General features: G+C 68.9%; 57 protein-coding genes and 1 tRNA gene (2 of these 58 running past the window's edge). 31 read left to right on the forward strand and 27 right to left on the reverse strand.

Annotated features, from left to right (window positions below; translation table 11 throughout):
* From IEY88_RS21575 to IEY88_RS21590, 4 genes are all read right to left on the reverse strand, one after another.
* Nucleotides 1–1189, reverse strand: partial view of a sodium/solute symporter gene (locus tag IEY88_RS21575; protein WP_189156565.1) — the 5' portion only. It extends 611 nt beyond the left edge of the window; 1189 of the gene's 1800 nt are visible here — the first part of the coding sequence; its start codon is at nt 1187–1189; the stop codon falls past the left edge of the window.
* A gap of 1 nt (nt 1190) precedes the next feature.
* The gene (locus tag IEY88_RS21580) at nt 1191–1619 is read right to left on the reverse strand and encodes a hypothetical protein (protein WP_189156566.1); all 429 of its coding nucleotides are present in this window, start codon (nt 1617–1619) and stop codon (nt 1191–1193) included.
* Entirely contained in the window at nt 1616–2473 is an 858-nt protein-coding gene (locus IEY88_RS21585) for a LytR/AlgR family response regulator transcription factor (RefSeq protein WP_189156567.1), read from the reverse strand. The genes IEY88_RS21580 and IEY88_RS21585 overlap by 4 nt, the downstream gene beginning before the upstream one ends.
* 72 nt (nt 2474–2545) lie before the next feature.
* Nucleotides 2546–3406, reverse strand: a complete 861-nt coding sequence (locus IEY88_RS21590; protein ID WP_189156568.1) for a S49 family peptidase — start codon at nt 3404–3406, stop codon at nt 2546–2548.
* Nucleotides 3407–3504: 98 nt separating this feature from the next.
* Here IEY88_RS21590 and IEY88_RS21595 point away from each other — a divergent pair, with 98 nt between their 5' ends.
* On the forward strand, nt 3505–3672 hold the full coding sequence (locus IEY88_RS21595) for a hypothetical protein (protein WP_166048541.1): 168 nt from the start codon (nt 3505–3507) through the stop codon (nt 3670–3672).
* A gap of 219 nt (nt 3673–3891) precedes the next feature.
* Here IEY88_RS21595 and IEY88_RS21600 read toward each other — a convergent pair whose 3' ends face one another.
* The gene (locus IEY88_RS21600) at nt 3892–5154 is read right to left on the reverse strand and encodes a sensor histidine kinase (protein ID WP_189156569.1); all 1263 of its coding nucleotides are present in this window, start codon (nt 5152–5154) and stop codon (nt 3892–3894) included.
* A 111-nt stretch (nt 5155–5265) separates the two neighbouring features.
* Here IEY88_RS21600 and IEY88_RS21605 point away from each other — a divergent pair, with 111 nt between their 5' ends.
* From IEY88_RS21605 to IEY88_RS21615, 3 genes are read left to right on the forward strand one after another with little or no spacing between them, the layout of a single operon-like run.
* Nucleotides 5266–5973, forward strand: a complete 708-nt coding sequence (locus tag IEY88_RS21605) for a (Fe-S)-binding protein (protein WP_189156681.1) — start codon at nt 5266–5268, stop codon at nt 5971–5973.
* Nucleotides 5955–7373, forward strand: coding sequence for a LutB/LldF family L-lactate oxidation iron-sulfur protein (locus IEY88_RS21610; protein WP_189156570.1), 1419 nt, complete (start codon nt 5955–5957; stop codon nt 7371–7373). Before IEY88_RS21605 ends, IEY88_RS21610 begins: the two co-directional genes overlap by 19 nt.
* A complete protein-coding gene (locus tag IEY88_RS21615; RefSeq protein WP_189156571.1) occupies nt 7366–7944 on the forward strand; it encodes a LutC/YkgG family protein in 579 nt (192 codons plus the stop codon). Before IEY88_RS21610 ends, IEY88_RS21615 begins: the two co-directional genes overlap by 8 nt.
* Here IEY88_RS21615 and IEY88_RS21620 read toward each other — a convergent pair.
* The 3 genes from IEY88_RS21620 to IEY88_RS21630 all read right to left on the reverse strand — a co-directional run bounded on the left by IEY88_RS21620 (nt 7937) and on the right by IEY88_RS21630 (nt 10664).
* The gene (locus IEY88_RS21620) at nt 7937–8803 is read right to left on the reverse strand and encodes an Fpg/Nei family DNA glycosylase (protein ID WP_189156572.1); all 867 of its coding nucleotides are present in this window, start codon (nt 8801–8803) and stop codon (nt 7937–7939) included. The two genes, IEY88_RS21615 and IEY88_RS21620, sit on opposite strands and share 8 nt — an antisense overlap.
* Nucleotides 8804–8818: 15 nt before the next feature.
* Nucleotides 8819–9256, reverse strand: a complete 438-nt coding sequence (locus tag IEY88_RS21625) for a DUF983 domain-containing protein (RefSeq protein WP_189156573.1) — start codon at nt 9254–9256, stop codon at nt 8819–8821.
* Between the two features lie 94 nt (nt 9257–9350).
* Nucleotides 9351–10664 (reverse strand): sigma-70 family RNA polymerase sigma factor, encoded by a 1314-nt coding sequence (locus tag IEY88_RS21630; RefSeq protein ID WP_229693612.1) that lies wholly within the window; start codon nt 10662–10664, stop codon nt 9351–9353.
* Nucleotides 10665–10823: 159 nt separating this feature from the next.
* On the opposite strand from IEY88_RS21630, the gene IEY88_RS21635 reads away from it, so the two are divergent.
* Nucleotides 10824–11222 (forward strand): DUF7674 family protein, encoded by a 399-nt coding sequence (locus IEY88_RS21635; RefSeq protein WP_189156574.1) that lies wholly within the window; start codon nt 10824–10826, stop codon nt 11220–11222.
* A gap of 32 nt (nt 11223–11254) precedes the next feature.
* Nucleotides 11255–11327, forward strand: a tRNA-Gly gene (locus tag IEY88_RS21640).
* 45 nt (nt 11328–11372) lie between these two features.
* On the opposite strand, the gene IEY88_RS21645 is transcribed toward IEY88_RS21640, so the two are convergent.
* Nucleotides 11373–12278, reverse strand: a complete 906-nt coding sequence (locus tag IEY88_RS21645) for a S66 peptidase family protein (RefSeq protein ID WP_229693613.1) — start codon at nt 12276–12278, stop codon at nt 11373–11375.
* Between the two features lie 108 nt (nt 12279–12386).
* Here IEY88_RS21645 and IEY88_RS21650 point away from each other — a divergent pair, with 108 nt between their 5' ends.
* Nucleotides 12387–12815 carry an OsmC family protein gene (locus IEY88_RS21650; protein WP_030480288.1) on the forward strand — a complete coding sequence of 143 codons (429 nt, stop codon included), beginning with the start codon at nt 12387–12389 and terminating at the stop codon, nt 12813–12815.
* On the opposite strand, the gene IEY88_RS21655 is transcribed toward IEY88_RS21650, so the two are convergent.
* The gene (locus IEY88_RS21655; protein WP_189156575.1) at nt 12790–13581 is read right to left on the reverse strand and encodes a cytochrome P450; all 792 of its coding nucleotides are present in this window, start codon (nt 13579–13581) and stop codon (nt 12790–12792) included. The two genes, IEY88_RS21650 and IEY88_RS21655, sit on opposite strands and share 26 nt — an antisense overlap.
* A 311-nt stretch (nt 13582–13892) precedes the next feature.
* Here IEY88_RS21655 and IEY88_RS21660 point away from each other — a divergent pair, with 311 nt between their 5' ends.
* From IEY88_RS21660 to IEY88_RS21675, 4 genes are read left to right on the forward strand one after another with little or no spacing between them, the layout of a single operon-like run.
* Nucleotides 13893–16682: an AfsR/SARP family transcriptional regulator gene (locus IEY88_RS21660; protein WP_189156576.1), complete on the forward strand. Its 2790-nt coding sequence runs from the start codon at nt 13893–13895 to the stop codon at nt 16680–16682.
* A 39-nt stretch (nt 16683–16721) separates the two neighbouring features.
* The gene (locus IEY88_RS21665) at nt 16722–17351 is read left to right on the forward strand and encodes a hypothetical protein (RefSeq protein ID WP_189156577.1); all 630 of its coding nucleotides are present in this window, start codon (nt 16722–16724) and stop codon (nt 17349–17351) included.
* 29 nt (nt 17352–17380) lie between these two features.
* Nucleotides 17381–17773, forward strand: a complete 393-nt coding sequence (locus IEY88_RS21670) for a contact-dependent growth inhibition system immunity protein (protein ID WP_189156578.1) — start codon at nt 17381–17383, stop codon at nt 17771–17773.
* 45 nt (nt 17774–17818) lie between these two features.
* Nucleotides 17819–18175: a septal ring lytic transglycosylase RlpA family protein gene (locus tag IEY88_RS21675; RefSeq protein ID WP_189156579.1), complete on the forward strand. Its 357-nt coding sequence runs from the start codon at nt 17819–17821 to the stop codon at nt 18173–18175.
* Here IEY88_RS21675 and IEY88_RS21680 read toward each other — a convergent pair.
* Nucleotides 18162–18518 carry a hypothetical protein gene (locus tag IEY88_RS21680; protein WP_189156580.1) on the reverse strand — a complete coding sequence of 119 codons (357 nt, stop codon included), beginning with the start codon at nt 18516–18518 and terminating at the stop codon, nt 18162–18164. The two genes, IEY88_RS21675 and IEY88_RS21680, sit on opposite strands and share 14 nt — an antisense overlap.
* A gap of 300 nt (nt 18519–18818) precedes the next feature.
* Between IEY88_RS21680 and IEY88_RS21685 the strand changes: the two genes are divergently transcribed.
* From IEY88_RS21685 to IEY88_RS21710, 6 genes are all read left to right on the forward strand, one after another.
* The gene (locus IEY88_RS21685; RefSeq protein WP_189156581.1) at nt 18819–19442 is read left to right on the forward strand and encodes a hypothetical protein; all 624 of its coding nucleotides are present in this window, start codon (nt 18819–18821) and stop codon (nt 19440–19442) included.
* Nucleotides 19439–20482 carry a hypothetical protein gene (locus IEY88_RS21690; protein WP_189156582.1) on the forward strand — a complete coding sequence of 348 codons (1044 nt, stop codon included), beginning with the start codon at nt 19439–19441 and terminating at the stop codon, nt 20480–20482. The genes IEY88_RS21685 and IEY88_RS21690 overlap by 4 nt, the downstream gene beginning before the upstream one ends.
* The gene (locus IEY88_RS21695) at nt 20479–21573 is read left to right on the forward strand and encodes an acyltransferase family protein (protein WP_189156583.1); all 1095 of its coding nucleotides are present in this window, start codon (nt 20479–20481) and stop codon (nt 21571–21573) included. Before IEY88_RS21690 ends, IEY88_RS21695 begins: the two co-directional genes overlap by 4 nt.
* Nucleotides 21570–23936: a glycosyltransferase gene (locus IEY88_RS21700; RefSeq protein ID WP_189156584.1), complete on the forward strand. Its 2367-nt coding sequence runs from the start codon at nt 21570–21572 to the stop codon at nt 23934–23936. Before IEY88_RS21695 ends, IEY88_RS21700 begins: the two co-directional genes overlap by 4 nt.
* 69 nt (nt 23937–24005) lie before the next feature.
* Entirely contained in the window at nt 24006–25148 is a 1143-nt protein-coding gene (locus IEY88_RS21705) for a hypothetical protein (RefSeq protein WP_189156585.1), read from the forward strand.
* Between the two features lies 1 nt (nt 25149).
* Entirely contained in the window at nt 25150–28569 is a 3420-nt protein-coding gene (locus IEY88_RS21710; protein ID WP_189156586.1) for a glycosyltransferase, read from the forward strand.
* On the opposite strand, the gene IEY88_RS21715 is transcribed toward IEY88_RS21710, so the two are convergent.
* The gene (locus tag IEY88_RS21715; protein ID WP_189156587.1) at nt 28566–29834 is read right to left on the reverse strand and encodes a glycosyltransferase family 2 protein; all 1269 of its coding nucleotides are present in this window, start codon (nt 29832–29834) and stop codon (nt 28566–28568) included. The two genes, IEY88_RS21710 and IEY88_RS21715, sit on opposite strands and share 4 nt — an antisense overlap.
* A complete protein-coding gene (locus IEY88_RS21720) occupies nt 29831–31054 on the reverse strand; it encodes a hypothetical protein (protein ID WP_189156588.1) in 1224 nt (407 codons plus the stop codon). Before IEY88_RS21720 ends, IEY88_RS21715 begins: the two co-directional genes overlap by 4 nt.
* A gap of 354 nt (nt 31055–31408) precedes the next feature.
* Between IEY88_RS21720 and IEY88_RS21725 the strand changes: the two genes are divergently transcribed.
* Complete coding sequence (locus IEY88_RS21725; protein ID WP_189156589.1) at nt 31409–31783, forward strand: hypothetical protein; 375 nt, start codon at nt 31409–31411, stop codon at nt 31781–31783.
* Here the strand turns inward: IEY88_RS21725 and IEY88_RS21730 are convergent, their stop codons facing one another.
* Together IEY88_RS21730 and IEY88_RS21735 are read right to left on the reverse strand one after the other, a co-directional pair.
* Nucleotides 31784–31963: a DUF397 domain-containing protein gene (locus IEY88_RS21730; protein ID WP_308426004.1), complete on the reverse strand. Its 180-nt coding sequence runs from the start codon at nt 31961–31963 to the stop codon at nt 31784–31786.
* A gap of 17 nt (nt 31964–31980) precedes the next feature.
* Complete coding sequence (locus IEY88_RS21735; RefSeq protein WP_189156591.1) at nt 31981–32793, reverse strand: helix-turn-helix domain-containing protein; 813 nt, start codon at nt 32791–32793, stop codon at nt 31981–31983.
* Between the two features lie 73 nt (nt 32794–32866).
* Between IEY88_RS21735 and IEY88_RS21740 the strand changes: the two genes are divergently transcribed.
* Nucleotides 32867–33124 carry a hypothetical protein gene (locus IEY88_RS21740; protein WP_189156592.1) on the forward strand — a complete coding sequence of 86 codons (258 nt, stop codon included), beginning with the start codon at nt 32867–32869 and terminating at the stop codon, nt 33122–33124.
* A gap of 65 nt (nt 33125–33189) precedes the next feature.
* Nucleotides 33190–33534 carry a hypothetical protein gene (locus tag IEY88_RS21745; protein WP_189156593.1) on the forward strand — a complete coding sequence of 115 codons (345 nt, stop codon included), beginning with the start codon at nt 33190–33192 and terminating at the stop codon, nt 33532–33534.
* A 153-nt stretch (nt 33535–33687) separates the two neighbouring features.
* Here IEY88_RS21745 and IEY88_RS21750 read toward each other — a convergent pair whose 3' ends face one another.
* Complete coding sequence (locus IEY88_RS21750; RefSeq protein WP_189156594.1) at nt 33688–35469, reverse strand: gamma-glutamyltransferase family protein; 1782 nt, start codon at nt 35467–35469, stop codon at nt 33688–33690.
* Nucleotides 35470–35805: 336 nt separating this feature from the next.
* Between IEY88_RS21750 and IEY88_RS21755 the strand changes: the two genes are divergently transcribed.
* The gene (locus IEY88_RS21755) at nt 35806–36564 is read left to right on the forward strand and encodes an SDR family NAD(P)-dependent oxidoreductase (RefSeq protein WP_093594970.1); all 759 of its coding nucleotides are present in this window, start codon (nt 35806–35808) and stop codon (nt 36562–36564) included.
* Here the strand turns inward: IEY88_RS21755 and IEY88_RS21760 are convergent.
* On the reverse strand, nt 36561–38204 hold the full coding sequence (locus IEY88_RS21760; protein ID WP_189156595.1) for a TM0106 family RecB-like putative nuclease: 1644 nt from the start codon (nt 38202–38204) through the stop codon (nt 36561–36563). The two genes, IEY88_RS21755 and IEY88_RS21760, sit on opposite strands and share 4 nt — an antisense overlap.
* A gap of 83 nt (nt 38205–38287) precedes the next feature.
* Here IEY88_RS21760 and IEY88_RS21765 point away from each other — a divergent pair, with 83 nt between their 5' ends.
* Nucleotides 38288–38722 (forward strand): DUF6474 family protein, encoded by a 435-nt coding sequence (locus tag IEY88_RS21765; RefSeq protein ID WP_189156596.1) that lies wholly within the window; start codon nt 38288–38290, stop codon nt 38720–38722.
* On the opposite strand, the gene IEY88_RS21770 is transcribed toward IEY88_RS21765, so the two are convergent.
* Nucleotides 38700–40349 (reverse strand): BCCT family transporter, encoded by a 1650-nt coding sequence (locus tag IEY88_RS21770; protein WP_189156597.1) that lies wholly within the window; start codon nt 40347–40349, stop codon nt 38700–38702. The genes IEY88_RS21765 and IEY88_RS21770 overlap by 23 nt on opposite strands.
* A gap of 59 nt (nt 40350–40408) precedes the next feature.
* On the opposite strand from IEY88_RS21770, the gene IEY88_RS21775 reads away from it, so the two are divergent.
* From IEY88_RS21775 to IEY88_RS21790, 4 genes are all read left to right on the forward strand, one after another.
* Nucleotides 40409–40924: a hypothetical protein gene (locus IEY88_RS21775; RefSeq protein WP_189156598.1), complete on the forward strand. Its 516-nt coding sequence runs from the start codon at nt 40409–40411 to the stop codon at nt 40922–40924.
* A gap of 71 nt (nt 40925–40995) precedes the next feature.
* Nucleotides 40996–41709: a YcnI family copper-binding membrane protein gene (locus tag IEY88_RS21780; RefSeq protein ID WP_308426005.1), complete on the forward strand. Its 714-nt coding sequence runs from the start codon at nt 40996–40998 to the stop codon at nt 41707–41709.
* Nucleotides 41706–42230 (forward strand): copper resistance CopC family protein, encoded by a 525-nt coding sequence (locus tag IEY88_RS21785; RefSeq protein WP_189156600.1) that lies wholly within the window; start codon nt 41706–41708, stop codon nt 42228–42230. Before IEY88_RS21780 ends, IEY88_RS21785 begins: the two co-directional genes overlap by 4 nt.
* Nucleotides 42227–43246, forward strand: coding sequence for a CopD family protein (locus IEY88_RS21790; RefSeq protein WP_189156601.1), 1020 nt, complete (start codon nt 42227–42229; stop codon nt 43244–43246). The genes IEY88_RS21785 and IEY88_RS21790 overlap by 4 nt, the downstream gene beginning before the upstream one ends.
* On the opposite strand, the gene IEY88_RS21795 is transcribed toward IEY88_RS21790, so the two are convergent.
* The gene (locus IEY88_RS21795) at nt 43224–44066 is read right to left on the reverse strand and encodes a LysR family transcriptional regulator (RefSeq protein ID WP_189156602.1); all 843 of its coding nucleotides are present in this window, start codon (nt 44064–44066) and stop codon (nt 43224–43226) included. The two genes, IEY88_RS21790 and IEY88_RS21795, sit on opposite strands and share 23 nt — an antisense overlap.
* 88 nt (nt 44067–44154) lie before the next feature.
* On the opposite strand from IEY88_RS21795, the gene IEY88_RS21800 reads away from it, so the two are divergent.
* Nucleotides 44155–44865: an SDR family oxidoreductase gene (locus tag IEY88_RS21800; RefSeq protein WP_189156603.1), complete on the forward strand. Its 711-nt coding sequence runs from the start codon at nt 44155–44157 to the stop codon at nt 44863–44865.
* A gap of 88 nt (nt 44866–44953) precedes the next feature.
* Here IEY88_RS21800 and IEY88_RS21805 read toward each other — a convergent pair whose 3' ends face one another.
* Together IEY88_RS21805 and IEY88_RS21810 are read right to left on the reverse strand one after the other, a co-directional pair.
* Nucleotides 44954–45235 (reverse strand): hypothetical protein, encoded by a 282-nt coding sequence (locus tag IEY88_RS21805; RefSeq protein ID WP_189156604.1) that lies wholly within the window; start codon nt 45233–45235, stop codon nt 44954–44956.
* Between the two features lie 313 nt (nt 45236–45548).
* Nucleotides 45549–46931 carry a helix-turn-helix transcriptional regulator gene (locus IEY88_RS21810; RefSeq protein WP_189156605.1) on the reverse strand — a complete coding sequence of 461 codons (1383 nt, stop codon included), beginning with the start codon at nt 46929–46931 and terminating at the stop codon, nt 45549–45551.
* A 191-nt stretch (nt 46932–47122) separates the two neighbouring features.
* Here IEY88_RS21810 and IEY88_RS21815 point away from each other — a divergent pair, with 191 nt between their 5' ends.
* Nucleotides 47123–47413 (forward strand): hypothetical protein, encoded by a 291-nt coding sequence (locus IEY88_RS21815; RefSeq protein WP_189156606.1) that lies wholly within the window; start codon nt 47123–47125, stop codon nt 47411–47413.
* A gap of 12 nt (nt 47414–47425) precedes the next feature.
* Complete coding sequence (locus IEY88_RS21820) at nt 47426–47785, forward strand: hypothetical protein (RefSeq protein ID WP_030480258.1); 360 nt, start codon at nt 47426–47428, stop codon at nt 47783–47785.
* A gap of 246 nt (nt 47786–48031) precedes the next feature.
* On the opposite strand, the gene IEY88_RS21825 is transcribed toward IEY88_RS21820, so the two are convergent.
* Genes IEY88_RS21825 through IEY88_RS21835 form a run of 3 tightly spaced genes read right to left on the reverse strand, consistent with a single transcriptional unit; the run spans nt 48032 to nt 51262 of the window.
* Nucleotides 48032–48814 carry an SDR family NAD(P)-dependent oxidoreductase gene (locus IEY88_RS21825; RefSeq protein WP_189156607.1) on the reverse strand — a complete coding sequence of 261 codons (783 nt, stop codon included), beginning with the start codon at nt 48812–48814 and terminating at the stop codon, nt 48032–48034.
* The gene (locus tag IEY88_RS21830; protein WP_189156684.1) at nt 48814–49974 is read right to left on the reverse strand and encodes an MFS transporter; all 1161 of its coding nucleotides are present in this window, start codon (nt 49972–49974) and stop codon (nt 48814–48816) included. Before IEY88_RS21830 ends, IEY88_RS21825 begins: the two co-directional genes overlap by 1 nt.
* A 40-nt stretch (nt 49975–50014) precedes the next feature.
* Entirely contained in the window at nt 50015–51262 is a 1248-nt protein-coding gene (locus tag IEY88_RS21835; RefSeq protein WP_189156608.1) for a GH1 family beta-glucosidase, read from the reverse strand.
* A gap of 113 nt (nt 51263–51375) precedes the next feature.
* Here IEY88_RS21835 and IEY88_RS21840 point away from each other — a divergent pair, with 113 nt between their 5' ends.
* Entirely contained in the window at nt 51376–51990 is a 615-nt protein-coding gene (locus IEY88_RS21840) for a TetR/AcrR family transcriptional regulator (protein WP_229693614.1), read from the forward strand.
* Nucleotides 51991–51998: 8 nt separating this feature from the next.
* On the opposite strand, the gene IEY88_RS21845 is transcribed toward IEY88_RS21840, so the two are convergent.
* Nucleotides 51999–53180 carry an amino acid deaminase/aldolase gene (locus IEY88_RS21845; RefSeq protein ID WP_189156609.1) on the reverse strand — a complete coding sequence of 394 codons (1182 nt, stop codon included), beginning with the start codon at nt 53178–53180 and terminating at the stop codon, nt 51999–52001.
* Between the two features lie 74 nt (nt 53181–53254).
* Between IEY88_RS21845 and IEY88_RS21850 the strand changes: the two genes are divergently transcribed.
* Entirely contained in the window at nt 53255–54550 is a 1296-nt protein-coding gene (locus IEY88_RS21850) for a D-arabinono-1,4-lactone oxidase (RefSeq protein ID WP_189156610.1), read from the forward strand.
* Nucleotides 54551–54892: 342 nt separating this feature from the next.
* Here the strand turns inward: IEY88_RS21850 and IEY88_RS21855 are convergent, their stop codons facing one another.
* Together IEY88_RS21855 and IEY88_RS21860 are read right to left on the reverse strand one after the other, a co-directional pair.
* A complete protein-coding gene (locus tag IEY88_RS21855; RefSeq protein WP_189156611.1) occupies nt 54893–55549 on the reverse strand; it encodes an NAD(P)H-binding protein in 657 nt (218 codons plus the stop codon).
* A 15-nt stretch (nt 55550–55564) separates the two neighbouring features.
* Nucleotides 55565–55844, reverse strand: partial view of a hypothetical protein gene (locus tag IEY88_RS21860; protein ID WP_189156612.1) — the 3' end only. Its footprint extends 338 nt past the window's final position; 280 of the gene's 618 nt are visible here — the last part of the coding sequence; its start codon lies off the right edge, out of view — the gene reads right to left on this strand; its stop codon occupies nt 55565–55567.

The following is a 55844-nucleotide window of genomic DNA, read 5'->3' on the forward strand; positions in this document are numbered from 1 at the left end:
CGATCTGGCCACCTAGGTTCGGCAGCATCGTCTCGGGCAGCATCAGCACCGCCGCGTCGGTCTTGCCGTTCACCAGCAACTGCGGCAGGAAGAGCCGCGACAGCACGCCCAGCACCGTCGGGAAGATGTAGAACAGGCCCAGCAGGTAGAGCACGTGCAGCGCGGTGCGACGGGCCGCCTTGCCGTCGGGGTTGGTGTAGAAGCGGACCAGGACGTGCGGCAGTCCCATCGTGCCGAGGAACGTCGCGAAGATCAGCGAGTACGTCCTGATCAGCTCGGAGATGCCACCGGTCTGCGGTCGCGTCCAGTCGAAGTTGCTGGTCGGCGAGCCCTCGATGACCGGCACCGGGCTGCCCGCGGTGAACTCCAGCGTCGTCCCGGGGCTCAGCTCGTAGAGGCCGCGGCCCCAGAACACCGCCCCGTTCGCGTCCCTGCCGTCGATCTGGCCGCGCACCTTCAACGTCAGCGGCTCGTCGACGCGCACCTTCACGACCTGCTCGGCGATGGTGACCGTCTCGGCCTTGGGGAACTTGACCACGCCGTCGTCGCTGATCGGCTGCGTGCCGCGGTCCGGGGAGGCCAGGAACACCACGAACAGCACGAACGTGGGAGCGGCGATCGCGAAGAGCTTGCCCCAGTACTGGAACGCCTGCACGAGCGTGATCGCGCGCATGCCGCCGCCGAGCACGTTGACCACGACGATGACCGTCACGACCAGGCCGCCGAACCACGCGGGCAGGCCGGTGATCGTGGTCAGCGTCAGGCCTGCGGACTGCAGCTGCGGCACCAGGTAGAGCACGCCGATGCACACCACGAAGAACGTGCTGAAGTGCCGCACGTTCGCCGATCCGAGCCGGGCCTCGGCGAAGTCGGGCAGCGTGTAGGCGCCTGATCGCCGCAGGGGCGCGGCGACGAACAGCAGCAGCGCGAGGTAGCCGGCCGTGAAGCCGATCGGGTACCAGAGCGCGTCGACGCCGTCCTTGAGCACGAGCCCTGCGACGCCGAGGAACGACGCCGCGGACAGGTACTCGCCGGAGATCGCGGCGGCGTTGCGGGTCGCGGGGATCGCGCGGCGCGCCACCAGGAAGTCCGGGGTGGTGTTCGCCTTGCGCGACCCGACGTAGCCGAGCAGGAACGTCACCGCCGCAACGACGGCGATCGCGCTGAGGCTCCAGATGTCAGCGTTCACGTCAGCGGTCGACCATGTTCACGAAGTCGCGTTCGTGCCGTTCGGCCTGCCTGCGGAAGACCCACCCGACGCCGTAGAGGATCGGGAAGGGGGCGAGACCGAGCACGAGCCACGGGACGGGGATGCCGAGGATCTCCAGATCCCCGATCGACGGGACCAGGTAGAAGGTGATCGGCAACAGGCACATGCCGATCAGCACCGCGAACGCGAGCCCGAACGCGGACTTGAGCTGCTGCCGGATGAGGTCGCGGACCAGCTTCTCACCGACGCTGGTCTGCTCCTCCAGCTCGATGATCGTTCGTAACGCCTTGCCGCTCTTCTTCGTGGAGTCCGCGAGCACGACCCTGCGGCGGCGCGGCCTGCTGCCCTGCTCACCGAGCCAGGCCTCCCGGGCGGGCTGTTCGGGTTTCCCCGCGTCGTGCCTGCTCACCAGCCGCTCTTCGGCGGTCGCACGATCCGTTCCTTGAGCTCCTTGGTGTGCCGGCGGCTGACCGGGAGCTCCTTGGCACCCTCACCGGTGCCGATGACGACCGCGTATCCGTTCGCCGTCATGCGCAACTCGCTGACCAGCGGCAACGCCACCAGGTACGAGCGGTGGATGCGCACGAAGCCCGCGTTCGCCCACCGCTCCTCGAGCTGCGCGAGCGGGATGCGGACGAGGTGGCTGCCGTCCTGCGTGTGGAGGCGGGCGTAGTCGCCCTGCGCCTCGACGTACCGCACGGTCGCGCGCGGCACGAGCTTGATCGTGCCGCCGAGCTCGACGGGGATGACCTCGTCGTCGGTCGGTTCGGCGGGGTTCTGCGCGGCCGGGCCCGTCTGGGCCGTCGGCGCCGCCGTGCGTCCGACCCGGTCGGCGACCCGCGAGATCGCCTTGAGGACGCGCTCCTCGTTGATCGGCTTGTTGATGAAGTCGAGCGCGCCGACGTCGAACGCCGTGACGAGCGCGTCGCGTTCCTCGACACCCGTCACGAAGACGAGCGCGGGCGGGTACCGGAACGCACTGAGCACCCGTGCGAGGTCCATTCCGGACAGTCCAGGCATGTTGATGTCCGCGAACACCGCGTCGACCGGCGGCAGGCCGGCCTTGGTCCGCGCCATGACCTCCTGCTCGTAGTCACCCCTCAGGATGCGCAGGGCCTCGGCGGCGTCGAAGGCCGTGAGGACGCGCCTGATGTGGGGACTGCTCTCGAGCAGGAACTTGATCTCGCTCAGCCCAGGGGCCTCGTCATCGACTGCGAGGACGAGGAGACCGGTGTTGTCATGGGTACTCACTGTGTCGGGCATCTTGCCCACCAATGTGCGGTCATGTCTACGCCGGGGTAGGCGGCGACACGCCCTGTGAAACCGAACTGATGCTCAGAGCCCGAATCGGGACCAGCGAGCACGTTCCTCGACACTGGCGAGCACCTGCGTCACGAGATCGCCCGATCGGGTGGACGCGCCGGTCAGCCCGAGCTTGGCCAGCAAGGGCTTGCGCGGCTCCGCGATCGTGAGCTCGGCGTCCGGGAAGCGCTTGGCGATGACGCTCCGGATCGTCCCGATGCCGTCGACCAGGCCGAGCTGCTGGGCCTTGCTGCCGGTCCAGATCTCCCCGCTGAAGAGGTCTTCCTCGGTCTTGAGCTTGGCACCGCGGCGTTCGGTGACCCACGCCTTGAACTGCTCGTGCAGATCGGCGTGCAGCCCCTTGAGCCACTCGACGTCCTCGGGCTTCTCCGCCTGGAACGGGTCGAGCCGCACCTTGTTCTCGCCGGCGGTGTAGACGCGGCGCTCGACGCCCGCCTTGTCCAGCAGCCCGTTGAGCCCGAACCCGGCGCTCACGACACCGATGGAACCGACGAGGCTCGTGCCGTGCGCGTAGATCTCGTCGGCCGCGCACGCCAGCCAGTAGCCGCCGGACGCCGCCACGTCCTCGCAGAACGCGAGCACCGGCACGTGCTTCTTGGTGGCGAGCTCCCGGATGCGCTCGGCGATGAGAGCGCTCTGCGTGGGCGCACCGCCGGGAGAGTTGATGAGCAGAGCCACGGCGATCAGGCGCTCGTTGTCGAACGCGCGGTTGATCGCCGACTCGAGGTTCTGGAGGTTGATCGTGTTGCGCGCGACGGGCGAGGACTGCGGGGTGATGACCCCGTGCAACCGCACCGCCGCGACCACCGGAGGACGCTCACCCCGGTCCATGACCCTCGGGAGGCGTGCCGCGATCTTGTCCGTGACGCTCATGTACTCGACAGTACGTGCGTTTCGCGGACACGCGGGAGCCTCGATGGTGGTCGGTTGCTCCCGCGTGACCTGGAACACAGAGGTGCTAGGTTCGGGCTGTGACGTTCAACCCGATCCGCTGGCTCGAACGGTATGTCGAGTGGTGGGACGACCGGGGCAGGCAGAACGCCGCCGGGCCGACGCCCATGCACATCTACTGGATGTGGGTGAGCTGGAGCGTGTGCGCCGTCGTGCTGATCACGACTCTGGCGGTTGCAGCACGCTGACCTGCGTGCCTGTCAGCACTTGCAGCTGTTGAACCCCTTCGCGGTGCACTTGATGCAGACGCGGACGCGTTCGGGTGCTGGTGATTGGTGCACTGGATGTGGCCTTTGCTCGCGGCCGGCCCCTGGTTGGTCAACGACCGGCTGTTCATTGGTCAACACCACAATCGGCAGCGAGCACGCCGGAGTTGAGCATGATTGCCACTGCAACTTTCAGAAAGTTCAGGCGCGGATCGCCGGCTGCTCGTTCGTCATCGGCTCGTCGCTCATCTGCGAGCCGATGTTCAGGTTCGGCAGCACGTTGCGGGCGAACTTCGGCACGTTGAGGATCACCTTGGTGCCGGCGTTGGGTGCCGTCTCGACGACCAGTGCGTACTCGACGCCGAACACGGTCCTCATGCGGTCGTTGATGTTGCCGATGCCGACGTGCGCGCCCGTCTGGTGGGCGTCCTTGATGTCGTCGAGCCGCTCGGGGTCCATGCCCACGCCGTCGTCCTCGACGCTGATCAGGGCCTCGTTGCCGTTGTCCTCGGCGGTGATGGTGAGCATGCCGCCGCCGGGCTTCTTGGCGAGGCCGTGCCGCACCGCGTTCTCGACCAGGGGCTGCAGGACGAGGAACGGCAGGACGACCTGCAGGACCTCGGGGGCGATGCGCAGCCGGACGTTCAGGCGCGAGCCGTACCGCGCCTGTTCGATGGTCAGGTACCGATGGATGTTGGTCAGTTCATCGGCGAGGGTCGTGAACAAGCCGTCGGTGCGGAACGAGTAGCGCGTGAACTCCGCGAACTCCTGCAGCAGCTCACGGGCGTGCGACGGGTCAGTGCGGATGAGAGAGGAGATCGTGTTCAGCGCGTTGTAGACGAAGTGCGGTGAGATCTGGGCCCGCAGGGCCTTCACCTCGGCCTGGGCGAGGGCCTGGCGCTGCTTCTGGACGACTTCCAGCTCCAGCTGGGTCGAGACGAAGCGGGCGGTCTCCTCGGCCATGCGGATCTGGCGCTTCGACGCCACGCCGCTGACCACGATCAACGTGCCGGCGACGTCTCCCTCGACGACCAGCGGGACCACGACGACGCTGTGCAGTGAGCACGGGCCCTGCAGTTCGCAGCCGAGCTTGCGGTGGTCGACGTGTTCCTTGTGGCAGTTGTTGATGGCACGGGCGACCGTGTCGCGGAGGTACTCGTAGTGGTCGTTCGCGCCGCCGTCCCACGAGAGAACGGTGCCCTCCTCGTCGGTGATGGCGACCGCGACGCACCGCAGCATCTCGCGCAGGTGGGGGGTGGCCTTGTTCGCGGCCTCCTCGGTCAGACCCGCGCGGAGGTCGCTCGACGCCCTGGACATCCGGTCGAGCATGTCCATCACAGCATCCTCGACGGAGGTGCTGACTCGTCGAGCGCGGCACAGCATCACGAAGAGGCCCAGAACGGCCAGGGTCGCGATGACGCCGAGCACAGCGCGCTCGGTCAACAGGTCGCCCACGGTGCACATGCTGTGCTGTGGGGCACCCCTATAGCAAGAGGCGCGCCCGGCGTACCCCCGTACGGTCCACCGGTCCGGGTAGACATCCGATGAATTTGGGGAGAGGGTGTGCGCGTGAAAGTGGCACTGTTCGCGACCTGCCTGACCGACACGTTCTTCCCGGAGACGGCCCGGGCCGTGGTGCGACTGCTGGAGCGGCTCGACTGTTCGGTCGAGTTCCCGCTCGACCAGACGTGCTGCGGCCAGATGCACTTCAACACCGGCTACCGGGAGCATTCGAAGCCTCTGGCGCGCAAGTACACCGAGGTCTTCGGGAGCTACGACTACGTGGTTGCGCCATCCGGGTCATGCGCCGGCATGGTCCGCGAGGTCCATCCCACCCTCGGTGAGGCCCCGCCGCGCACGTTCGAGCTCGCGGAGTTCCTCGTCGACGTGCTCGGAGTGACCGACGTCGGCGCGTGGTTCCCCCACCGGGTCACCTACCACCCCACGTGTCACTCGTTGCGCATGCTGGGGGTCGGCGACAAGCCGTTGGCGCTGCTCAGGGCCGTGAAGGCACTCGATCTGGTGGAGCTGCCCGACTCGACGCAGTGCTGCGGCTTCGGCGGCACGTTCGCGATCAAGAACGCCGAGACGTCCACGGCGATGCTCGCGGACAAGATGCGGTGCGTGCTGGACACCGGCGCCGAGGTGCTGTCCGCCGGTGACAACTCCTGCCTCATGCACATCGGAGGTGGGCTCTCGCGGCTGCGCACGGGCGTGCGGCCGGTGCACCTGGCCGAGATCCTGGCTTCGACGGAGGAGGACCCGTGGCTCGCAACCCGGTGACGTGGCTGGGCAGCCCGACGTTCCCGAAGGCCGCCAGGGAGGCCCTGCAGGACACCCAGCTGCGGCAGAACCTGCGCAGGGCCACCGGGACCATCCGGGGACGCCGGGAGGCCGCGGTCGCCGAGATGACCGACTGGGAGATGCTCAGGGTCGCCGGCGAGCAGATCAAGGACGACGTGCTGGCGCGCCTCGACACCCTGCTCGTGCAGCTGGAGGAGTCGGTCACGGCCCGAGGCGGCGTCGTGCACTGGGCGCGGGACGCCGAGGAGGCGAACCGGATCGTGCTCGGCCTCTGCCGGGACGAGGGCGCGGACGAGGTCGTCAAGGTCAAGTCCATGGCCACGGCCGAGATCGGGCTCAACGAGGCCCTCGAAGCCGGTGGTGTGCACGCGGTCGAGACCGACCTCGCCGAGCTGATCGTGCAGCTCGGCGACGACCGGCCGTCGCACATCCTGGTGCCCGCGATCCACCGCAACCGCTCGGAGATCCGCGAGATCTTCCAGCGCCGCATGGGGATCGAGGTCTCCGACGAGCCGGCGGACCTCGCGGAGGCGGCGCGGGTGTACCTGCGCGAGAAGTTCCTGACCACCAAGGTCGCGATCTCGGGGGCGAACTTCGCCGTCGCCGACACCGGGTCGATCGTGGTGCTGGAGTCCGAGGGCAACGGACGGATGTGCCTGACGTTGCCGGACACCCTGATCACCGTGATGGGCATCGAGAAGCTCGTGCCGTCGTGGCAGGACCTCGAGGTGTTCCTGCAGCTGCTCCCCCGCTCGTCCACGGCGGAGCGGATGAACCCGTACACGAGCGTCTGGACCGGCGTGACGCCCGGCGACGGCCCGCAGAGGTTCCACCTCGTGCTGATCGACAACGGGCGCACCTCGACGCTCGAGGATTCCGTTGGGCGCCAAGCACTCCGGTGCATCCGGTGCTCGGCGTGCCTGAACGTCTGCCCGGTCTACGAACGCACCGGCGGCAAGTCGTACGGTTCGGTCTACCCCGGCCCGATCGGCGCGATCCTGACGCCGCAGCTGGTCGGCGACATGCGCGACCCACAGGCGGCCTCACTTCCTTACGCCTCCTCGCTTTGCGGCGCGTGCTTCGAGGTCTGCCCGGTGCGGATCGACATCCCGTCCGTCCTCACGCACCTGCGCGCCGAGGCCGTGGAGGCCAAGGGACGCACGGCGGAGTCGATCGCGATGGCGGCCGCCGCGTGGATGTTCAGGGAGGCCTCGCGCTACGAGAAGGCGCAGAAGGCCGGTTCCCTGGCGCGGTTCCTGGCGCGCGACGGCAAGATCACGTCACTGCCCTGGCCGGGCTCGAAGTGGACGTCCTCCCGCGACGTGCCCGCACCGCCGGCCGAGTCGTTCCGCACCTGGTGGAGGAAGAACCGTGGCTAGCGCACGAGAAGAGATCCTCCAGCGCATCCGCAACGCGCGGGTGCCCGCGGCCGCCCCGGTCGTCCGCGGCTACCTCCAGGAGGGCCCGGGCGGCATCGACCTGTTCGCCGAACGGGTCGCCGACTACCGCGCGATCGTGCACGTCGTCACCGACGTGCCCCAGGCGCTCGAACGCCTGCGGGGCAAGAGGATCGTCGCGCCCCAGGACGTCCCGGCCGAGTGGTTGATCGACGGCGTCACGTGGCTGCACGAACCGCTGACCATCGCGGAACTGGACCAGGCCGACGGCGTGCTGACCGGGTGCGCGGTCGCGATCGCCGACACCGGCACGATCGTGCTGGACGGCGGCGAGGCCCAGGGCCGTCGCGCACTCACCCTGCTGCCCGACTACCACCTGTGCGTGGTCCGGGCGGACCAGATCGCGGGATCGGTGCCGGAAGCGTTGGGGCGCCTGGAACCCACGCGCCCGCTGACTTTCATCAGCGGGCCGTCCGCGACGAGCGACATCGAGCTCGACCGGGTGGAGGGCGTCCACGGCCCGCGCACCCTGGAGGTCCTGATCGTCACTTGAGCAGCCGGGACATCCGGCGGTCGGCCAGCGGCTTGCCGCCGGTCTGGCACGTCGGGCAGTACTGGAACGCCTTGTCCGCGAACGACACCTCACGAACCGTGTCACCGCAGACCGGGCACGGCAGCCCGGTGCGCGCGTGCACCCGCAGACCCGACCGCTTCTCACCCTTCAACCGTGCGGCGTCCTGCCCCACGGACCGTGCGACGGCATCGGTGAGCGTGGTGAGCATCGCCTCGTGCAGGTGGTCGAGCTGCTCGTCGTTCAACTTGCCCGTCGTCGCGTACGGCGAGAGCCGCGCCATGTGCATGATCTCGTCGGAGTACGCGTTGCCGATGCCCGCGATCAGGCTCTGGTCCGTGAGCGACGTCTTCAGCCGCTCGGTCCGCTTGTCGAACAGGTCTTCCAGCTGCGTGCGGGTGATCCCCAACGCGTCGGGGCCGAGCCGGGCGACGCTCGCGATGCTCTTCGGGTCGCGCACGACCCACGCCGCGAGGCCCTTCTTCGTGCCCGCTTCCGTCAGGTCGAACCCGGGCCCCTGACCGGGCGGCCCGAGGTGGACGCGCAACGCGAGCGGCCCGCGGCCCTGCTTGGGCGGGGGCGCGGACATGGTGTCGGCCCAGCGCAGCCAGCCGGCCCGGGCGAGGTGGACGACCAGGTGCAGGCCGTCGGCGACCTCCAGGTCGAGGTGTTTGCCGTGCCGGTGCGCGGCCACGACCTCCTGGCCGTGCAGCGCTGTGTACGGCGGGTCGAACGTCTTGAGCACCTGCAGCGAGGCGACGTCGACGCGGTGCACCACACGACCCACCGCGTTCTCACGCAGGTGGTGGACCAGTGCTTCTACCTCGGGTAGCTCGGGCACAGGTCCAGTGTCGCATCAGTCGACGGGTTGCAACGGACCTTCGACGTCCGGCAGCGAGTGCATCTCGATCGTGCGGGCGACCCTGGAGGCCTCCTGGCGCACGGCCATCGGGCCGCGAACGGACCCGATCCAGCGCTCGGGCGGCAGCTCGTCGGCCGTGGCCTTGCTCTCCGCGACCAGCGTGTGCGGGCGGCGCAGCGCCCAGCGCACGGGGAAGAACGCGAAGAGGAAGATCAGCGCGAGGATCAGCCACGCGGGCACGACGACCTGCGCCGGCGTCCAGGCGATCAGCACGACCACCATCACGACGAGCATGCCCGCCATCATGATGCCGGGCAGGACGCCGCCGCTGACGTCGTGCTCGAAGTCGTCGGACTCCGCGGGATTGCGCCACTCGATGCGGCTGTGGACAGTCCACATCCGGCCGTCAGCACCGCGCACCAGCCGCGTCATGTACCCGTCTCCCACGTTCGGTCGGTCTTGGACAAACCGTACCTGGAGCGGGCAGAGCCTTGTGGGTGAACTCGGCCGAGCTTGATCGTCACCGTCAGTCTTCGAGGACCGGTTTCGGGTAAAGCGTGATCGTCGTGACCGTGGTCCGCGGTGACGAGCACGGTTCGGAGGACGGCGACGGCGGGTCGGACGGCGACGACGACGCGTTGAGCGACCTCATGTCACGCATCGCGGTCTGCGACGTGCTGACGACCTCGGACCGCTCCGACGACTCCACGACCGTCTCGGCCCGCTCGACCGCCGGCGGGTCCTGGCGCTGCTCGCTGGTCGGCACCGGCACGGACGAGGAGGTCCTGCGCACGGTCTCCTGGCGCTTGCCGACGGGGTTGGCCACGTTCTCCTGCGGCTTGACCCGCTGCTGCTCGGGAGGGGGCGCCACCACGAGCTCCTGGCTGTGCTCGGAGCTCGCCGACCCGGACGTGGTCATGGCGATCACCGGGTTCTGGTCCGGCTGCAGCACGGCCACGCCCGGCGCGCCGTTGAACACGGCCGCCATCGTCCCGAAGAGCCCGACCGTCGCCACGCTCGCCGCCGCGACCGCCAGCTTCGCCTTGGTGAACAGCACCTTCCCGGCGAACGCGAGCCCCAGCGCGGGCACGACCAGGTACGCCGCGCTGGCACGCAGCGTCGCGCAGACCTCGTTCAGCTCGGTGTAGAGCTGCGTGCAGGCCGAACAGGCGTCGAGGTGCGCGCGGATCCGCCGTTCCTCGACGCCCTGGACCCCGCCCGCGGTGTAGGTGCCGAGCTTGGACCGGATCGCCGCGCACGACGAACGCCCGTCGTCGGCCGCGAGGTGGGCCTGCAGGTACGCCGCACGCAGCCCTTCGCGCGCACGGCGGGCCAACGCCGACATGGCGTTCGGCGAGAGTCCGAAGTGCGGTGCCACCGTGGCGGGGCGTTCGCCCTCCACCTCGACGCGCCACAGCACGACCCGCCAGCGTTCCGGCAGGCTGGAGAAAGCCCTGGTGATGAGGTTGTGCTCGGCCCTGCTGTTGGCGTTGTCGCTCACCGGCTCGACACGACGCCCCAGCTCCTCGTCCTCCACCGGCACGTCCCGCCGCCGCCCGCTCCACTCCCACGCCACCCGGCGGGCGACGGTGAGCAGGTAGGTGCGGACGTGGTCGGTGGGCCCGCTGCCGCGGCGGATCGCCTGCAGCATGCGGAAGAACGATTCAGCGGTGAGGTCGTCGGCCTCGGCCGCCTCCCGGACGTGCCTGAGAGAAAAACGGCGGATCGCGTCCGCATGCCGGGAGAACAGTTCGCCGTAGGCCGAGTCGTCTCCCTCGCGCACTCTGGCGAGCAGGTCCCGGTCGACCTCGTTCTCGTCGACCATCACAGGCTTCAACATGCCACAAGGGGCCAGAACTGCTCCTCGATGAGAACAGGTCGATACACAAGACCATCCGTTAGTAGTGGGCTGTTCAGCGCAACGTGATCGGTGACAGGACGGTCACAGGTGGGCGTCGGACGGTCGGCCGAACAAGATCGAGCGACTATCGTCACGCACGTGGTGGACTGGCGAGAACGCGCTTCGGCCCTCCTGCCGGAACTTCGGGCTGTCGCCGAGACCGAGGAGTGGTCCTGCCACGTCTTCTTCTCCGAGCTGTACCAGCTGACCCAGGAAGCGCACCGGGAGCAGGACGACGACGTGCTGCGGCGCGCGTACGGCTTCGCGCACTGGTGCTTCCACCAGCCGGAGCAGTTCCTGGAGAACGCGGCACTGATCAGCTTCTACGAGCACGTGTTCGACGACTGGGACCTCCGCGAGGAGGTGGCCGCGTGGCTGCCGGTCGACGTGCTGCCGAAGGTGCGGGCGCTGTGGGAGTGGCGCTGGCCGAAGGAGCAGTTGGACGAGGTAGATCAACTGCTGGCCGGTTTGGAACCCCCCTCGAAAGACGCCGTTTAAGGGCTGTTGTATAGTTCTCCCCGTCAGGCAGTGCGGATGTAGCGCAGTTGGTAGCGCATCACCTTGCCAAGGTGAGGGTCGCGAGTTCGAGTCTCGTCATCCGCTCTCGAAAGAAGTCCGGTACCCCCAGGGTGCCGGACTTCTTTCTTTTCAGCGCACTGCCGAATCGACGGTGAGCGTGCCCGCGTCCGCGTCCAACTCGGCGATCGGTCCGAGCGCGAGCGACAGCGGTTCGTCCCCGTGGCCGGCGTCGAGGCCGCCGAGCACCGGCACGTCCAGCGGCTCCAGCCGGTCGCGCAGCACGTCGAGAACGGTCCAGTCGCGGTCGGTGTAGTCCTCGAAGCCCGGGAACCGGCCGAGAGCGATCCCGCGCAGTCCTCGCAACGATCCCGATCGGATGAGTTGCGTCAGCTGCCGGTCGACGTGACCCAGCCCGACCGCCCGCGGCGCCTCCAGGAACAGGATCGTGCCGTCCAGGTCGAGCAGTCCGGTGCCCACCGACCAGGCGAGCGTGCCTAGGTGGCCGCCGACGACGTTCCCCGTGGCCACCCCTCCCACGCGGACGGCCGCCGTGAGCACCGCGGGGTCCCGGTGCAGCACGGCGGGCTCGGTCTCCATCAGCAACGACCGCGTCGAGGCCTCGGAGCGGGCGCCGCCCAGGAAACCGTGGACCCCGGCGACCCGGCAGTGTCGCCACAGCGCGAGGTGCAGGGTGGTGATGTCGCTGATCCCGATCAACGGCTTGGGGTCGGCCCGCACCGCGGCGAAGTCGACGTCGTGGGCGATGCGGTACGCGCCCGCGCCGCCTCGCGTGGCGAAGATCGCTCGCACTCCGGGATCGCGGTAGGCGGCGTTGAGATCGGCCAGCCGGTCTTGGTCGTGACCCGCCATGTAGCCGTGGCGGTCCAACGCGTGCTCGCCGACCTCGACGACCAATCCCCAGCTCTCGAGCGTCCGCACGGACTCGGCGAGCTCCTCCTCACTCGGGTAGCTCGCCGGTGACACGAGCCGGACCCGATCTCCGGCAACGACACGCGGAGGCAGCACAACGTTCACACGGCAGACTCTCGCAGGCGGAGTCGAGCGGTTCTCGGGGTGATCTCCGGGCCCGCGCGTGAAAAGGTGGTCCCAGACAGCTCGCTTCGACCTAAGGACCTGGAGATCATGGCCATCAAGCAGACGGCAAACGCTCACTGGGAAGGCTCCCTCGTCGAGGGCAAGGGAAACGTCAGCCTCGCCACCTCCAACAGCGGCAGCTTCGACATCGACTGGAAGGCGCGCGCCGAGGAGGCGGGCGGCAAGACCAGCCCCGAGGAGCTCATCGCCGCTGCGCACTCGGCCTGCTACTCGATGGCGCTCTCGCACGGCCTGACCGGCGCGGGCACGCCGCCCACCTCGATCGACACCAAGGCCGAGGTGAGCTTCCAGGCGGGCGTCGGCATCACCGGCATCCACCTGACCGTCCGCGCCAACGTGCCGGGCCTGTCCCAGGAGGACTTCGTCACGGCGGCCGAGGGCGCCAAGGCGAACTGCCCGGTCTCCAAGGCGCTCGCGGCCGTCGAGAACATCACCCTCGACGCTGCCCTGGTCTGAACCGCAGCTCCGCGGGCCCGTGACTGATCAGGTGCCTGCGGTAGCGCACGTCGCCGGGCTGCTCGGCCACCTCGGACGAGCGGTCGAGCAGCTCTTCGGCGACGATCCGGCCCTGCAGCCGCGCGAGGTGGGCGCCCAGGCAGTAGTGCGGGCCGTGGCCGAAGCCGAGATGTGCCGGCACGGACGGCCTGCCGGGGTCGAAGTCCTCGGTGAACACCTTCGGGTCGCGGTTGCCCGCCGCGTAGTCGAGGAACAGGTGCTCGCCCTCCTCGATCTCCACCCCGCCCGTGGTCACCGGGCACGTCGCCGTCCGGAAGAACCCGACGAACGGCGCGTCGAGCCGCACCACCTCCTCGACCACACCGCCCAGCCGGCGTTCCTCCGCGTTCAGCCGCAGCAGCGTGCTCGCCAGCATGTTGGTCGTCGAGTCAGTACCCGCGACGACGACCGCGAGGCACAGCGAGAGCCGTTCCTGTTCGGAGAGCTGCCCGCCGCGGAACGCGTCCGAGCGCCCGAAGTAGGCGCAGAACTCGTTCATCCCGGCGAAGTACGAGCCGAGCGCGCGCTCGCTGACCTCCTCGCCGCTGGTCAGTTCCAGCACCGGTGCCACGAACTCGCGGAACAGCGGGAAGTCCGCTTCGGGCACGCCGAGCACGTCCCCGACGACCCCCAAGGCGAACGGGGCGGCGAACTCGCTGACGAAGTCGGCCTCTTCCGGCAGTTCGTCGAGCAGGGTCCTCGCGCGTTCCCGAATTGAGTCAGCCATGTGGCGCACGGCCGTTTGAGTGAATTTCTGATTCGCCGCCGCACGAATTCGAGCATGTCTTGCGCCGTCCGCCGCGTTGAGCGAGGACATCAATTCGAGCAATCGCCGCTGCTCCGGCGGCATCAACGCCGCCACGGCCGCGACCTGCGGACCTGTCATGTTCCGGGAGGAGAACGTCACCGGATCAGCCAGCACGGCACGCAGTTCGGCGTATGCGGTCACCCGCTGGGCGTTGATTCTCGGGTCGAATTCCATTGCGATATCTTGGCGCGGTTACGGCCTTTGTCGGGGCTGACGACAGGACGAACAACGTGATCATCCGGCTGCTCGGACCGCTCGAACTCACCGGTCCGAACGGAGCAGTTCAGCTCAGCAGCGCAGGACAGCGGACTCTCGTCGCACGGCTGGCGTTGAATCCGGGAGAGACGGTGCCGAGGAGTGCGCTCGTGGACGCGCTCTGGTCGGACGAGGCACCGGCGAGCGCCACGAAGACCCTGCACAGCCTGCTCGCGCGCCTGCGGGGGCAGATCCGCGACGCCGGGCTGGGCGAGTTGATCACCACCCGTGAGCCGGGCTACGTGCTCAACGCGCCCGCGGACACCGTGGACGCCGCACGGTTCGAGGCGCTTGTCGCAGCAGCACGGCACAGCGACGAGCCGTTGGCGTCCGCCAAGATGCTGCGCGAAGCCCTGTCGTTGTGGACGGGCGATCCGCTCGCGGACTGCCGTCCGGGCGAGTGGACCAGGCAGGAGTCCGCGCGGCTCACCGACCTGCGGATGGACGCGACCGAGGAGCTGATGGAGTGCTCGCTCGCGCTCGGTGAGCACGCCGCGGTGGCGCCGCTGGTCAACGCGCTGGTCGAGCAGCACCCGTTCCGCGAGCGGCTGTGGGAGCAGCTGATGATCGCGCTGTACCGGTGCGGGCGGCAGGCCGAGTCGCTGGCCGCGTTCCAGCGGGCGCGCGGCGTCCTGGTCGGCGAGCTCGGCATCGAGCCCGGCACCCGGCTGCGCGACGTCGAACGAGCGGTGCTGACCGCCGATCCCCGCCTCGACCTGCCCGAACGCCCGCCGGTCCCGGTGCGCGGCAACCTGCCGGCCGACAGGTCGAGCTTCGTGGACCGCCCGGAGACCGAGCACGTCGCGGACCTGATCAGGCGGCACCGGCTGGTCACGCTGATCGGTGTCGGCGGCGTGGGCAAGACGCGGCTCGCGGTGCACGTGGCGCGCAGCGAGCAGCCGCCGGACGGCGTGTGGCTGGTGGAGCTGGCGGCGTTGCGCGACCGGGCCCTCGTGCCGCACACCGTCGCCGAGGCGCTGGGTGTGGTCGACCAGACCGGGCGAGGGCAGCTCAGCGTGCTCACGGAGTTCCTGGCTCAGAAGGACGCGCTGCTCGTCTTGGACAACTGCGAGCACGTCGTGGACCACTGCGCGGTCTTGGTGGACACGTTGCTGCGGGTGGCGCCGAACCTCCGTGTCATCGCCACGTCCCGGCGCGCGCTACGGGTCTACGGCGAGCAGGTGATGGCCGTGGCGCCGTTGTCCGTGCCGTATCCGGCGGCGACGTTGTTCGCCCAATGCGCCGATGCGGCGATTCCCGGCTCGTTCGTCATCACGGCCGCGAACGAGCAGGCCGTCACGGACCTGTGCCGGCGGTTGGACGGCATCCCGCTGGCGATCGAGATGGCGGCGTTGCGGGTGCGCGCGCTGACGCCGGCGCAGCTGCTGGAACGGCTGGACGACCGGTTCCGGGTGCTGACCGACGGCGGGCGGACCGCGTTGCCGCAGCACCAGACCCTGCTCGCGACGATGGAGTGGAGCTTCGACCTCTGCTCGCCGCGCGAACAGCTGCTGTGGGCGCGGGCATCGGTCTTCGCGGGCAGCTTCGACCTGGCCGCGGCCGAGGCGGTGTGCTCCGACGACGCGCTGACGGCGGACTACATGTTCGACGCGGTCGACGGCCTGGTCGACAAGTCCGTGCTGCAGCGCGAAGAACATGCGGGCGTGGCGCGCTATCGGTTGCTGGAGACCATGCGGCAGTTCGGGCAGACACGGTTGCGTGCGAGCGATGAGGAGCCACGGCTCAAGACGCGCCATCGTGACTGGTACGCAGGCATTGCGCTGCAAGGAGAACGGGCCTGGTTCACGCCACGGCAGATCGCGACCGTGGGGGCGATGGCGGCCGAACGCGGCAACCTGCGGGCGGCGCTGGAGCACTCGCTGACGACGCCGGGTGAGGCCGACTCGGGGCTGCGGCTGGCGGCGACGCTGTGGTTCTACTGGGTCGGTTGCGGGCGGTTCGCCGAGGGACGGCACTGGCTGAACTGGGCGTTGTCGCTGGAGACCGAGCCGTCGCGGGCGCGCTGCAAGGCGTTGTGGGTCACCGGATACCTGGCGACGTTGCAGGGCAACACCTCCGCGGTGCCGGCGCTGCTGGAGTCGTGCCGCGCCGAAGCCTCGGTGCTGGACGACGAGGACGCCGACGTCTACGCGACCTACGTGCAGGGCGCGGCGGCGGTGTTCGACGACGACCTGCCGCTGGGCGCAATGCTGCTGGCCGAGGCAGACCGTCGCCACGCGGAGCTCGGGCACATGGACAGCAACGTCGTGATGGCGCGTGTGGCGTTGGCGATCACCGTGGCGTTCGGCGGCGAACTCGACCGTGCGGCGGAGATCTGCACCAAGGCGCGCGCTGTGTGCGAGGAGAACGGTGAGCTGTGGGCGCGCGCGTTCGCGTTGTACGTCCTGGCTTTCGTGGCGATGGGCCGTGGTGACATCGCCGAGGCGCGCGAGCTGGCGACGTCGTCGTTGCGCATCAAGGAGAAGTTCCACGACCTGCTGGGCATCGCGGTGTCGGTCGAGCTGCTGGCGTTGATCTCGGTGGTCACCGGGTCCGCGTCGCACGCCGCGATGCTGCTCGGCGGTGCGGACCGGGTGTGGCAGTCGGTCGGGCTGCCGCTCTTCGGATCGGCGAACTTCGCGGCCTCGCACGACCAATGCGTGGCGTTGTGCCGGCAGGCCTTGGGTGCGGAGGCCTACGACGAGCACTTCGCGCGCGGTTCGGCGATGACCGTGACCTCAGTGGTGGCGGCCGCGCAGTCGTGACGCAGGTTCCGCGCAGCCGGACGCGGACAAGCTGGCGGGATGAGGACCAGCGTGCGCACACCCGACGCGGGAACCGTCGAGGAAGTGCTGAAACTCGCCGCCAGGGCACCGTCGTTCGACATCGTTCCGCCGTGGCGATGGCGGAACGGCAACGAGTGCCTCGAGCTGGTGTCGGCACGTGCGGACCAGGTGGCGTTGCTCGCGTGTGGTGCCGTGCTGCACCACGTGCGGGTCGCGCTGTCGGCGATGGGCTGGGACTGCCACGTGCTGCGGACCCCGCAGCCGGACGGCCAGGTCGCGTCGGTGCACCCGCGCTGGGAGCTCGACCCGTTCTCGTGCGAGGTGGCCTCCGCGGCGGCGATCTCGTTGCGCAGGTCCGATCCCCGCCCCTGCCTGTCCGACGAGGTGCCGGACTCGGCGCTGACGTGGCTGCTGCACGCGGCCCGCGCCGAGAACTGCGAACTGGAGCTCGTGGCGCGACGCAGCGGCGTGCTGCTGCGGATGCTCGGGCACGACTGGCTGAGCATGGGCGAGGCCGTGAGCGCCGTGCTGCTGGCGTCGACCGTGTGGGGCCTGGCGTCGCAACCGCTGCTGCACGAGGGCGAGGTGCTCGTCCGCGTCGGCTGGCAGTCGCCCAATGCCGAACCGTTGCCTCAGTCGGCCCGCTAGCGACTCCCTTTGCGGGGACTATGTGTGGCGTGGACCGGGACAGAACGCTGGCACACCTCAGCGAGGACGACTGGGGCAGCCCAGACTCGTCGTCGACCCAGCTCTACCGGGACCTGTGCGCACTGCGCGACCTACCGGTCGGCCAGCTCACGCCGACGTCGCTGCACCTGCTCGTGACGCACCAGGTGGGCCTGGACGTGACCGCGCTGCTGGCGCTGGAACAGGTCGAGAACGATCCGCTGCGCTCGGTCGCCCTGTACCCCGGAGACCTGCTCGCAGCTCTACTGAGAGTAGATCACTCGTTCTGGGCCGATCACCCAGCGTTGCTGTCGAGAATGTCCGCTCTGCTGGACCGCCTGCGCACCCTGCCGGACGGCGACTGGCAACTGCTCGTGTCCGCAGCCGAGCAGTTCCCCGGTTAGGCGCATGTTAGGCGTCCCTTTGCCGGCGGGTGAGTTGCTTGCACCATGACGAAGACCCTCGCGGCGGCCGGCCTCACGCTGGCCTCTCTCGCCGTCTCCGCTGTCCTCTTCTCCCCGGTGGCCTCCGCCGAGACCTGCAAGGCTTCCTACTACTCGGGCGGCGGCACCACGGCCAGCGGCGAGCGCTTCGACCCGAACAAGCTGACGGCCGCGCACAAGACCCTGCCGTTCGGCACGCGCGTGAAGGTGAAGAACAGGTCCAACGGCAAGACCGTGACCGTGCGGATCAACGACCGCGGCCCGTTCATCACCGGCCGCTGCGTCGACCTGACCCCCAAGGCCTTCAAGGCAATCGCACCCCTGTCACAGGGCGTAGTGGGCGTCACCGTCACAAAGGTGTGAACGAGTAGAAAAAGACTGCTTTGCTTGACCCAATCGAGTGAACGAGATAGTCAATCCGGGTGTTCGCTGCGATGAGTGGGCCTGCGCGACTGGCGACCGGAGCGGTCCTCGGCGTGGTCGTCGCGGCGTTGTGCGTGCTCGGGACGTATGTCGGATCGCTCATGGCGAGCGATCCGACCGAGCCGGGCAGCGACAAACCGGCCCGCGTCTCCCTCGTCAACACGCCTTCGTTGATCCCCACGGAGTCCGAGACTCCGTCACAGACCGTGTCTGTCAGCTCATCGTCCGCAGCGTCGTCCACGACCACCACCACGACGACTTCGACTTCGACGACGACCACCACTCCGGCCACCAGTGCCGTGACGACCACAACTCAGGCGCCGCCGCCGGTGACGACCACGACTCGGCCACGTCCGCCGGCTCCGACGACCACCACGACCACGCGGCAGTGCGGTCTGATCTTCTGCTAGTTGCCACGCGGTCCTGCTTGCGGGGAAGACCGGCGCGCAGACCGCGGCCATGACCTGCACCGTCAGGATCAGCGGGTCTCGGTGTGACTTGTTGCATGAAGCAAGCGAATCAGGAACCAAAGCAACTGGCGATCAGCGAGAATTTCCGGACCGTCGCTCCCGGGGGTCCTGTCATGTCCGCTAGCGCCAGTCGAGCCGCGCCAGTCGTGGCCGTGCTCGCCCTGCTCGTCGCCATCGGCGCGGGAGCGTGGGCCGCATGGGGCGACGGGTCCGGGAACGCCTATGCCGATGAGGTCGTGACAACGCCGGACCCGACGCCTCGACTGCCCTATGTCGAGGCCGTGGATCCGTTGGTGGACCCGCCCGGCGACATCGCGTTCGCCAAAACCGGCCGCCCAGCCGTCTTCGAGCGTGACTCGCTGTTGTCAGCGGACGAACTGGAGATCGCGGAGGCGACCGGCGTCGCGAAGATCGAAGCGCGCGTGACCAGGCAGAAGGACGACACGGTGGTGGGGGTCTGGAGGTTCACGCTTCGCGACGGCGCGAGCCCGTTCACCGCGTTGGACGAGCTCGACGCGCTCTTCGGCCGCGGCAACCACCAGCTCATCCCCAGCTCGGACGACGTCCTGCTCCGCCGCTTCGTCAACGAGGACAAGAGCGCGGTCTACCACGCGCACTACGTCCGCGGCCGGGACGTGCTGCGCGTGGACGGCTACGGTCCCCGCGCCACGGACCAGGTCATGGAACTGCTCGACCGCCAGCTCGCACACGCTCCGGCGGAAGCCGAGCCGGAATGACCTCGACCGAACCTGCTGTCGCGCCGATCGCTGAGGCGCGGCGCGTGCCGAAACCCGCCGTCGCGTTGCTCCGCGCGGTGGCCGCGGTCCTCGTCCTGCACGGTTTTCTCGTCGGGCTGTGGACGACCCAGCACGACGTCCGCCTCGGGTACCTCGACGCCGTGCGGCACGTGCTCAACCGGCCGCTCGGCATCGGCGAGGACTTCGGCATGTTCGCGGTCATGCTGCTGCTGACGACCGGTGGCTACCTCGCACAGCTCGACCGCGCACCACTGCGGTGGCAACTGGTGCGCGGTTACCTCCCGATCGGCGTCAGCTCGGTTCTCGCCGCGATCGTCGCAGCGTTCGGCGCACGGATCTGGTCTGTTCCCGTGGAACCGGAGACCGACGTCCTCGCGGCCGCGAGCAACGTCGTGCTCATCGGCCTCGTGGTGGACGAAGTCCCGCTGCTCGTACCCCTTGCCTGGTTCGTGCTGCTCCTCCTGGCCGGCGCCGCAGCCGCTGCGGTGATCAACGAGTACCGCGGTCTGGCGATGCTCGTCGTGCCTCTCGGGCAGATCGTGCTGTCGGCGGCCGTGGTCGCCGTCGCGCCGGACAGCCGGCTGGCGGGGGTGATCGTCTTCTTTCCCCTGGTGGCTGTCGGGCAACTGATCGCGCTCGCTCAGCGGGCAAGCCTCAAGACGGGGTTCGTGGTCGGCTTCGGGTTCCTGGCGTTGTTCGTGATCGTGATGCTCGAGACGCTCAGGCCCGAGTTCGCCAGGTGGTGGTACCCGGTCCCGGCGGTGCTGACGATGCTGCTGGCCGGACTGGCGGTCGTGTTCAGCGGTGACCTGGCCGCACGCCTCGCAAGCTCTCGTGTGGTGCGCTGGCTCAGCGATCACGCGATCTGGCTCGCGTTGCTCCAAGGCGTCGTGGGGTACGCCCTGCTGGACGTGCTGAAAGGGCCCTTGCCCATCGGCGTGGCGCTCGCGGTGGCGGTGGCCGGGACCGGTGCGACCGCGGCCGCGTGCCATCGGCTCGTGCGACGGGTGACGGCATGAACACGAAGCCGGGATACATGCCCGGACTCGACTTCGTCCGCGTCGTCGCGTCGGTCGCCGTCGTCTACCACCACTACGCGGACTGGATCCACCTCGATCGCGAGCAGTACGCCACCGCGAACGAGGTCAACTCGCTCCTGGTCGACACGCTGCACCTGAACCCCACCCTCGGGTTCGCGGGTGTGGCGGTGTTCCTGCTGATCAGCGGCATGGTGATCACCGGCGCGTCGTTCCGGGAAAGCGGTCCCGAGTTCCTGGCGCGGCGGACGGTCCGGCTCGTTCCCGCGCTGTGGGTCGCAGTGTTCATCGCCTGGTCGATGGTCAGCTCGGGGCTGCTGCCGGCCGCCCTGCCCGCGGACTTCGGCGACCTCTTCCTGAACGCGTTCCTGATCAACTACCTGGTGCCGGAAACGTCAGAGGTGCTCGGCATCGACTGGACGCTGGCGCTCCAGTTCGTCTTCTACTTCTACGTCGTCGCGACCATGCCGCTGCTCAGGCGCTGGCCTTGGGTGCCGCAGGCCGTCGCGGTCACGCTCGTGTCGGTGTTGATCTCCGTCGTGCCACCGGAGGGCGGTCCTCCGTTCAGCTTCCTGCGTCAGGTGGCGACGTTCCTCCCCGTGCTGTTCATCGGCCAGCTGATCGCACTCGTGCGGTCGGGAAGACTGCCGATGCTCGCCGGTGTCGCACTCGGCGCGATGCAGTACCTGCTCTTCATCCGGGCAGACCTGACCAGCGAGACCTGGCCCGGCAACGGCGAGGCCTACCCGCGTACCCTCGCCATCCTGTTGATCGTGGTGTTGCTGGCCAGCCGGGCAGACGGAAAGCTGGTGCGGGCGCGATGGGTCGCGGTGGCGTCCAAACGCACCTACGGCCTCTTCCTGCTGCACATCCCGGTCGGCATCCCCTTGCGTCGCTTGATCACCCCGTTCACCGGATACTGGTTGGCCATGTGCATCGCGATCGTCGTGGTGCTCATCGCGACAGAACTGATGTACCGCTTCGTGGAGACTCCGGTGGAGCAGTGGTATCGAAAGCGGACGAAGGCACGCAGCACCAAGCCCGCCGTTGGTCAGGGGAACCGGAGCACATGAACGCGGTCGCATGCACGATCACCAGGGAGAGCGGGCTGCCGCTGGCGACGGTGCTCGCCAGGTCGTACCTGGCCCACCACCCCGGCAGCCGGTTCGTCATCGCCGTGCTCGACGCCGAACCCGGTGCGCGCTCGGAGAACGGCATCACCCTGCTGGGTCCCGGTGCGATCGGGGTGTCCGAGGACGACTACTTCGGCCTCGCCACGGCCTATCCGCCTGAGCAGCTCGCCGAGGCGCTCAAGCCGTTGCTGCTGCGGGAGCTCCTCCTCGACGCCGACGTCGCCGTGCACCTCACGTCGTCGAGTTTCGTGCTGGCGCCGATGGACGACCTGCTCACCGGTGCGCACTCGCTCGTGGTCTCGCCGCACTTCCACCGGCCCTTCGACGACGTGAAGTCCGACGAGGGGCGACTGGTCGGCACCGGTGTGTTCGATCCCGGGTTCGTCGTGGTGTCGCAGGAGGCGGTGGAGTTCCTGGACGGCTGGGCGGAGGCCGTCCGCACCTTCCGCGCCATCGACCTCGGCCGCGGTGTGTGGGCCGACCAGGCGTGGTTCGACCAGGCCGTGAGCCAGCGGCCGCACCACGTCGCCCGCACCACGGCCGGTGTCTGGAACGCCTTCGAACGACAGGTCGGCGACGACACCCAGGTGATCGACTTCCTCGGCTTCGACGCGACCAGGCCGTGGCTGCTGAGCACTCACCTCGCCGGGCGGCCGCGCACGCTGCTCTCCGCGCGTCCCGACCTGGCGCCGGTGGTCGACCGCTACGCGGCGGCGCTCACCGAGGCCGGGTACATCGCGCCGGAGGACGTCGCGCCGACGTGGCTGAGCGAGCTAGCCGACGGCACGAAGATCACGCCGCTGGTGCGCGCGATCTACCGGCAGGCCGCGATCGAGGACGACGAGCCGGCGCCGCACGCGTTCAGCGGGCAGCCCTTCCGCGACTGGCTCACCGAACCCGAGCTCGGCACGCTCAACCGGTGGGCGGCCGCGATCTGGCGCGACCGGGCCGACCTGCGCGGCTACTACAACGACGCGGCCAACCCCGGCTACCTGGACTGGCTGCGGACGTTCGGCGTGCCGGCGGGCGACCTGCCGGTCTGGGCGATCCCGGCACCGCCGCAGCCGATCACCCCCGCGAACGACGAGCTCGGCGTCAACCTGCTCGGCCACCTCACCGCGGTGCTCGGCGTGGGTGAGCTGGGCCGCTCGCTGCACGACGCGCTCGCCGCGGCGAGCGTGCCCACGGCGTCGGTGATCGAGGACGAGTTCGTGGTCAACGAGCTCGGCATCGACGCTCCCGAGGACGTCAGCAGGCCGCGGTTCCCGGTCAGCGTCCTCTGCGTGAACGCCGACCTCACCCGTGCCGTGCTGCAGGCGCACCCCGAGGTCGCCGAAGGCCGGCACAAGATCGGCGTGTGGTCGTGGGAGCTCGACGAGTTCCCCGAGTCGATGCACGTCTACGACAGCCTCGACGAGGTCTGGACGATCAGCGAGTTCTGCCGCGAGGCGATCGCCGCCCACACCGACAAGCCGGTGAAGGTCTTCCCCATCCCGGTCAGGCACCGGGCGGCCGTGTCGAGGAAACCGGGTGGCCGCACCAGGTTCCTTTTCGCGATGGACTTCAACAGCGTCTTCAAGCGCAAGAACCCGCTCGGCACCATCGAGGCGTTCCGGCGTGCGTTCCCCGGCCGCGACGACGTCGAGCTGGTGCTGAAGGTGATCAACGGCAAGCTGCACGTCCCGGCCGCCGAGCAGTTGCGGGCCGCCGTGGCGCTGGACGACCGGATCACGTTGATCGAGAAGTACCTGTCCGCGCAGGAACTGCACGAGCTCTACGAGAACAGTGACTGCTACGTGTCGCTGCACCGCTCGGAAGGCTTCGGCTTCACGGTCGCCGAGGCGATGTCCATGGGCATCCCGGTGATCAGCACCGACTACTCCGGCACCGCCGAGTTCCTGGACCCGGTGAACTGCTGGCCGGTGCCGTACGAGATCGTTGAGGTCGGACCGGACGCCGCGCCCTATCCGCCGGACGCGCGCTGGGCCGAACCGGATCTCGATGCGGCCGCACAGGCCATGCGCGAGGTCGCGGACGATCCGGCACGAGCCGCCGAACGCGGGCTGGCCGCGCGGGACCATCTGCGTCGCACGCGCAGCACCGAAACGGCAGCGGAATGGATCGAAGAGCAGGTCAAGGACGCTTGGCAGGTCTGGCGGAAGCGCTCTCACCCGGTCACGCCCACCGCTCCCGCACCGGAACCGGTGGCGGGGCGAGGTGTGACGCCGGTTCTGCGCAAGGCGATACTGCGGGTGGTCAGTCAGGTCGAGCGTTATAAGGCATCCGGACCAACGGTCCGATAGGCCGCGTCACGACTTGGCGGTTGACGGGTCAGCCCTCAGGTGGGACATGCACAATGGCCGGGTTCGTACATGGAGAAAGGGGCTGTCAGCGTGAACTGGCAGGACGAACTGCGCAAGCTGGACGACGAGCTTGCGAGCGGCCGGATCTCGGCTGACGACTACCGGGTTCGCCGCGACCAGGTGCTGTTCTCCAGCAACACGAGCGGCCAGCAAGCGTCAGGGCAGCAGCGTTGGCAGGCCCAGCCGCCGTCAGCGGCGCCGGCGGGGCCGACGACGGGTTCCCAGGCGACCCAGTTCATCACCCCGGTCGGCGGTGGTGAGCCGCCGAAGCCTGCCCCGAACCCCGACGCCACCCAGGTCGTGACGCCGCGGCCGGCGGACGCCGACCGCACCCAGGCGGTCCCGAGCGCCGGCATGGGCCAGCCGAACTACGGCCCGCCCTCCCCCGCGCACGGTTTCCAGCAGCCCGGTCCGCCCCCGTGGCAGGCCAGCACCGACCAGGCGCCGCCGTGGCTGACCCAGTCGAACGACAACTGGTCGCGCTCGGGTCCCGAGGTGTTCGACGAGTCCTCGTCGGGCAAGGGCAAGAAGGTGTTCGCGATCATCGGCGTGGTCCTCGTGATCGCGCTGATCGGTGGTGCGGTCTGGTGGTTCGGTCTGCGGGGCGGCTCTGGCGGCACCGAGAACACGACCGCCGCCGCGACGACGACCTCCACGACCACCAAGCCGAAAACCGCACTCGAACTGCTGCCGGCGGCGCCGGGCACGGCCGACCCGAACAACGGCGAGGCCACGCCGGACAAGCTGGTCACGGCCGGCTTCCTCACCCCGGAGGAGGGCGACGTGCTGACCACCGAGGGCGTGCAGAAGATCGCGTTCAAGGGCGGCAAGGACGGCGCGTTCACCTACCACGCCGAGGTGTTCGAGACCGACTCCCCGGAGAAGGCCACCAAGATCGCGGCCGACCTCGCCGAGGCGGCGGGCAAGTCCGGGATGGTCGACGGCGCTCGTGGCGCGTTGCCCGAGAAGGCCAAGGTGCTCCAGCTGATCAAGCCGAAGCAGAGCGGCTCGTACGTGGTCGTGTACTCGACCGGCAAGCAGGTCGTGCGTGCGTCGACGGTCCAGGAGCCCATCGGTGACGCCGACACCGACCTGATCCAGAAGTTCCAGGAGTACAGCGTCGCGGTGTCGAGGAAGTTCCCGGCCGCCTGACATGAGCAACGACGTCGTCGACTACGCGGACGGCGCCGAGGACGCCGTTCTCGAACGGCTCCGCGCGGCGACGGACGTCAGCGCCGGTTCGGCTGAGCTCGCCACGAACCTCGGTGGTTCGTGGGAGCTCACCTACCACTTCTCTCCTCAGCGGCTCGGGTTGCTCGCGCCCTTCGACTTCCGGCCGGGGCAACGGGTGCTCGACGTCGGCTGCGGCAGCGGTGTGCTGAGCCGGGCCATGGGCGAGGCGGGCGCGGACGTCGTCGGCGTCGAGGGCGTGCCGTTGCGCGCGGCCGCGGCGCGGGAACGGTGCCGCGACCTGCCCAACGTGCGGATCGTCGACAGCCCCGCCGTGGAGTTGAGCAAGCAGGGGACGTTCGACATCGCGATGGTCTGCGGGGTGCTGGAGTACTGCGACCCCGAGCAACTGCTGGGTGATGTCGCCGATGCCCTGGACGACGACGGCGTGCTGGTGCTCGCGATCGAGAACCAGCTCGGCCTCGGGTACCTGCTCGGCCGGGCGGAGGACCACCGCGGGAGGTCGTGGGTGGGTCCCGCCGGGTATCCGGGCTCCGGCGCGCGGACGTGGAACCGGCAGCGGCTCGGTGAACTGCTCTCCGCCGCCGGGTTCACCGCCCAGCGCTGGCTCGCGCCGTACCCGGACTACAAGACCCCGCGGATCGTCGTGGACGCGTCGCTGCACGACCGTCCCGACGCCCCAGAACTGATCGACAAGCTCGTGCGCGACCCGCTGCAGGGCGCGTTCGGCGGCACCGTCGGCGCGGTCGCCGGGAGGCTGCCACACCGACTCGCCGTCGCGGACGGGTTCAGCGCGGCGGTCTCGCCGTCGTTCCTCGTCGTCGCGGCGCGCACGCGAGAGCCCGTCGAACGGACCCTGCGGCCGGGCCTCGCCTGGATGGTCAACAACGGACGGTTGCCGCAGTGGCGGCGCTCGCGGACCCTCACCAGTGATCTCGACCTGGTGGTGGCCGACGGCCGGGAGAGCGTCGCGGGCTGGCTGCGCCAGGTGCTCGTCGAGCGCGACCCGGTGTTGCCGGGTGTCGCGCTGGACAGCCTGCTGCTCGACGCCTTGGCGGTCAACGACCTCGCCGGGTTGCGTGATCGCCTGGCGTTGTGGCGCGAGCACTGCACGGCGGACGCGCGGCCCCACACCGACGCCGACGCACGCCACCCGTTCCTGCCCGGTCGCGAGGGTGTCCAAGTGCTGCCGCCGGACTGCCTCGACGTGCATCCCGGCAACGTCATCGTCGCCGAAGACGGGACGTACCACCGGATCGACCTCGAGTGGCAGGCCGAGTCCGGAGTGGACGCCGAGCTCGTGCTCGTGCGGGCGCTGCTGGAGTTCGCCCGTGAGGTCCACCGCAGCGGCGCCGCACACCCGTGGCCCGCGCAGTGGTCGATCAGGCAGCTCACCGAAGAGCTGACGGCGCTCGCCGCGGTGCCCGCGCCGAGGTGGGACGACCTGCTTCCGGCCGAGGCGACGTTGCAGGAGCTCGTCAGCGGCACGCCGGCGGACGACGTGCTCGCCACGTTGCTGGACGAGCTCGACGTGCCGGGCAGGCCGAGGCTCTGGGAAGGGCCCGCACTTCCCGAACTGCAGGACATCGCGGTCTCGGCGCAGCAGATGACCGCGCGCGCCACCGAGATGACCACCGAGCTGACCGACAAGCTGCACGAACGCTCCGAGGAACTGGAGCAGCTGCACAAGCAGTCGAACGCGGCCACCGCCGCGTTGCGCGACGAGATCGGCCGGTTGGACGACCTGGTCGGCAACTCGTTGATGGAGCTCGCCGACACCGACGCGCGCCTCACCGAGCAGACGGCGCTGGCGGACCGGCTCGCCCATGAGAACGCGGAACTGCGGGCACGTCTGGACAAGCTGGACTCCTCGTCCATCGTCCACATCGGACGCGAGTACGTCTGGCCCGCCGCCCGCGCGCTGCGCGGCACCCGTGACCTGCTGCTCGGCAGGGGCGGCGAGGAGACGGACGCGGTGCTGCGCCGGCTGGGCCCGATCGCACCGCTGGTCGGTGGCCGGATCCGCGAGGTGAGCAAGCACGACCGCGCCGCGCGGCTGCGGTACGAGGTCGCGGTGCCGGAGAGCGAGATCGTGGTCGGCCGCGGCCAGGTCGTCGAACTCGAGGGCACGGTCGTGCACGAGGACCTGCCGGTGCAGACCGTCGCCGTTCGCGCCGACGGCAGGACGTGCCCCGGCACGACAGGCCACCCCGGCAACGGGATCCGGCTTCGGGTGCCCGTGCGCGCACGCACGTCACCGGGTCTCATCACGCTAGAACTGCTGGTGACGCTGGCGGACGGCACGATCTTCCGCTGCGACCTGCCGCCGCTGCACGTCCGTCCACAAGCGACGGTCGAACGCATCGCGACGACGTGGCCGGGCAGCGGTCCGAGGGTCGCGATCTGCCTCGCCACCTACAACCCGCCGCGGCACCACTTCGCCGCGCAGCTCGACACGATCCGCGCGCAGACCCACCAGAACTGGGTGTGCGTCATCAGCGACGACAACTCGGACGAGACCGGCCGGGCCACGTTGCGCGACGTGGTGGGCGACGACCCCAGGTTCGTCGTCGTCGAGCACGACGAGAACGCGGGCTTCTACGGCAACTTCGAGCGGGCGCTGCGACTCGTACCGCCGGACACCGAGTTCGTCGCGCTGTCCGACCAGGACGACCTGTGGGACGCCGACAAGATCGAGACGTTGGTGGCGGAGTTCGCCGACCCGTCGGTGCTGCTGGCGTACGCGGACATGCGACTGGTCGACGACCACGGCACGGTGATCACCGACAGCGTGTGGACGGGCAGGCCGAAGCCGGGGCCCGACGCGGACCTGGAGCAGTTGTTGCTCCTCAACACGGTGACCGGGGCCGCGAGCATGGTGCGCGCGGACGTGCTGGCCGAGCGCATGCTGCCGTTGCCGCCCAGCACCCCCGCGTCGTACCACGACCAGTGGCTCGCCGCGTGCGCCCTGTCGATCGGCCGGATCGCGTTCGTCGACCGGGCGCTGCACTCCTACCGCCAGCACGGTGCAAATGTGACCGGCTGGCAGGTACCCCGCCTCGCCGAGGGCCTGCCCGGCCTCAAGGGGCTGGCCAGGTACGCGCTCGGACTCGACCAGGACTCGTTGGCGCACAAGCAACCCGAGCTCGACCACATCATCGAGCACGAGACGCGCAGGATCGCGCAGTTCGCCACGGTGCTGCTGATGCGCAACCACGACCTGATGTCGCCCGAGGTGGTCCAGCACATCTCACGACTGACCACGGCCGAACGCAGGCTGTGGCCGTTGGTGCGGCTGGCGCTGGAAGGCGACCGCCCGGACACGGCGGGTGCCGAACGAAGGCTGCTCGCGGCCGCGTTGCTGCGGCGCGCTCAGCGTTAGCGGGATCTCGCCGGCGCCAGACCGCATTCGACGAGGACGTCGTCCAGCACGGCGTCCGCGTGGACGACGGTCTGCGCCCATTCCTCGGCGCTCGCGAGCCGTGCGCGTTCGACGCCCGCGCGGATGGCGTCCTCGCGCTTGAGGTCGCGTGCGTACTTCTTCTCCCAGGCGATGTGCGGCAACACGTCCAGGCGCAGCACCCGGACGGCTTGCGGCTGCCACTCGGTGATCTCCGCCGCCGCCGTGCCGGGGCCGAGCGCGATGACGACGTCGTAGAGGCCGACGCGTTCACGGCTCCACGCCACCGGTTCGGCGTCGGACACGACCTCGATCCCGGCCGGTCGCCAGTCCTGTTCCGGTTCCTCCGGCACGAACAGCGTGACGGCGGCCTCGTGGTCCCGGGCCCTGAGCGCGGCGAGCAGGTTCGCGTCGACGTGTTCGTCGGCGACGACCAGGATCCGTGCGGTGGCGGGCCGATCGCGCAGCCACCACAGCCGGTGGGTGTGCTCGTGGATGCCCAGCGCCGGCGGGCGGGTCGCCAGGTCGTCGGCGTGACGGCGGCGGAACACCTCGCGGTTGATGTCGGAGAGGCGTTCGGCCGTGGCCGTCGAGCTCGTTCCGTGCCGGACGTGCAGCACCCGTGACGCGGGCTGGACCCACACCTGCCAGCCGAGCCGGCGCAGCACGAACTGCAGATCGGTGTCCTCGTAGTAGGCGACGTGGTACTCCGGCGAGAACCCGCCGGCCTCGTAGAACGCCTTGCGCCGCATGACGAGGCACGCGGCGGAGGCGTAGTCGACGACTCGGGGGTAGAACGACTCGACGTCGTACTGCCCGTCGCCCCAGCCCCTGCTGTACGCGTCGCCGCCGAGGAGGCTGCCCGCCTCCTGCACCCGGCCGTCGGGGAAGACCATCAGCGGCGCGACCGCGGCGGCCTCGGGCCTGCCGTCGAGGAACTCGAGCAGCGGGGCCAGCCAGCCCTCGGTGACCTCGACGTCGGCGTTGAGGAAGCAGACGAACTCGGTGCCCGCGTGCTCGACGCCGACGTTGCAGCCGGCGCCGAACCCCAGGTTCTCGTCGAGCCGGATCACGGTCGCCGCGCGGAGGTTGTCCTGCAGCCACTGCCCGGTGCCGTCGGGCGACGCGCTGTCGACGACCACGACCTCGTAGGGCTGCTCGGTGTGCTCGGCGAGGACCTCCAGGCAGCGTGCCGCCATCGGTCCGCCGCCGTAGGTGACCAGTACGAACGTGACGCGGGGGTTCACCGGCCGCGCAGCTTTCCGTAGACCACGCGCGGCAGCCGCGTCCACCGGTAGAGCTTGGTGGACCGCATCGCGGCGAGTTCGGCCCGTTCCGCGGCCAGTGCGGCGAGGACGTCGCGGTGCCGCGCCGCCAGATCGGCGTGCAGCCGCCGTTCGGTGGCGAGGTCGGGCCCGATGTCGCCGCTGCGGCTGAGCATGTGCTCGACGACCGCCTCCCGTTCGGCGATCAACCGCGCGTGCAGCTGCCGGTGCGCCTTGCGCAGCGCCTGGTTCTCGGCCGCGAGCAACGCGACGCGCGGCTCGACGCCCCCGGTCCTCGCGAAGGCTTCCTCCGCGAGGCGCGCCACCGCGTTGAGGTGGTCGTCCAGCAGCCGGACGGCCTTGGCGGATCGCTCGACCTTGAGCGCCCGCCGCATGGCGGTGACCAGCCTGCTCGGAGCGGTGACGACCTGGTCCGCGCTGCCGAACTGCTCGACGGCCGCGCGGTCGGCACCCTTCGGGTCGAACAGGACCCACGTCCGGCCAAACGCTTGCGCGGCCGCTGCCACGTGCTCGTCACCGGCCACCACCGCGGCCGCGTTCGCGATCACGGCCAGCCGGTCCTCGACGACGGCGTCGTGCGGCATCGTCGGCCAGCCGGTGTCCTCGGGCTTGACGCCGGTGGGCAGCACCACGACGTGGTCGATGGCCAGCAGTTCGGCGGCCTTGGCCACGGCCGGCCGCAGCCGGGCGAGCGGCGTGCTCGCGGTGACGTGCAGGACCAGGTACCGGTGCTCGGGCAGCCTGCCGAGCTGCCGGAGGTGCTGCACACGAGCGGTGAGGACCGCCGGCTCCACCAGCCGGTCGGCGAGCACCCCGACGTTCGGCACGACGTCAGGCCCCTCGTCCCGCGTCGACAGCACCCGGAGGCCGGCCTTGCCGCCCGTCCTGACCGCCACCGCGACCGCGTTGCCGGGCACCTCGGCGATCTCGAGCGGCCCGGACGGCGACACGACGATCAGGTGGAAGTCGTCAGGCCCGACGGAGCTGAGCGGTGTGGCCCCCAGCCCGCCGTCGGCACGGTGCGAGTGCGCCTGCCGCGCGAGCGGGGTGATCCGCCAGTCGCCCAGGCGTTCCCTCAGCTCCCGTTCGAGCACGCGCACGGGCAACTGGTCGCCGAGCCCGTCCAGTTCGGTGCTGCACAACAAGCCGAGCGATCCCCCGACGGCGGTTTCTTCACGCACCGGACTGACTCTACTGGCCTGACCTCACCCGGACCGGCGAGTCGGCGAAGGTGCAACCCGCGACCCGTGCTACACGTCTACTACGGGTGTAGGAGCCACTCGGAGGCGACAATGTTGATCACCGTGACATTAGTCACATTGGGCGGTTTGGCGTTCTTGGTGCGAACCGTAGCGGTCCTCCTGGCCGTTTCCTCATCCAAGAAGGCCAACGATTACCCTGCGCCACAAGCGTCCGCCAATTGAGATACTCGTTCGGAGTACGTCTTACGGCGGAACGTTGCCTTACCGTACGATCCTTTCGGGTCGTATGACTGATCAGTCACCCGAAGGGGACCTCACAGGGGTAGGTGCGCCATGGACCACGCACTGAACAAGGTCATCGAGCTGCGCGAGAGTGGCTTCCAGTTCCTGCACTTGAGGGACGACGCCGGGCAGCTCGACCGAATCATGGCGTTCAAGCAGCGAAGAGGCTTCATCGACTCGATCCTGTTCTGGTCGGAGACAGAGGCGCGCGCGGGACGTCTGCCCGCGGTACGCGACTCGGCTCGCCCGGCCCAGGCCGTGTGGATCTACGAGGGCCCGTTGGTCGAGGCCGTGGACAGGCTGCTGGACCTGCCTGAACCCGGTTCGCGCAACGCTCCCACGCTGATGAAGGCGACGGCCTCGGATCTGGCTGTCGTGACCACGCTGCCGTTCAAGCTGAAGTTGCCGCCGGGCGCGATCGCCTAGTCACTTCTTTTCGAAGTCGCCGCGCTTGATGGCGCTGATGAACGACGCCCATTCCGGCGCGGCGACCTCGTAATTTGACGCGCTCTTGGAGTCGCGGACGCGCGCGACTGAGCCGAACAGCGCAATCTCGACGCAGCTTCCGTTTCCGCCGTTGTTGCTGCGGCTGCTCTTGCGCCACACAACAGACACTTCAACCCCTACCTTTCGGCAGCCAACCTCTCGATCCACGCTGCGGACTCCTCTGGGGTCAACGCCAGCTTCGAGAGGTGCTTGAAGGTAAGGGTAGTGGTCTTCACGCGGGCAGGGTCGTCGATGTGAAGCGATCCGCCGGTGTGCTCGATGTAGAGGATCTTCGGGTCTCCGGCGTATGGAAAGTCCAGCAGGTTGAAGCCGCCGTTGTGCCCGTCGTGTAACCCGGCCATGTCCAATACGACCTGAACCGTGACGTTCGGTAGCAGGCCGACCTGGTTGATGTGGAGAAGTTGATCGCGATCCGCGTACCGGAGGGCCGCTTCGGTGACGATCGCGTGATACGAGATCGGGCTGTCGCCGACGAGGCGTCTCTGCCTGCGGTGGCGGATGGCGATCTGGTCATCGATCCACTTCTTGGACCGCTGAGCCCGAGATCCGGCGAAAAGCGTCCGCATGTACCCCTTGCTCTGGATCATCCCCGGGATGTGGTTCGGCTGGAACTCGCGAACCGTTGAGGCGTCGTGCTCCAAGCTGATGTAACCCTGATCCTCGATTCGGTACTGCTTCCACCAACCCTTCTCCTTGGCCAGCTTCCACATTTCCAGGTAGGGCTCCAACTCGTCGCCGATCACGCCGTAGACGTCCAGAATCGTGCGCAACGCGTGGATGTCCGGCACCTGGCCGTTCTCGATGCGGCTGAGCTTCGGAACGTTGTAGTCGATCCGGTCAGACGCTTCGCGCTGACTCAACCCGGATCGTTCGCGCAGCAGTTTCAACGCCTCGCCGAGGCGTCGCTGCCGGAACGTGGGTTCAGCCACGGCCCAAACGTTACGGGCGAGATCCGGAATTTGAGATTCTCACTCGCCGAGTGCGGTGAGGACCGTCGTGGTCATGGACCACCTCCACCGCATTGAGTACCACCGGCGTCTGTCCGACGGTGCGCTGGTGCTCGAGCACACCGAAGAGGTCGTCGACCACGGTTGGTACATAAAGAAAGGCGACGACTGGCGCCGCCGGTACACGCTGGGGTGCGCGCACGACTTCATGTCCCGGGCCGGAACGAAACCGGGGCTGTACGCGATATCCGTGTGGCGGGGCGAGAACCGGGTTTGCACCGTCGGAATCGACTGGCGTCCCTCCAAAGGATGAAGAACTTCCCTCGCCTGAGTTACGCAGCTTGATGTAGAGGGTCCGGACACGACACGTTCGCGCCTATGAACCTCAGGAAGACCGTCACGGGGGCCGCTGTTGCCCTCGGCAGCGCCACCGTCATGCTCGGCCTGGGTGGTATCGCACACGCCGACACCGGGTCCGCCGCCGCTCACACCTCGCCCGACCTGGGTGGCCAGCTGGGCGACATCGCCACCGCCGGCGACCTCGCGTCCGTGAACACCGCCGACGCCACGGGCAAGATCCAGGCGATCAACGCGCAGGACCTCAACGCCGCCGCGCTCGTCGAGAACGTCGACGCAGGCGCCACGGGCCTTCCGGCCTCCACGCTGCTCGGCCTGAGCGAGCCGAACGGCGTGCCGACCGGCGCCGCGGCGCTCGACATCTGATCTGACAGACCTTCCTGGCCGGGGCGGCGCCCGATTCCCTCCCCCTCGAATCGGGCGCCGTTCCTCTTCTCCTGAGGTTTACCAGGAGCGAAGCGCCCTGCGCCTCGAGAAGGTTGTCGCTTCCGCCGGTGCGATCGACAAGGTCGTGGACGGTCAGCGGCCTGCCGCGTAGCCCTGTGCGCCGCGTGGGTTCGCACCGGCGCGCAGGAGTCCGGCTGCGGCATCCCTTGCCACGGCGGACATCCGGCCCAGCGTCCACGCGCCGGCGTCCACGACCTGGTGGCCGCGCGACCGCAGCTCTTCGAGGACGGCCGCGCCTGCGCGGGACTCGATGACGAGTTCGCCCGGCGTCCAGGCGCGCGGGTAGAACGAGCTCGGGAACGCGTTCGAGTGCCACATCGGCGAGTCGATCGCCTCCTGCAGGTTCAGGCCCGCCTGGTGCGCCAGCCAGAAGCCGAGTTGCCACTGGTCCTGCTGGTCGCCGCCGGGCGTGCCGAACGCGAGGGCGGGACGGCCGTCGCGCAGCGCCATCGACGGCGACAGGGTGATCCGCGGGCGTTTGCCGGGGGCCAGCGAGTTCGGCAGGTCCTTGTCCAGCCAGAACATCTGGGCGCGGCTGCCCAGGCAGAAGCCGAGTGACGGGATCGTCGGCGACGACTGCAGCCAGCCGCCGGACGGGGTCGCGGAGACCATGTTGCCCCAGCGGTCCACGACGTCCACGTGCACGGTGTCGCCGCGCGTCACGCCGGAGCGTTCCACGGTCGGTTCGCCGATCGCGCCCGTCGGGTCGGTGACCAGAGCGGACGGACCGCTGGTGATGTGCTTGGGGAGCAACGGTTCGCGGCCATCGGGCGAGCCGGGCCGCAGCTCCAGAGAAGCCTCGGCAGAGATCAGCGCACGGCGTTCGGAGGCGTAGGCGCGCGAGACCAGGGTCTCCAGCGGCACGTCCGGAACGTCGCCGTACCAGGCCTCGCGGTCGGCGAACGCCAGCTTCGCGGCCTCGACGGCGAGGTGCACGGTCTCCGCGGTGGGCTTTCCGTCCACATAGGACAGGTCGTAGCCCTCCAGCAGCCGCAGCTGTTGCGCCAGCACGGGTCCCTGCGTCCACGCGCCGGGCTTGACCAGGGACCACTCGCCGAAGTCCGCGACGAGCGCGTCCTCGTACGAGGCCTCCCACGACGCCATGTCGGCGCCGGTCAGCACACCCGCGTGGTCACGTCCCGAGTCGTCGCGGAACGACGAACGGCAGAACTCGTCGATCTGCGCGGCGACGAACCCCTGCGACCACGCCCGGCGCGCGGCCTCGATCTGCGCCTCGCGGTCGGCACCGGCGGCCTCGGCGGCGGCCAGCAGCCACTCCCAGGTGTCGGCGAGCTTGGGGTTGCGGAACCGGCCGCCGGGCGCCGGCAGGACGCCGTCGGGCATCCACTGCGCGCCGGACGTCGGCCAGTGGTCGCGGAAGAGGTCCGAGACCATCGAGATCGTGTACGCGGCGCGCTCGACGAGCGGGAAGCCGTCACGGGCATACCCGATCGCCCGGTCCAGCACTTCACGCAGCGTCTTGGTGCCGTGATCACGAAGAAGAGTGAGCCATCCGTCCCAAGCACCCGGCACGGTCGCGGCCAGCAACCCGCTACCGGGGATCAGCGACAGACCCAGATCGGTGTAGTGCTCGATCGACGCCCCGGCCGGCGCCACACCCTGTCCGCAGAGCACCTGGGGGGCCGCACCGGCCGCGGAGAAGATGATCGGCACCTCGCCGCCGGGGCCGTTGAGGTGCGGTTCCACCACCTGCAGCACGAAGCCGGCGGTGACGGCGGCGTCGAAGGCGTTGCCGCCGTCCTCCAGCACCGCCATGGCCGACGCGGAGGCCAGCCAGTGGGTCGAAGCGACCATGCCGAAGGTGCCGACGAGTTCGGGGCGCGTGGTGAACACATCCACAAAGGTACGCGAGGCTAACTATATTGCGTGACTCCAAGTGACGTATGCCCCAGGCCCGAACGGAGCAGACCCCGAGACCGGTACGACTTTGGTCGTAGCGGACCGTGACAGATCTCCTACTAGAGGTCTACCGGCGCGGGCGATGTTTCGAACACCGTCGAACGGCACAGTTTCAGACATGGGAATCCTGGTTGTCGCGACGATCTTCATCGGCCTCGCGCTCGTGGCCGCGGTGCCGTTGGTGGCCCTGCTCCACTGGACCGACCGTTGAGTTCGAGGTAACGAGCGTTAACCTCCTCGCGAGCAGTTCGCTTCGAGGAGGATGAAGGCATGGAGATCTCGGGTACCGCGGCCATCGTCACCGGTGGCGCGTCCGGCCTCGGCGGCGCGACGGCACGTGCGCTCGCGGCGCGTGGAGCGCAGGTGTTCGCTCTCGACCTGCCCAGCGCCATCGCGAACGCCGACGCGATCGAGAACGTCACCTACCTGGCCGCCGACGTGACCTCGGGCGAAGAGGTCCAGGCCGCCGTCGACACCGCTGCCGGCTCCGGCGCCCCGCTGCGCATCACGGTGAACTGCGCGGGCATCGGCCCGTCGTCCCGCACCGTCGGCAAGACCGGCCCGCACGACCTCGACCTCTACCGCAAGATCATCGAGGTCAACCTGATCGGCTCGTTCAACGTGCTGCGCCTGGCCGCCGCGGCCATGGGCAAGACCGAGGAGCTCGAGCACGGCGCGCGCGGCGTCATCATCAACACCGCGTCGATCGCCGCGTTCGACGGCCAGATCGGCCAGGTCGCCTACGCCTCGTCCAAGGGCGGCGTCGTCGGCATGACCCTCCCCGCCGCCCGTGACCTGAGCAACGTGGGCATCCGCGTCCTCACGATCGCGCCCGGCATCGTCGACACCCCGATGCTCGCCACGGTCTCCGACGAGTTCCGCGCGGGTCTTGCCGCCGGCGTCCCGTTCCCGAAGCGCCTGGCCCAGCCGTCGGAGTACGCGCAGCTCGCGCTCTCGATCATCGAGCACGACTACCTGAACGGAGAGGTCATCCGCATGGACGGCGCTCTCCGCATGGCACCCCGTTAGAGATCTCCCGCAAAGGGCAGACGTGACATGGCGTCCGAGGTCATCCACTCGCGCAGGCGGTGGGTGGCCCGGACGTCGTCCTCGTTGTACCAGAGCAACCGCTGTCGCTGATCGACGTCGAGCTCGTCGCCGTTCATCCCGACCGCCGACCGGTACCAGCGCATGGAGTTCTCGCCACCGGCCTCGGGGTCGCGCCACGAGAACCCGGCGACCGGCGCGATGACCTTCAGGCCCTTGCCGTGCGCGCACAGGAACTGCTCGCGGACGATGCCGAACAGGTCGACCCACGAGTCCGAGTTGATGAACTCCTTGACCTGCGCGGTCGTCGGGATCCCCGGCTTGCCCGCGAACCGTTCCGCCGACGCCAGCAGCCAGCGGTTCTCCGCCAGCTCGTTGTAGCAGTAGGCGCGGAACGACAGCCCGCGTGCCTTGGCCCGCAACCGGATCCCGGTCAGCCAGGTCCAGAACTCGGCGAACGAGCGCGCCTCGTCGTCGCACGGCAGCGCGTCCCACGTGACGAACGCGCGGTAGCCGTGCTCCTCGTCGATGTCCTTTCCGGACAGCAGGCAGCCCCACATGTACGCGCCCAGGTCGCCGAAGCTCTCCATGTCGACGTCGACCTCGACGTCCGCGCGCGGCACGTTCATCTCGGGCACCCGGCGCACCAGCGTGAGGTCGCGCAGCCACGCCCGCGCGAGCACCACGGCGTCGCCGAACGGCATGCCGACGAGCTGGACCGGGCCGGCCTCGCGAGGGTCCAGCTCGGCCAGCGCGTCCACAGTGGACAGGCCGATCTTGCGCAACGCCACCGCGTCCTCGCCGCGCACGACGAGGCTGACGTCCCTGCCCTGCTTGAGATCGCTGTCGCACTTCGGCCACCACGGGCACGTCTTGCAGTCGACGATCCGCGACGGCCGGGCGAGCGCTTCCTTCTCGTTCGCCGCCGCCAGTGCCACGGCCAGGCGGTCGCTGAACCTCGCGTCGTACTCCGCCAGCGCGTTGCGGCCGCCGGGCCACGTCGGCGCCTCCAGGTCGTGCCACAGCACCACGTCGGCGTCCATGCCGATCACGCCGCCGGTGGCCCGTCCGTTGCGCGCGTAGCCGGCGGCCTGCAGCTGCCGTTGCGCGTGGGCCAGCCGCAGCTGGTCACGGGGCTGCGGCCGGACCTTGCGGTGCGGGTCCGTGCGGCTGCCGTCGGGCAACGGGATGCTCAGCGGGCTCGTCTTCGCGCCCTGGCCGGGGTCGGTGATCTTGTGCCGGACCACCAGCACCGGCACGTACCCGGTGGAGTCCTTGACCAGCAGGTCGATTCCGCCGCGGCGGCCACCGCGTGGATCGCGGGGCAGCGCGGCGCCCCAGATGTACGGCGTGCCCATCTCCATCGCGGCGAGCGTCACGCGTTCCCGGTCCGCGCTGCGCACGTCCGGCCCGCTCGGCACCTCGAAGAGGTTCGAGCCGACGATTCTGCCGAGCGCGTCCGCCACCGCGCGACGGTGGTTCGTCGCGTCCGCTTTCCGTTGTTCCGAAGCCGGATCCGGCGCCGCCTTGGAAGCGTCGCGCATCTCCGGATCGTTTTCGAGGTGCACCCGCCGCCGACAACGAGTGACCACGCCGGCGTCTAGCTGCACCTGGGAAGTCACAGGGTGCAGGGTATGTCGCGCGTCGAGGAGATGTGCGGGCAACCTGGGCAGTAAGTTTCACGTGACGGAGGAGGTGTACCCGAATGGCGCGCAAAGCGAAGACCGGTTTCACGCCCAGCAGGGCCAAGAGCCTGGTCGGTGTCGCGAAGGTGGTGGCGCCCGCGCTCATTCCGGTGCTGGCCCCGGTGATCGCCCGCGGAGCTGGGGTTCTGAGCGAGCAGTACGACCGGTACCGGGCGCGCAGGCTCGGCATCGACGTCGCGGACATCGGCAGGTACTCGGGGTACGGCGCCCGGCTGCACGCTCGAATTGTCGGCTTTTCGGAGTCGCTCGAGACAGTGCGGGCAACGGATTCCGACTGGGTTTCGAAGATCGAGGCACGGCTCTCACAGTTGCTCGCCGCCGTGCGCGCTTCCGAACGCATGCCGACGGCCCGGCGCAAAGCCGCGCACCGGGCCGTCGGAACCGATCTGGACGTGCTGGAGCAGGAGTTGCTCAGGCGTTTGAACGTGCGCTGACGTCCGGAGTCCTTCCGGTCACCTCGGCCACCGCCTTGACCGCCGCCTCCTCGACCACCTGACCGGGGTCGAGGTGCGCGGTGACCTCCTCCATCACCTCGGCGACGCGTTCCTCGCGCCTGATCATCGGGTCGGACCGCAGGTCCTTGGCCAGCGAGACGCACAGCCCGATCATCACGACCATGAACGGCAGCGCCGCGATGATCGTCAGGTTCTGCAGGCCTGTCAGCGCATTAGAGCCGCCCACGAGCAGCATCACGGCGGCGACGGCACCGGTCACCGTGCCCCAGAAGACCACCACGGGCTTGGCCGGCCGGATGGTGCCCTCCTGCGAGAGCGTTCCCATCACGATCGACGCGGCGTCCGCACCGGACACGAAGAAGATCGCCACGAGGATCATCACGACGACACCGGCGACACCGGCGAGCGGGAACTGGTCCAGCAGCGCGAAGAGCTGCGACTCGGGCGTCGACTGACCGGCGAGGTCCACACCGTTGCGCTGCTCGAAGATCGCCGTGCCACCGAGGATCGCGAACCACACCAGCGACACCGCGGACGGCACCAGGATCACGCCGGCGACGAACTGCTTGATCGTGCGGCCACGCGAGATCCGGGCGATGAACATGCCGACGAACGGCGTCCACGAGATCCACCACGCCCAGTAGAAGATCGTCCAGCCGGACAGCCACGTCTCGGTCGCGTCGCCACCGGACGCGGCGGTGCGGCCGGCCATGGTCGCGAGCTCGCGGAAGTAGTCTCCGAGGGCTGTGGGCAGCAGGTTCAGGATGAAGATCGTCGGCCCGACGACGAACAGGAACAGCGCCAGCGTCACGGCCAGCACCATGTTGGTGTTCGACAGCCACTGGATGCCCTTGGCGACACCCGAGACGGCGGACGCGACGAAGGCCACGGTCAGGATCGCGATGATCGCGACCAGCACACCCTTGCCGACGTCACCCGCCCACCCGGCCGCCTCCAGGCCGCTCCCGATCTGCAGGGCGCCGAGACCGAGCGAGGTGGCCGAGCCGAACAGGGTCGCGAAGATCGCCATGACGTCGATCGCACGACCCCAGCCGCTGGCCGCCCGCTTGCCGAGCAGCGGTGCGAACGCGGAGCTGATCAGCGAGGACCGGCCCCGGCGGAAGCTGCTGTACGCGATGGCGATGCCGACGATGGCGTAGATCGCCCACGGGTGGAGCGTCCAGTGGAACAACGTCGTGGCCATGGCGGTCTCGAGCGGGTCGCCGTCGCTGCCGGGCGGTGGCTTCACGAAGTGGGTCAGCGGTTCGTTGACGCCGTAGAACATCAGCCCGATGCCCATGCCGGCGCTGAACATCATCGCGACCCAGGACACCGTCTTGAACTCGGGTTTCTCGTCGTCCTGCCCGAGCGGGATCTTCCCGTAGCGGCTGAACGCGAGCCACAGCGCGAAGACCACGAAGCCCGTGGCGGAGAGCACGAAGGCCCACCCCAGATGCTGGATGATCCATCCCAGCGCCGCCTTCGAGGAGGCGGCGAGGCTCTCGGTACCGAAGATTCCCCAGGTCACGAACGCAAGCGTGAGACCTGCGGCAACGCCGAACACAACCCGGTCGGTACGGCCCGGCTTGTCGCATTGAACGGTCATGCGGCCCGGACTACCCGCTCGTAGACCTGGGCAAACTCCTCCGATTACCCTCAAGCCTCGTGAGCACACGGACGAGTGAGTTGCGCACCCTTCGCGGTGCCGCACTCGCGCTGACGTCTGCCGCGCTCACGATCACCGCCCACGGGCTGGGCGGCGGCGAGATCGGTGAGTTCGTCCACGCGGTACCACTGGTGGTGCTGATCGCGTTCGCGGCAGCGTCACTCGCGGACAGGCGCACGGGGAAGCTCTCGGTCATCGTCGGGCTCGGCACGGCCCAGCTCGCGCAGCACCTGCTGCTGACCTGGGTCAACCACGAGCACAACAACACGTTGACCTGGCAGATGTTCGTGGCGCACCTCGTCGCCGCGACGCTGACCGGCGTCCTGCTGTTCCACGCCGAGAACGCCCTGTTCAGGCTGATCGCCGCCGTCACCCGCCTGATCCCCCGCAGGCTCACGCCGCTGCCGGTCACGACTCCGGTGCGGACGTTCACCAGCACGCCGTACGTCCGGAACGCACACCAACTGGACCTGACGCGTGCGAATCGGCGGCGCGGCCCGCCCTGTGACTCCTGATCATCCGTATCCCCCTGCAAGCCCCCTTTGGCATCAGGAGCCACAACTTCATGTCGACAAATCGATTTGGCGTGCGCACGCTCGCCGTTCTCGCCGTTGCCGGAATCGCCGTCCTCGGCACCCCGACCACCGCGTCGGCCCACGTCAGCGCCCAGCCCGCGGAGTTCACCCAGGGCGGCCGCGCCACCTTCGCGTTCCGCGTCCCGAACGAGCGCGACAACGCGGGCACCACCAAGATCGAGGTGACGCTGCCGCAGGACACGCCGCTCACGTCGGTGCGCACCAAGCCGCTGGCCGGGTGGAAGGCCGAGGCCGTCAAGGGCAAGCTCGACAAGCCCGTGACGGTCGCCGGCAAGGAGATCACCGAGGCGTTCCGGACGATCACCTGGACCGCCGAGCCCGGTGTGAAGATCAACGTCAACGAGTACCAGGAGTTCTTCGTCGCCATCGGCACCCTGCCCGAGGGCAAGGACACGCTGGAGCTCCCGACCAAGCAGACCTACGAGAACGGCGAGGTCGTGGACTGGGCCCAGTCCACCGGTGCGGACGGCAAGGAGCCGGAGCACCCCGCGCCCGCGCTGAAGCTCGCCCCGAAGAAGGCAGGCGACGACGGCCACGGTGGCCACGGCACGACCCCGGCCGCGAACAGCACGGACACGCACGAGGCGTCCGCTGCCGGCTCCGACAAGACCGCCCGCTACCTCGGTGGCGCCGGTCTGGCCGTCGGTGCGCTCGGCCTGGGCTTCGGCGTCGGCGCGATCCTGCGTTCGAGGCGCAAGGCATGAAGCGTGCTCTAGTCGCGCTCCTGTTCGCCGGTGCGGCCGTGCTCGCCACGGCCGCCCCCGCGGCGGCGCACAACGCGCTGATCGGCAGCGACCCGAAGGACAAGACGTCGCTGGAGGTCGGTCCCTCGACGGTCACGCTGACGTTCGACCAGGACGTGCAGGGCGGCCAGGGCATCAACGCGATCTCGGTCGTCGACTCGAGCGGCGGCCACTACGAGGTCGCGGGCGATCCGACGATCAGGGACACCGCGGTGTCCCAGAAGGTCGAGGCCCTGGGCAAGGCGGGCGAGTACAAGATCGGCTACCGCATCCTGTCCGCGGACGGGCACCCCGTGTCCGGTGAGCTGACGTTCACGCTGACCAAGGACGGCACCGGCACGCCCCGCCAGGTCGAGGCCGACAGCCGGACGGACCAGCAGCAGTCGGACGGCCTGCCCATCTGGGTGTGGATCGTCGGCGCCGTCGTACTGCTCGGCGGTGGCGTGTTCTTCGCGCTCCGCGGCGGGAACACGAAGGCATGAGCGACGTCCGGACCGCCGCCCCCACCCACTACCGCGTGCTCGCCGGACTGGTTTTCGGCGCACTCGGAGGCATCGCGCTCGGCCTCGTGCTGGCACCACCCGTCGTGGTCGCCGGCGTCGTCGACGCGGGGGCGGCGGTCCGGTACGGCCTTCCGGTCACGCGGGTCCTGCTCGACATCTCGGCGACGGTCGTCGTCGGGCTGTCGATCCTGCCGAAGCTGCTCGGCTTCGACCGGCCCACGCACACCGAACCCGTCATGCGCATCGCCCGGCCGGTCGCGGTCGTCGCCGCCGCGGTCTGGGTGGTGACCGCGCTGACGGCCATCGTGCTGCAGGCCGCCGAGCTGCGGCCGGGCAGCAACGTCAGCGTCGGCAACGCGATCGACTACATCGCGACGGTCGGCGCCGGCAAGGGACTGCTGTTCAGCGCGACCTGCGCGTTCGTCTACCTGGTCATCGGCGTGATGGCCGTGCGCAGCGGCGAGTCCGTGCCCGCCGAACTGCGGATCCTCGTCTCGATGTTCGGGCTGCTGCCGATCCCGGTGACCGGGCACGCCTCCAACTGGAAGTACCACGACTACTCGATGGTCTCCATGGAGCTGCACGTGCTGGGCGCCGCGGCCTGGACCGGCGGCCTCGGCGCGTTGATGGCGCTGGTCGCCTACCGCAAGGGGCTGCTGGCGATCGCGCTGCCGAGGTTCTCCAGGATCGCGACCGTCAGCCTGGTCGTCGTCGCGGTGACGGGCCTGTTCAACGGGTTGCTGGAGCTGGTCCTCAACCCGGTCGTGCCGTTCCCGCAGTCGCTGTTCACCACCGGCTACGGCCTGCTGTTCCTGGGCAAGACCGTCTGCGCCGGGCTGATCGCGGTGCTCGGCGCGCACATCCGGTGGCGGCTGCTGCCGAAGATCTCCCAGCACAAGGTCACCGCGATCGTCCAGTGGGCGATCCTGGAGGTGACCATCATGGGCGTCGCGTTCGGGCTCGCCGTGGTGCTCAGCCGGGCACCGGTGAGCTGAACCCCGTCGCCACCCGCACCAGGTCGGCAACGGCCCGTGACCTGCTGTGCGGCGGCCACGCGATCACCGTCGTCACCTTCTGCGCATCGACCACCGGCACCGCGACCATGCCTTCGAGCAGGCCGGTGCGGACGACCTCCGGCATGACCGCGACGGCACGGCCGAGCGAGATCAGCTGGAACAGCTGCGTCAGGTCGTGCACCTCCACGCCGGGGCCGGGAAGGTAGCTGCCGTCGGGCTCCGGCCAGCGCACGAGCTCCGGCAGGTCGATGACGTCGGCCATCCGCAGCTGGGCCGCACCGGCCAGTGGGTGCGAGGCCGGAAGGATCGCGAACTGGCTCTCGATGCGCAGAGCCTCGACGTCGAGCCCCGCGGTCGAGTCGAACGGTTCGTGCAGGAGCGCCACGTCGGCCCGGCCGTCGAGCACCGGTTGCCAGGTGTGGGCCTTGCACAACAGCAGGTCGACGGCGACCGCACCCGGTTCGGCGGCGTAGGCGTCCAGCAGCTTCGCCAGCAGTTCGCTGGAACCACCGGCCTTGGCCGCCAGCACCAGCGACGGCCGGTCGACCGTCCTGGTGCGCCTCTCCGCAGCGGCGACCGCGCCGAGGATCGCCCTTCCCTCGGCCAGCAGCACCGCGCCCGCGCCGGTGAGGGAGACCCGGCGGCTGGTGCGGGTCAGCAACGCGACGCCGAGCCGTTGTTCGAGCTGGGCGATCGTCCGCGACAACGGCGGCTGGGCGATGCCGAGCCGGTCGGCGGCGCGGCCGAAGTGCAGTTCCTCGGCGACCGCGACGAAGTACCGAAGCTCCCGGGTCTCCACCCCGTCCACGCTATCGATACCGGCCGGGTATCGCTGCCAGACCGAAGTGATGTTGGTCTTGAGCGCGCACCGGACCACGATCAAATGCATGAGCGAACAGACGATTGCGCTGGTCACCGGCGCGAACAAGGGCATCGGCTACGAGATCGCGGCGGGCCTCGGGATGACGGTCGGGGTCGGCGCGAGAGATGCCCGGCGTGGCGAGGAGGCAGCGGCGAAACTGCGCGCGAACGGCGTCGACGCGTTCGCCGTGCCGCTGGACGTGACCGACGGCGAGAGCGTGCAGGCAGCGGTGGCGCTGTTCGAGGAACGGTTCGGCCGCCTCGACGTGCTGGTCAACAACGCGGGGATCGCCGGAGCGTGGCCCGCGGCGCCGTCCGCCGCCACGCCGGAAAGCCTGCGGGAGGTGCTGGAGACGAACGTGATCGGCGTCGTCCGGGTCACCAACGCGATGCTGCCGCTGCTGGCCCGTTCCGCACGGCCGCGGATCGTCAACCAGTCGAGCCACCTCGCGTCACTGACGCTGCAAACCACACCGGAGGTGGAGTTCGGCGAGGTCAACGGCACCTACACGCCGTCGAAGACGTTCCTGAACGCGCTGACCGTCCAGTACGCGAAGGAACTGACGAACATCAAGGTCAACGCCGCCTGCCCCGGTTACGTGGCGACGGACCTCAACGGGTTCCAGGGGACGAGCACTCCCGCGGACGGTGCGAAGGCCGCGATCAGGCTGGCCACGCTTCCCGACGACGGTCCTACCGGCGGTCTGTTCGACGACGCCGGGACTGTGCCCTGGTGAAGGGCCAAATGTTCAACGTGAAACATCCATGACTTCGGCCGGACTCGGTGAGTGGTCCGATCAACGCGACGAGCTGCCCACGATCGGACTAGTCGGTGATCAGTCGCGCCGAAGATTCCTCGCGCATCCGCGCCAGCCGGTTCATCGTCCGCTGACCGCGACGGTCCAGCTCACGGCTGTCGATCCAGCCGCTGGCGTAGTAGCGGTAGTCCTGAGCCAACGCCACGAGCTCGGCCAGGTAGTCGGCGGACCTGCGTCGGCGTTCCTCGTCGAAGCCCGCGAGCAGCGGTAGCTGGGTGTCCACCACCTCGTCGAGCAACTGCGCGGACCGCAGCGCTCTCCTGGAACGCCACCTCCGAGTAAGGCTCACGCGCCGCACCTCGTCCTTCGCCCCGACCTGCCGCACCTTAGGCGTGGATTTCTCGCCCGTCGATGCTGCATTCGTGTGCGAAGGTCCTGGCGTTACCGGTTCGTGTCCCACGCCATCCAAAAGTGGTGCTATAGGACCCAAACGAGATTGGCTGGGCCGTGTCCTGCAGGTCTGTTCGATGAGAGTTCCGGTCGAGAGTCCCGGAGGTGGTGCCGCCGCGATGCCCTCATACCGGGCGTATTCGGGCGTTGCGGCGGCGCCGCCTCCGGGGCCCTCGGCCGCGACTATCGCGGACGGACCTGCAGGACACGGCCTAGGCGGCCGACTCGGTGCCAGTGAACCGCGCGACGCGGTCGGCGAGCTCGCGGGCCTCGGGGTTGTTGCGGCGCTTGTCGGCTTCCTGGCGCAACGGCTCCATGCGCTGCTTCGTGCGCACCGACTTGAGGCTTTCCGACAGGTCGACGGCCTGGCGACCGATCTTGGCGCCGTGGTCGATGTCGCCCTCGAGCAGGTGGTTGATCGCCATCGAGGTCAGGTTGAACGAGCGGCTGCGCGCGTACTCGTCACCGAAGTTGTTGATCGCCTTGGACAGCGCGGGGATCGCGGTCCTCGTGTACTTGGCGTCCACCGTCTGGGCCAGCTCCGTGTGCACCGTGCCGATCATGGACGAGAGGTCGATCTCGTTGAAGAACTTGGCCCAGGCGGGGGCTTCGGTGACGTTCGCGCGGGAGAACTCGTCACGCGCGCGGCCGAGCAGCTTGAGCGCCTGCTCGTCGGAGCCCATCTTCGCGTAGGCCCAGGCCTCGTTCGCGCACAGGATGCCCACGGCCAGTTCGGAACCGGAGTTCTGCGCGGCCAGCTGACCCAGCTGGAACACCTTCAGCGCGTCGTCCGGGGCGTTCTGGTGCAAGTAGACGCGACCCATGCGGTACAGGATGTTCGCCATCAGCGCCTCGTTCTCGCCCTGCTTGGCGAGGTCGAGCGCCTGACCGAAGTGGTTGCGGGCCGAGTCCATCAGGCCCGTGTCGAACGACGTCCAGCCGGCGAGGTTGTGCAGGTCGGCCAGGGCCACGAAGAGCCGCTGGCGGACGATGTCCGTGGAGCTCGCACCGAGCATCTGCTGTCCCCAGGACAGCTGGGCGACCACCGCGTCGCGGCAGGAACCGCCGCCGTACTGGTAGTCCAACGCACGCAGAGCCCGCGTCGCCGCTTCGACCTGGCGCACATCGGTCATGCCGATGCGTCCCGGAGCCGGAGTCTGTGTGGGGTGTGAGACCCACGACCCGGAGTCCGCTCCGAACACGGCCGCGCCCACTGTCACGGCGGCGGCGTGCGCGAGGAACTTCCGACGCTTCACCGACTCGTCCTCCTCAGGATGGGGTGAGTCCGCGGTCGCGGCCACCCGTACTGCCGTTGTCTCGTCGTAAGCGAGACCCATGTATCCACGTGGGACACCCAAGCCGATGGCGATCCTGGTCAGGACGTCGTAGGCCATGACCTGACGTCCCTTGAGGATCTCCGAGACTTCGGACTGCGACTGCCCGGTGAGCGCCGCGATCTGGCGCTGGGACACGCCGTGCCTTCGGAGCAGCCGGTAGACCGAGCTGATCTCTCGTCGGGCAAGTGCGTCCCGCATCTCCTGGTGGTCCCACACGTCGGTGGGGACGGGAGAGCCCTGGGAACTCATGGTGTTCATCGCGCACCCTCACAGTCCGTTGGGCGTCATCGGCAGACTAGGGGCAGGTCCCCGAGCCCGAGAAGTCCTCTTCGGCGGAGCTGATCGGCCCTGCCGAACACCGCTTACCGCTCACCGTAAGACTTCCACCGGTGGGCGCTGTGACGTCCCGTTCCGGCATGAATCATCGCAATCTGGATTCCGGTAAGCGAGTGAGCACGGAGAGGAACGACCTAATAGTGGACAGCTCCTCCTCAGGCTCCACCTCCATTGTGGAGACGGGTGACACCGAATCCACATGGCGCGGCATGACCGGGCAACGTCGGACGTGGCAGATCAGCTGCGGCGACGTGGTCGAGCGGGACCGCCAGCTCACCGTGAAGGTCGTTCAGGGCCAAGTGGTCCTGGTAGGCCCTCCCGGGGAGACGGCAGTCTTGTCCCACGACCAGCTCGTACAGCTCAGGGCTGCGCTACGCGAAGCCGCCGACCAGGCGGAAAGGTGACGGTGACGTTCAATGGACGCGATCCTCGGACAGGTTCTTCGCAACGCTGTGTGGGAACGCCTCGACCTGCTCACTGAGCTGGCGAGCCGCGCGGACGCCCCCTCCCTCCTGTCGGTGGCTCGATCCGAGCTCCCTCGGCTGACCGAGGGATGGCGTGCACTTCTGGCAGCGCACGAGCCGGACGAGAAGGGCAACTGCCCTGAATGTTCCGGCCGCTGGCGCCAGCAGAAGTCACCTTGCTCGGTGTGGCGCGCCGCGTACGAACACCTGGTCGCGGGCGGACTCGCCCCGCGCCCGGCTCGCCACCTGCGCGAGGCCCCGGTGACTCCTCCTGTCACCCGGTCCCGCCGCGCGGTGGCTCGAGCCCACTAACGGGCGTTTGCGACTGACCTGGCGTCCCCCCGACACGACCAGGTCTGCAAACCGCCTACTGACCGGTGGCTCGCGATGTGCGAACCCCCGACCGCGACATCGCGAGCCCCGGTCAGCTTTACAACTCCACAGATTCCCGCGGGCCGGTGACGTGCACCCACCCTCCCCGACCGTCGTCGGCCCGCGGTCACCAACCACGGCCCTTGTCTGCACCTCCCGCGCAGGCAAGGGCCGTTTTCACGCCTCTCAGCGGTGGGTGCCGGTCTTCCAGGCCAGGTACGAGGTCAGGCCGGGGAAGAGCCGGCCGGAGATCTCGAACGCCTTGAGCTGCCACGGGAAGAGGTGCTCGGCGCGTTCCTTCTCGACGGCGTCGACGATCGCCTTCGCGCACTGCGCCGGCGTGACCGTGGGGATCATCAGCCGGGCGATGCCCGGGATCCGTTCCTCGGCGCCGGGGTTGTTGCTGAAGTACTCGCTGCTCACCTTGCCGGGGATGACCTCGGAGACACCGACGCCGGTTCCGCGCAGGTCCGAGCGCAGCGACGCGGTCAACCCCCGCAGCGCCCACCGCGCCGACTGGTACCCGACGCAGCCGGGGATCGGCAGCCGGGACACCGGCGAGTTCACGTTGACGATCCAGCCGGACCCGCGCTGCCGCATGGCGCCCAGGTACTCCCTGGTCAGCAGCAACGCCGCCAGGTACGGCACCGCGGTCATCGTGACCAGCTCTTCCGGCTCGGTGTCGTCGAGGAACAGCCAGCGGCCGACACCCGCGTTGTTGACCAGCACGTCCGGAGCCGGAACCTCCTCGGCCAGCGCGCGGATCTGCCCGGCGTCCGCCAGATCGGCCTGGTGAGCGGTCGCCGAGCCGCCGAACTCCGAGATCCGTTTGACCTGTAGATCGAGCAGTTCGGCGCTGCGGGCCACAAGGTGGACGTGTGCGCCGTGGGCCGCGAACCTGAACGCGGCCTCCGCGCCGATCCCCTGGGACGCTCCCGTGACCAGAACCTTCTTGCCCTCGACCTGCATCAGACCACCGATCGCACTCGACTCATCAACACCGCCGCCAGCACCGTCGCCAGTGCCGACGCCGCGAACAGACCGCGGTAACCACCCAGGTTCGCGAGGATCACCGTGGTCAGCAAGGGGGCGATGACCTGCGGCAACGCGTTGGCCACGTTGATCACGCCCAGGTCCTTGGCCCGATCGGCCGCGGCCGGCAGCACCTGGGTGAGCAGCGCGATCGCGACGGCCAGGTAGGTGCCGAAGCCGATGCCGAGCAACGGGGAGGCGACGAGGGCGACCGGCCACGTCGGCGACACCACCAACAACAACGCCGCCAGCGCCATGACCGCCGACGCTCCGTACACGTACGGCTTCCGACGGCCAGAACGATCACTCCGTGCGCCGAACAGCACTGCTCCTGCGGTGAGCGCCACCCCGTACAGGACCATCAACTGCAGCAGGCCCTGGTCAGGAGACGGGTGGCGCACCTCGTCGCTCAGGAAGAAGTACAGGTACAGCGTGCCGAACGCGTTGCCGATGTTGAGCATGAAGTGCCCTAGCCACGCCCACGCGAAGTCGGGGTGCTCACGCGGTGAGATCCAGAACGTCGGCCGCACCGGCTTCACGACCAGCTGCGTGTCCGGCGTCCTCAGCACGAAGAACAACGCTCCGGCCAGCACGATCCCCGCACAGGCCAGGTAGCCGGCCTCCAGGTCGGTGACCAGTTCCGTGACGACGACCGCGCCCAGCACGGTGCCGAGCATCTGGCTGATGCCGAACTGCCCGCCGACCTTGGCCCGTTGCACGACGGGCACCCGGTCCGGCACAGCGGCGGTCAGCGCGGCGAGCATGCTGCTGACCCCGGCCTGCACCAGGCACCAGCCGATCGTCATGACCAGGACCGAGTGCGCGCTCGCGAGAACCGCGAGGCCGGCGGCCGTGACGACCGAGCCGATCAGCGTCCACGGGTGCCGGCGGCCGAAGCGCGAGGTCGTCCGGTCGGACAGGAAGCCGATGAGCGGTACTCCGACCATCGCCACGAACGCACCGACACCGGTGACGACGCCGAACACGAACGTCTTGTTCGCCTTGTCCAGCAGTTCGGCCTGCCGTGGCAACAGGATCTGGATCGGCGCGTAGACCGCGAGCCACAGACCGAGGTTCGCGACGAACAGCCAGACCATCCAGCTCCGGCGAACCGGGACGACCGGTTCCGCGAGCGCCTCACTCACCACTGATCACCTTTCTGTACCAGTGGAACGAGTCGCGCGGCGTGCGGACCTGCGTCTCGAAGTCGACCTGGACGAGGCCGAACCGCTGCGAATATCCGGACTCCCACTCGAAGTTGTCGAGCAGCGACCACACGAAGTACCCGGAGACGTCGGCCGCCTGGGCCGCCTTGAGGTGTCCGTCGAGGTAGGCGATCCGATCGGCGTCGTGCAGCCCGTCGGGGAAGCTGCAGCCGCTCTCGGTGACGTGGACCGGCGGCAGGTCGGGGTGCCGCTCGCGCAACGTCGTGATCATCTCGGTGAGCCCGGCCGGCACGATCGGCCAGCCGAACCCGGTGCGCTCGTACTCGTCGATCTCCGCGAGCTCGAACGGCAGCGGGTTGCCCTCGGACGGCGCTTTGAGCCGCGTCGGGTTGTAGTAGTTCACGCCGTAGAAGTCGAGCGGCTGGTGGATCGTGGCCAGGTCACCGTCGGCGATGGGCAGGAGATCGGCGACTGCGTCGGGATATCGGCCCGACAGCATGGGGTCCGCGTAGATCCAGTTGTGGATTTCGCTGTACGCCTCGGCAGCTGCTACGTCGTCCGGCCCGACCGGCCACGCGGGAGTGTGGTTGTTGGCCGTGCCAACCGCTTGCGCGTTGTGGGAACGGAGCACTTCGACCGCGCGGCCGTGAGCGAGGTTCAGGTGGTGGGCGGTGGGCAACGCGTCGAAGAGCAGCGTCTTGCCGGGAGCGTGCTCACCGATCGCGTAGCCCTGCAACGTCACCATCGCCGGTTCGTTGATCGGGATCCACAGCTTCACGCGGTCGGCGAGCCGGTCCGCGACCAGTGCCGTGTAGTCGGCGAACCGGTCGGCGATGTCCCGGCCCAGCCAGCCGCCCTCCGCCTCCAGTTGCAGCGGGGTGTCCCAGTGGTACAACGTCACCACGGGGGCGATACCGACGTCGACGAGCGCGTCGACGAGGCGGTCGTAGAAGTCGAGGCCCTCGGCGTTGACAGGTCCCTTGCCGGACGGCTGGATGCGCGGCCACGCGATCGAGAACCGGTACGCGTTCACGCCGAGCTGCGTCATGAGCGCAACGTCCTCACGCCACCGGTGGTAGTGGTCGCACGCAACGGAAGCGTTCTGGTTCTCGTGTACCGGAGTGAACTCGTCCCACACGGAGGGACCCCGGCCGCCTGTGTCGAACGCGCCCTCGATCTGGAACGCGGACGTCGACACTCCCCAGAGGAAGTCGCTCATCGATCCTCCAAATGTGAAACTTGTTCGGATCGTAGGCGTGTTGACAGGTTCAGGGAAGTGAAAGAGCCGTACAACAGGCAAGATGTGAAGTACCCGAACTACTGGGAGTCGCCGTGACGAGCACCACCCCGCTTCGCCGTCAGCCCGTCCAGCAGCGCAGCGCCAAGAGAGTCGAGCGCATGCTCGAGGCCTGCGCCACCCTGATCGACGAGGTGGGCTACGACGGCGTCACCACGACGTTGATCGCGGAAAGAGCGGGTGTGGCGGTCGGTTCGCTCTACCAGTTCTTCCCCGACAAGAGAGCCGTCGTGCAGGCACTGACGCTGCGCAACGTCGACAAGTTCTCCCAGGGCATCACCGAACGGCTCGAGCAGGCGACACTCGAGCACTGGTGGGACGCCGTGGACACGGTGTTCGACGTCTACGTGACGATGCACCGCGAGATCCCCGCGTTCGGGAAGCTCCACTTCGGTGACGTCGTGGACATGCGGCTGCTCGACGACCGCCGCGACAACAACGACGTCATCTCCGACAAGATCTCGGAGCTGATCTCCGGCAAGTTCGGCATCCCGATGGACGAGGTCCGACTGCCGATCGCGATCGCCGTCGAGGCCGCGGACGCCGTCATGAAGATGGCGTTCCGCAAGAACCCGACGGGCGACCAGCCGATCCTGGTCGAGGCAAGGGCACTGGTCAGGGGCTACCTGTCGTCGCGGCTGCCCGTCTAGCCCCTGTCCTAGCCGAAGTTGCGGCGCTCGCCGCGGTACGTGGGCACGGTGCGCTCGATCCGATCACCGTGCACCAGGTGCACCTCATCGAACCGCTCGAACAACTCGCCGGCCTTGGCGTGCCGCATCCAGACGCGGTCACCGATCCGCAGCTGCTCCGCCGCCTTGCCGGTGACCGGCGTCTGCACTTCGCCCGCGCCCTCGAACCCGAGCGTCTTCAGCCCGGCCGGCAGGTACGGCGACGGCTGGCGGTCGGGCGTGGGCGTCCCGGACGCGATGTACCCGCCGGCGAAGAGCGTGGCCACCCGCTTGGTCGGCTTGCGCACCACCGACAACGCGAACAGCGCGGCCGGCTCCGGCGTGAACGCCTGGTAGGCGTCGAACAGCGTCGGCCCGAAGAGCCCGGACCCCGCCGCGAGCTCGGTGACGGACGGGTCGGACCCGGTCAGCTCCAGGCTCCCGGTGCCACCACCGTTGACGAACTCCAGCTCGGCGACCTGCCGAACGGCCCCGACGACAGCCGCCCGCCGCTGCACCAGCTCGGGCCCGGACCTGGACTGGATGAACCGGATCCCGAGCGCGCGCAACGGCTGCCCCGGCGGGTTGTCCCCCAGCCCCGCGATCTGCCCCTCGTAAGCCATGACCCCGACGAGCGTGAACCCGGTGCGCCGCACGATCTTCGCCGCAAGAGCCTGCGCCTGCGCCGGCGTGTGGACAGACGAACGGCGCGGACCGATGTGGACACCGGGCAACGGCCGCCACGAGACGTCCAGCTCCAGACACACCCGGATGTCGGCGTGCGGCCCGATCGCCGCGTCCACGAAGTCGAGGTGCTCAACGGAGTCGACCATGATCGTGACCCGCTGCCGCGCGGTCTCGTTGGCCGCGAGCTTCTGCAACGAGGCCCGGTCAGCAGTCGGATACGCGACCAGCAGATCGTCGCTGACGTTCTGCTCCGACAACCACAACGCCTCAGCCAACGAGTAGCACATGACCCCGGCGTACCCAGGCCGTTCGAGCGCCCGGCACACCAGCTCCCGCACCCGGACCGACTTGCTCGCGACCCGGATCGGATGACCGGCAGCGCGACGGGCGAGGTCCGCCGCGTTGTGGTCGAAGGCATCCAGGTCGACGATCGCGAACGGAGGATCCAGATCCTTCGTCGCGGCATCGAGTCGATTTCGGCGCATGCCCTGACGGTACGTCCTGAACCCTTGAAACGTGAAGAGCTTTCACTTACGTTACTCGCAGGTCACACTCTCTCGTGGAGGTTCGCGTGTGGACGAACTGGGCTAAAACGGCTTCGTGCACGCCGACGCGCGTAGTCCACCCGTCCAGCACAGACGAGATCGCCGAAGCAGTCCTAGCAGGCGGCCGAGTCCGCCCACGAGGCAGCGGCCACTCGTTCAACGACATCGCGGTGACCCCGGAAACAGCGCTGGACCTGGACCGATGGACCGGAATAGTACGCGCGGACGCAGAAACCGGCCTCGTCACCGTCCGCTCCGGCACTCCCCTGCGCACCTTCAACGCAGACCTCCACCGCCTGGGCCTGGCAATGCCGAACCTGGGCGACATCGACGCCCAAACAGTCGCCGGAGCCGTCTCCACCTCAACCCACGGCACAGGCGGCAAACTGGGCGTACTGGCCACAGCAATCGCCTCCCTGGAACTGGTCCTGGCCGACGGCTCGGTCGTGACCGCCTCCCGAACCGAGAACCCAGACCTCTTCAACGCAGCACGAGTAGGCCTGGGCGCCCTGGGCATCATCAGCACCCTGACCCTCCAGTGCGTCCCGTCCTTCGTCCTGCAGGCCCAAGAATCCCCAGGCCGCCTGGACGCGGTGATGGAACAGTTCGACGACCTCTGCGCCGTAGAAGACCACGTCGAGTTCCACTGGTTCACCCACTCGGACCGCGTGATCCTCAAGCGCAACAACAGGATCACCACCCCAGCACGCCCACTCTCGAAGCTCCGCCAGACCTGGGAGTACGAGGTGATGGAGAACGCCGCCTTCGGCGCCGTCACCAAGGTGGCGAAGACCTTCCCCCGCCACACCAAGCGCCTCAACGAACTCTGCGGCTCCCTGATCTCAGAACGGTCCTATTCGGACTACTCGCACAACGTCTTCGTAACCCCAAGACGAGTCCGCTTCGTGGAAACCGAGTTCTCGATCCCCCGCGAGACCTTGATGGACGTCCTACGAGAACTCCGCACCGTCGCAAACAAGCTGGGAGAGCGCGACCACCTGATCGTCCCCTGCGAGGTGCGCGTAGCCCAGGCAGACGACATCTGGCTGTCCACGGCCAACGGCCGAGACACCGCATACATCTCAATGCACCAGGCCCTGGGCATGCAGTACAAGGCTTTCTTCGACGCCTACGCCAGCATCGCCGCGTCAGTAGGCGGCCGCCCCCACTGGGGCAAGATGCACAACCTGACCGCAACGGAACTCCGCCCGCTGTACCCGCACTTCGACGACTTCCTACGGGTGCGGGATGAGGTAGACCCCGGCAGAACGTTCACGAACCCGTACCTGGACCGTGTGCTCGGCGCCTGATCGCACGCGATGCCGCAGGCGAGCCGTCTTTAGCAAGCGCACTGGGCGGTGGGGTCCCATCACGAGTCGCGCCATAGCTCTTGCTGCATGCAGGTAGGGGTGTCAACTCGACACGCTTTTCGTCGAGTTGACACCCCTACCTGCATGTGGCCCGCTCTTGGCTCGGCTCGTGATGGGACCCCACCGCCGACGCACCCCAGCTACGCAACCGGCAGCCGCCCAACGCAACAGGCGTGCCATCTACCTACGGCCTGGCGCTGGCCCCCATCTCAGATTGCCGGGGTCTGGGGCAGAGCCCCAGGGGAAGCACGCAACAGGAACAGGCCGCCCGCAACGGCAACCTCAGAGAACGCCGCGAACCGCCTCAGCAACAGGCGTCTCCCCGTTCACCAGCTCAACCGTCTTCCCAAAAGTGTTGCGAGCGCCAAGGAGTTCAGCCAACACGGCGGCAACATCCGCACGCGTAACCGATGAACGAGGCAGACGCGGCGCACCCAAGGTGACAAGACCCGTACCCGCGTCGTTCACCAACGCCCCCGGCCGCAGGATCGTCCAGTCGAGATCACGCGACTTCAGGTCCTCTTCGGCCAGCTTTTTCGCCTTGAGGTACACCGCAAACGAGGCATCCACATCAGGCGAGTCAGCATCCTCGATCCCAACAGAAGAAACCTGGACAAACCGCCGCACCCCAGCCTCAACAGCAGCAGAAGCGAAGAGCGCAGCGGCCCCGTAATCCACGGTGTCCTTCCGGGCGGCACCAGACCCAGCACCAGCCCCAGCGGCGAACACAGCCGCATCAGCACCGTTCAAATAAGCGGCGACCGAGTCCAGTTCCGCGGACTCCAGGTCGCACAACACCGGAACGGCTCCGGCTCCTCGCACGTCACCAAAATGATCGGGATTGCGGACCAGCGCGGTGGCGGCGTCTCCACGGGTGGCCAGCAGCTGCTCGAGAAGCAGCGCGATCTGCCCGTGTCCGCCGGCTATGACTACTCGCATAGGTCCGACCGTAGATCAGGAAGCGGTGGCGAGCACCTGCTCGTAGACGAGCTCGTTGACCCAGCGCGTGATGGCGGTGTCCTCGGAGGGGACGTTCTCGGAACGGCCGGACACGTCGACCGACAGGTCCTTCTCGTCGTCGGCCAGCAGAACCGACACCCCGTACCGGCGGACGCGCGGCAGGCAGTTCGCGAGGTAGTCGTGCGAAAAAGCGACCGACTCGGGCAGAACGACTGCGGCGTTGCCGTAGCGGGCGAAGGGCACCGCGGAGGCCAGCGCGGTCCGCCAGTGACGG

The organism is Lentzea pudingi, assembly GCF_014646255.1.
GTDB lineage: Bacteria > Actinomycetota > Actinomycetes > Mycobacteriales > Pseudonocardiaceae > Lentzea > Lentzea pudingi.

What these genes read in the sequence shown, in the direction of transcription:
- IEY88_RS21585 (WP_189156567.1), bottom strand. Translation starts at nt 2,473, where the DNA reads ATGCCCGACACAGTGAGTACCCATGACAACACCGGTCTCCTCGTCCTC.
- IEY88_RS21590 (WP_189156568.1), bottom strand. Translation starts at nt 3,406, where the DNA reads ATGAGCGTCACGGACAAGATCGCGGCACGCCTCCCGAGGGTCATGGAC.
- IEY88_RS21600 (WP_189156569.1), bottom strand. Translation starts at nt 5,154, where the DNA reads ATGTGCACCGTGGGCGACCTGTTGACCGAGCGCGCTGTGCTCGGCGTC.
- IEY88_RS21625 (WP_189156573.1), bottom strand. Translation starts at nt 9,256, where the DNA reads ATGACGCGGCTGGTGCGCGGTGCTGACGGCCGGATGTGGACTGTCCAC.
- IEY88_RS21630 (WP_229693612.1), bottom strand. Translation starts at nt 10,664, where the DNA reads ATGTTGAAGCCTGTGATGGTCGACGAGAACGAGGTCGACCGGGACCTG.
- IEY88_RS21650 (WP_030480288.1), top strand. Translation starts at nt 12,387, where the DNA reads ATGGCCATCAAGCAGACGGCAAACGCTCACTGGGAAGGCTCCCTCGTC.
- IEY88_RS21655 (WP_189156575.1), bottom strand. Translation starts at nt 13,581, where the DNA reads ATGGCTGACTCAATTCGGGAACGCGCGAGGACCCTGCTCGACGAACTG.
- IEY88_RS21665 (WP_189156577.1), top strand. Translation starts at nt 16,722, where the DNA reads ATGAGGACCAGCGTGCGCACACCCGACGCGGGAACCGTCGAGGAAGTG.
- IEY88_RS21675 (WP_189156579.1), top strand. Translation starts at nt 17,819, where the DNA reads ATGACGAAGACCCTCGCGGCGGCCGGCCTCACGCTGGCCTCTCTCGCC.
- IEY88_RS21685 (WP_189156581.1), top strand. Translation starts at nt 18,819, where the DNA reads ATGTCCGCTAGCGCCAGTCGAGCCGCGCCAGTCGTGGCCGTGCTCGCC.
- IEY88_RS21690 (WP_189156582.1), top strand. Translation starts at nt 19,439, where the DNA reads ATGACCTCGACCGAACCTGCTGTCGCGCCGATCGCTGAGGCGCGGCGC.
- IEY88_RS21695 (WP_189156583.1), top strand. Translation starts at nt 20,479, where the DNA reads ATGAACACGAAGCCGGGATACATGCCCGGACTCGACTTCGTCCGCGTC.
- IEY88_RS21700 (WP_189156584.1), top strand. Translation starts at nt 21,570, where the DNA reads ATGAACGCGGTCGCATGCACGATCACCAGGGAGAGCGGGCTGCCGCTG.
- IEY88_RS21705 (WP_189156585.1), top strand. Translation starts at nt 24,006, where the DNA reads ATGGAGAAAGGGGCTGTCAGCGTGAACTGGCAGGACGAACTGCGCAAG.
- IEY88_RS21710 (WP_189156586.1), top strand. Translation starts at nt 25,150, where the DNA reads ATGAGCAACGACGTCGTCGACTACGCGGACGGCGCCGAGGACGCCGTT.
- IEY88_RS21725 (WP_189156589.1), top strand. Translation starts at nt 31,409, where the DNA reads ATGGACCACGCACTGAACAAGGTCATCGAGCTGCGCGAGAGTGGCTTC.
- IEY88_RS21740 (WP_189156592.1), top strand. Translation starts at nt 32,867, where the DNA reads ATGGACCACCTCCACCGCATTGAGTACCACCGGCGTCTGTCCGACGGT.
- IEY88_RS21745 (WP_189156593.1), top strand. Translation starts at nt 33,190, where the DNA reads ATGAACCTCAGGAAGACCGTCACGGGGGCCGCTGTTGCCCTCGGCAGC.
- IEY88_RS21755 (WP_093594970.1), top strand. Translation starts at nt 35,806, where the DNA reads ATGGAGATCTCGGGTACCGCGGCCATCGTCACCGGTGGCGCGTCCGGC.
- IEY88_RS21765 (WP_189156596.1), top strand. Translation starts at nt 38,288, where the DNA reads ATGGCGCGCAAAGCGAAGACCGGTTTCACGCCCAGCAGGGCCAAGAGC.
- IEY88_RS21770 (WP_189156597.1), bottom strand. Translation starts at nt 40,349, where the DNA reads ATGACCGTTCAATGCGACAAGCCGGGCCGTACCGACCGGGTTGTGTTC.
- IEY88_RS21785 (WP_189156600.1), top strand. Translation starts at nt 41,706, where the DNA reads ATGAAGCGTGCTCTAGTCGCGCTCCTGTTCGCCGGTGCGGCCGTGCTC.
- IEY88_RS21790 (WP_189156601.1), top strand. Translation starts at nt 42,227, where the DNA reads ATGAGCGACGTCCGGACCGCCGCCCCCACCCACTACCGCGTGCTCGCC.
- IEY88_RS21800 (WP_189156603.1), top strand. Translation starts at nt 44,155, where the DNA reads ATGAGCGAACAGACGATTGCGCTGGTCACCGGCGCGAACAAGGGCATC.
- IEY88_RS21810 (WP_189156605.1), bottom strand. Translation starts at nt 46,931, where the DNA reads ATGAACACCATGAGTTCCCAGGGCTCTCCCGTCCCCACCGACGTGTGG.
- IEY88_RS21820 (WP_030480258.1), top strand. Translation starts at nt 47,426, where the DNA reads ATGGACGCGATCCTCGGACAGGTTCTTCGCAACGCTGTGTGGGAACGC.
- IEY88_RS21825 (WP_189156607.1), bottom strand. Translation starts at nt 48,814, where the DNA reads ATGCAGGTCGAGGGCAAGAAGGTTCTGGTCACGGGAGCGTCCCAGGGG.
- IEY88_RS21830 (WP_189156684.1), bottom strand. Translation starts at nt 49,974, where the DNA reads ATGGTCTGGCTGTTCGTCGCGAACCTCGGTCTGTGGCTCGCGGTCTAC.
- IEY88_RS21835 (WP_189156608.1), bottom strand. Translation starts at nt 51,262, where the DNA reads ATGAGCGACTTCCTCTGGGGAGTGTCGACGTCCGCGTTCCAGATCGAG.
- IEY88_RS21845 (WP_189156609.1), bottom strand. Translation starts at nt 53,180, where the DNA reads ATGCGCCGAAATCGACTCGATGCCGCGACGAAGGATCTGGATCCTCCG.
- IEY88_RS21855 (WP_189156611.1), bottom strand. Translation starts at nt 55,549, where the DNA reads ATGCGAGTAGTCATAGCCGGCGGACACGGGCAGATCGCGCTGCTTCTC.